Source organism: Nonomuraea marmarensis (assembly GCF_043197025.1).
Classification (GTDB): Bacteria; Actinomycetota; Actinomycetes; order Streptosporangiales; family Streptosporangiaceae; genus Nonomuraea; species Nonomuraea marmarensis.
Genome location: NZ_JBICRM010000016.1, coordinates 1 through 55,163, shown reverse-complemented (window position 1 = coordinate 55,163; position 55,163 = coordinate 1). Strand labels below are relative to the sequence as shown.

Below are 55,163 nucleotides of genomic sequence, written 5' to 3'. Positions count from 1 at the left end.
CGGCGCCGACCACGTCGGCGACGACTCCGTGGCGCTGGTGCTCGGCGACAATGTCTTCCACGGGCACAGGTTCGACGACATCCTGCAGGAGAACGCCAGAGACATCGACGGATGCGTGCTGTTCGGCTACCCGGTGACCGACCCCGAGCGGTACGGCGTCGGCGAGACCGATGGCGAAGGCAGGCTGATCTCCATCGAGGAGAAACCGGCCAGCCCCCGGTCCAACCGCGCGATCGTCGGCCTCTACCTCTACGACAACGAGGTGCTCGACATCGCCAAGAACCTGGCGCCGTCGGACCGTGGAGAGCTGGAGATCACCGACGTCAACCGCGACTACATGGAACGTGGCAAGGCGCGCCTGGTGGATCTGGGCCGCGGGTGCGCATGGCTGGACGCGGGCACCCCGGCGTCTCTGTTGCAGGCCGCGCAGTACGTCAACGCGCTGGAGACCAGGCAGGGCGTGCGGATCGCGTGCATCGAGGAGGTCGCCCTGCGGATGGGCTTCATCCGGGCCGACGAATGCCACCGGCTGGGCGAACTGCTCGCGCCGTCCGACTACGGCCGGTACGTCTGCGCCGTGGCCGAGGAATTCGCCGGTCGACCCTCCGCCGCGCGTTCGTGAGGCGGCATTCCGCACAAAGGGCCGGTCGCGCCCGGTACACCGTCTGGGTGTACCGGGCGTTTGGTATACGTACCGGCGGGTCGGCGATTGATACTGGTCGGCCGCGCTGTGGTGCAAAAAAATTTCACGAGAAAACCTTAAGGTGCCCGATTTTTCGCGGTCCCTTCGCCCTCTTCAGTTGTTCGAGTGAATCTCCGCGAGAAAGCGGCCGGGTCAGCGCGGGCGGCCTGGCCCGGCGGCCGCGTCGATCGCCGCCGGCCCGTCGGCGGCCAGGCACACCTCGGCCGTCGTGGTGCAGCCCTTAGCGGCCAGCTCGTTCTCCAGCTTCTTCTCGGCGTAGAGGTGGGCCAATTCGTTGATGGCGTACGCCACCCCGTCCCGCGCGCCGTTGTAGCCCACGATGCGCAGGAAGTGGGCCGAGACCAGCCGGGTCAGGATCGTCTCGGCGGAGTCGATGTCGCAGCCGACCGCCTCCGCGGCGCTCTTCAGGTTGAACCGCGCGTTGCGCCGCAGGTAGAGCATCCACAGAGCAGTGCGCTCCCGCGGATCGAGCTCCTGGTAGTTGAGGTCGAAGCTGTTGTAGATGTTGAAGTCGGTGGAGTTCAGCTCTTTGAGGCGTAACTGGGGGTTGGCCAGCCGGGCGGCTAACGTCCGCAGGGGCAGGGTCGGCGACGCGGTGAGCCGCGCGCCGGCCGCGCGCACCGCCAGCGGCAGGCCCTCGCAGAAGCGCACCACGCTCTCGGCGTCGTTCCGCTCCCGCTCGACGCGCTGCCTGCCCGCCACCGCGCCCAGCAGGCGCACACCCTCCTCCACGGACAGCGGGCTCAGGTCGACGCGCTTCCTGCAGGAGAACCCGTACAGCCCGGACCGGCTGGTGATGATCGTCGTGCAGTGCTCGCTGCCCGGGAGAAGCGGAGCGATCTGGGGGCCCGAGGCGGCGTCGTCGAGGACGAGCAGCACCCGATGCGCCGAGCACCAGCTCCTGAACAGATTCGATCGCTCCTCGGTGCTGCTGGGCAGCTTCTTGGCGTACATGTCGGTCGCGATCAGCCAGTTGTACAGCACCTGGCCGGGGTCCGCGGGCTTGCCGTCGCTCCCGCGCAGCGTGCAGAAGAACTGCCCATCGGGGAAATGTTGCTTGGTCAGGTGTGCGAGGTGCACCGCGAGGGCGGTCTTACCCACGCCCGGCATCCCCGCGATCAGCACGGTCGGCGGCGTGGTGGTGGCGGGCTCCGTCATGGTGGCCGCCGCGACCAGCTCGTTGATGCTGGACTGGCGGCCGGTGAAGTCCCAGATGTCCGGAGGGAGCTGGGCCGGCGGGAGCGCCCTGCTGTAGTTTCTGGGCCTGTCGGTGGCGGCCGCGATCCGGTAGCCCGGGTCGGTCGCCGGCACCACCTTGGCCGGGCGCGCGGTGGTCTCCTCCGCCAGCAGCGACTGGTGCAGCCGCTGCGTGTCCGCGGACGGCTCGATGCCGACCTCCTCCACCAGCGTTGCCCGCAACCGCTGGTAGACCTCCAGGGCTTCCCAGCGGCGGCCGGAGCGGTGCAGGGCGTTCATCAGCTGCGTGTAGAAGGCCTCGTGGAGCGGATGCACAGAGACCATGTGCTTGAGCTCGCCGACGACCTCGCGATGTCGGCCGAGCCGCAGGTCGCTCTCGAGGCGCAGCTCCAGCGCGCGCAACCGGCTCTCCTCGAGGGAGGCCACGTACGCCGACAGCAGGTTTCCCGCGGCCACGTCGGCCAGCGCCAGGCCGCGCCACAGCGACAGGGCCTCGGCCAGGCTCCTGGCGGCCTTCTCCGTCTCATTCCGCTTCAGCGCCGCAACGCCGTCGCCGAGCAGCCGCTCGAACTGGTTCAGGTCGAGCTCGTCCTGGTCGACCATCAGCATGTATCCCCACGACTGAGTCTGCAGAATCTCCTCTAACGAGTCGACCTTGTCGTTGGAGAGAATTTTCCGCAGCTTGTAGATGTAAGTCTGTAAAGTGGAGAGAGCGCTGCTGGGCGGATTCTCTCCCCATAGTTCGTCGATGAGCTCGGTGGTTTGCACGATGTTGTTGCGCCGGAGCAGAAGAAAGGTGAGCACCTGCCGGAGTTTTGGCGCAGTAGGTGTCACATCCCGGCCGCTGTCGAGTACTCTCAGAGTCCCCAGGACACAGAATCTCATCTTGATCCCCAAGCTTGAAGGCAATCGGACCTTTCTGAAGACAGGCGAGGCTGGAAAATGCCGTGAGGCGCGACTGGACCATCCTCGCCGGATTCGCTCAATGCTCGCCGGCGATGCGGCGACCTTGTGTTACCCGGTTCGGAGGGTGTCGGCGTGCTGGTGGGCGGGATAGGGCGGCACGGCGCCTGGTGCGGCCCGCGCCGGGCTCAGGTCGTGCGCGACGGTGACCGGAAAGGGGCCGTTCCAGGGAGAACGGCGGTGCGAAAGAGCGGCTCGGGCGCCACGGTCAGGGAAAACAAGGCGGAACAACCCACTGCAATTCCCTGTTGAATTATTCCACCAGATGATTTCGCTGAACGTTTCCCTGCGTTTCTTGCGTGTAACAGGCATGCGAATTGTCCGCAGCATATTTCTTACCCCCGTTGCTGCGCCGTCCCCTCGTGGCTTGGTGCCGACTCAGCATTGAATGGTCAACGTATATGCCGTGTAAAAAGTTCCCCTGTGCCCTCTAGGGGCACTTAATGGCGATCCTTGGTGATGACACTAGATTCTTACTAGAAGAACGCTGGAGAGTCGAGCCTGGCCGCGAGCGAGGCAGGTCACCGGCCTCCTCTGGGGCCCGGCCCCGTCTGGCGCCCGCCCGGGGCGACTCGGCTGCGAGGCGCGGATAGGCGACGGACCGGTCACATCAAGGCCAGTTCCTCTTCGGCGGTGGGCGCCTTGGCCGGGTCGGGCCGCTTGGCGGCGATGCTCAGCAGGCAGGCGAGGACCACGACCCCGGCGCAGACCAGGAGGGTCCAGCGCAGGGCGTCGACGAAGGCCTGGTCGAAGGTGGCCTGGGCGATCTCCCGCATCTGCTGGGCGACCTGGCCGCTCGCGCCGGCGGGCAGTTGCACGTTGCCGGCGCCCGCCTCGACGCCGCCGCCGGCCGAGGTGACCGCGTCGACGAAGTCCTCCCGGTACCGGGCCGGTAGCTGCGCCGCCTGGCGCTGCGCCTCGTCGTGCAGCTCGCCGTTCAGGCGGTTCTGCAGCACAGCGCCCATCGCGGCGACCGCGATCAGGAAGCCCATCTGGCGGATCGCGTTGAAGGCGCCCGAGGCGGCGCCCGCGAACTCGGTTCGCACGTCCTGCATGGCCATCGTGACGGTCGGGGCGAACGCGGCCGCCTGGCTGATGCCCGCCAGGATGAGCGGCCAGAGCAGCGACCACTGGCCGGAATCGGTGTGCGCCATGTTCCCGATGAGCACCAGGCTGACCGGGTAGAGGGCCAGGCCGCCGATGAGGACGTACTTCCCGCCGATCTTGTCGATCAGGAAGCCGACGATCGGGAAGGTGAACATCATGGACAGCGCGGTCGGCGCGAGCGTGAGGCCGGCCTGGAGCGCGCTGAGCCCGAGCACATCCTGAAGGTAGATCGTGAGGGTCAGCGACAGCCCCATCATCCCGAAGGAGACCGCGATGATCACGAAGCTCATCAGGGAGAAACCGCGATCCTTGAAGATCCCCAGGGGGAGCAGGGGCTCGCGGATGCGCGCCTGCGTGGCCAGGAACACCACCAGCAGCACCAGGCCGACCCCGATGACCAGCGGAACGCTGAGGAAGGAGTTGATCGTGCCCCATCCGTAGCGGTCGCCTTCGAGCAGCCCGTACGTGATCGCGCCCAGCGCGGCGCTCGCCAGGAGGACACCGGTGAGGTCGAGGCGGACCCGCTTGCCCGGTTGGAGGTTCGGGATGAGGGACAAGGCCATGACGATGGTGAGGATGCCGAGCGGCACGTTGACATAGAAGACCCAGCGCCAGGTGCCCTGGGCGACCAGCATCCCCCCGAGCGTCGGGCCGGCCAGCCCCGCCACGCCGGCGGTGATGCCCCAGATCGCGCTGGGCAGGCCCCGCTTCTCGGGTGGGAAGACCCCCGTCAGGATGGTCAGGGTCTGCGGGGTGATCAACGCGGCGCCGATGCCCTGTACGGCCCGGGCGGCGATCAGCTGCCAGGGCTCCTGTGCGGCGCCGCAGAGCGCCGAGGCGACGGTGAAGAGGATCATGCCGGCGATGAAGACCTTGCGCGGCCCGACGATGTCGCCAAGGCGCCCCGCAGTGATCACCAGTACGGCCACCACCAGGATATAGGCGCTCATCACCCATAACACTTCGGTGATCGTCGCATCCAGGTCCTCGAGGATGTCCGGTATCGCGATGTTGACGATCGTGGTGTCCAGGATGGTCATGAAGAACCCGATACACAGCGTCACCATAACGATCCAGGGGTTTCCCCGTAGCTCCCTCATCCTCGCACCTCCTTGAAAGGTTCAGGTCCCGGCGTCCCCCGCTGGAGTCGTCACCCCAGGACCGGTGTACGGCCAGGAAGATTGAGATATACTTTGATGATTAATAAGTCTAAGAGGAGAATATTTCAAATGTCAAATTATATTTGGAAGTCCCTGGTCGACGAGGTGCAGGTCGCCGTCATGCAGCTACAGAACGTCTCGGATGCGGTGGACGAGGCGGCGGCGGTACGTTTAGGCATCAACCGGACAGACATGCGCTGCATGGGTTGTGTGTTCGCCCTCGGTCCGATGACGGCGGGAGAGTTGGCCGCCGCCGCGCGCCTGTCCCCGAGCGCGGCCACCATCGCGATCGATCGGCTGGAGCGGGCCGGCTACGCGCGGCGGGTCCGCGACGCGAACGACCGGCGCCGGGTGACCGTGGTCCCGACGCCCAAGGCCGTACATGTCGCGCAGGAGGTGTGGGGGCAGCTGAGCGAGGAGGACGAGGCGGGGCTGGCCGGTCACACCGTGGAGCAGCTCGTCCTCATCCGCGACTTCCTGCGGGCCACCGTCAGCCGCCACGCCCGCCAGGCCGACCGCATCAGGCAGGGGGAGACCCTCACCGCCGAGGACATCGCCGTGCCGCTGGCGCCGGCGCCGAAGGCCGAGACCCCGCAGCCGTGAGGCCGTTCGCCCCGGGAATACAAAGAGGCGGCCTGCGGCGCCCGTCCGCTCAGGACGAGGGATGCGACAGGCCGCTGTGGCCGGCGGGGTCACACGGTGACGCCCATCCGTTCGGCCAGCGACGGGAGCAGGCGCAGCGCGTTGTCGCGCTCGATCGCCCGGTGCAGCCGCGGCTCGATGAGCGGGTCGCGGGCCAGTTCCTCCGTCACATACCGGGTGGCCTCGGCCGTTCTCATGCTGTAGTCGGTGCCGTACAGGATGCGAGAGCGGTCGGCGGCTCGCAGGAGCGTCGGCGTCGCGTACGGCGAAGTGGGCATGGCGGTGTCGTAGTAGAAGCGTCGCACGTAGGAGCGCAGGGTCGCCGGCTCGATGCCCTCCTCGTCGTGTGAGCGGGAGTCGATCCGCGCGGCCATGTACGGCAGGAAGCCGCCCCCATGGGACAGGATGATCGACAGGTTCCCGTGCCGCTCCAGGGTCCCCCCGATCATCAGGCTCAGCGCCGCCCTGGTCGTGTCGAGTAGGAAGTCGCCCATGAAGTCCGGGATCCCGGGCGGCGTGCCGCCGGGCAGGAACTGCGGGTGGACCAGGAGCACCGCGTGCCGCCGGTCGAGTTCGGCGAAGAGCGGCTCAAACGACTTGTCGCCGATGTATCTGCCGTTCACGTGCGTCAGCAGGAGTACGCCCTCCGCCCCGAGCGTGCCTAGGGCGTGGTCGGCCTCGGCCAGGGCGGCGTCGACGTCGGTCAGCGGCAGGTAGGCGAAGAAGCCGAACCGCCGTGGCTGCTCCCTGACCAGGTCGGCCAGCGACTCGTTGATGACCCGGGCGCCCGTCGCGACCTGGGCGGGGTCCTTGAAAACCTCGAAGGGCGCGGGTGAGGAGGTCACCACCGCCGCGATCTGGTTCTCCTCCATGACCTCCTCGGTGGCGGCCTGGCTCCAGCGCGCCCAGGTCGGCCACTTCGACTGGTCGGGCGGCAGGATGCCGGCCCGCACGGCCCACTCCTGCATCTTCGGCGGAACGGCGTGGTTGTGGGTGTCGATGCGCCACGGGTCCTGCCCGGCCCGCTCGGTGCCGGCGTCCGCCCGGGCCGCGCTTCGCGTGCTCGCCAGGCTGCCCGCCATGGCGACGGCGCCCAGGGCGCGGATCATCCGGTGGCGCGCCACGACCTCTGCCCAGGCCTCCTTCAGCCAACTGCCGGCCACGCTGCCTCCGTTCACTACTGGTGCGTCATGAGGAAACTGGCGAAGTACGAGGACGGCGGCGGAGACGCCAACCGCTCGATCTTGAAGACGTCGCCGAAGAGGTCGTCCTCCTCGCCGGGGGACAACCTGGGGTTGAGCCGCAGCAGGATGCCCTTGAGGTTGAGCGGCAGGTTGCCGTCGTGGTGCACGCACCACAGGAAGTACAGGCTGCCCGGCCCCGACAGCCGCTTGATCGTGCCGGCCATGGCCTCCCGGTCGGGCCCCTGCAGGTCGTCGAGCGTACCCAGGTCGATGACGAGATCGAACGGCTCCTCCACACCGGGGATGTGCGTGGCGGTCAGGTCACCCTTGACGAACCGGCAACGGTCGGCCACCCCCGCCCGGGCGGCGGCCACCCTGGCCTCGCCCAGTGCTACGGAGGAGAAGTCGATCCCCACCACCTGGAAGCCGCGCTTGGCGAGGAAGACGGCGGCCTCGCCGCGCCCGCAGCCGAGGTCGACGACCCGGGGATGCGTTTCCGGCGATATCCGACCGGATTTCACCAGATCTCGCAGTTCGAGTCCCAGGCGCCCCGCCCATCGGGCCATTCCGGTCTTGTACTGGAAGCTGTACGACCATGACTTAGGCATGAGACATCCCTTTTACCGCGATCACCGTATCGGTTTATCGAGCGGCTTCATTTCGCCGTCCGAGGTCGTTCCGGATAACGTGCTCCGCGTTATCCTGGCAACTTCCGCTAGAGACGGGCTCTATTCTCGCTGGTGCCGCGCTCGAATATCGGGAGAGCGCGACGGGCATTGCCCGCACGCATTGTCGCTGGCATATTCGGTATTGTCAGGTGGTGGTCAGGGTGAGCGAAGGAGCGAAATGCAGATCGAACCACTCGGAATCGACGGTGCTTTCCTGATCAAGCCGGAGATTTTCCCGGACCACCGGGGTGAGTTTCTGGAGGTCTTCAGCGAGCCGGCCTTTCGCGAGGTCGTCGGCCACCCGTTGAAGGTGGCGCAGGTCAACTGTTCCCGCTCACTGCGCGGCACGATCCGCGGCATCCACGCCTTCGGGCTGCCGCCCGGGCAGTCCCGCTACATCACCTGCCCGCACGGGGAGATCTTGGACATCGTCGTCGACATCCGGGTCGGCTCGCCGACGTTCGGCGAGTGGGAAGCGGTCCGGCTGGACGACCGCAGCCGGCACGGGCTGTACCTGGCGGAGGGACACGCCCACGCGTTCGCGCCGCTGACCGACGAGGCGACCGTGGTCTATCTCGTCTCCAGTACCTACGCGCCGCAGAAGGAGCTCCTGGTCGACCCGTACGACCCGGAGCTGGCGCTGCCCTGGCCGCAGGCGCCCGAGCGGCTGCTGTCCGAGAAGGACAGCAAGGCCCCCAGCCTGCGCGAGGCCTTGCGGCTCGGCGTGCTGCCCGACTACGCCGAGTGCCGGGCACGCCATGAGGAGCTGTGCCGCGAAGCCGACGCCCTGTCCGCCGTTCCCGCAAGGAGGCACGGGTGATCCCGTTGATGAAGGTCCAGATGTCCGAGGCGGCGCCGGCCGCCGTGTCCCGCGTCCTCACCAGCGGGATGGTCGGCCAGGGGCCGATGGTGGACGAGTTCGAGCAGGCGCTGCGCGAGCGTATCGGCAACCCCCACGTCGCCACGGTCAACAGCGGCACCTCCGGTCTCCACCTCGCCCTGCGGCTGGCGACGGACCCCGCCGGGACCGGCCAGAACGGGGACAGGGGCGAGGTGCTCACCACGCCGCTGACCATGGTCGCCGCCAACTGGGCGATCCTGGCCAACGGCCTGCGCCCGAAGTGGGTGGACGTGGACCCCGCGACGCTCAACGTGGACCTCGACGACCTGGCCAGGAAGATCACCCCGGCCACTCGCGCGATCCTCATCGTGCACTTCGCCGGCTACCCGGTCGACCTCGCCCGGCTCAGCGGCCTCCTCGACGAGGCCGAGGCCGTCCACGGCTTCCGCCCCGCGGTGATCGAGGACTGCGCGCACGCCTGGGGCGCCACCTACCGCGGCTCGCCGCTGGGCAACCACGGCAACATCGCGGTCTACAGCTTCCAGTCGGTCAAGCATTTCACCACCGGCGACGGAGGGTTGATGGTGCTGCCCGATGCCGAGCTGAACGAGCGGGCCAGGCGGCTGCGGTGGTTCGGGATCGACCGCGAGGCACCGGGACGCGGCCTGACCCGCGACGACATCCCCGAGTGGGGCTACAAGTTCCACATGAACGACATCAACGCCTCGATCGGACTGGCCAACCTGGCGGAGACCGACGAGGTGATCCGCCGGTACCGCGACAACGCCGGCTTCTATGACCGCGAGCTGGCCTCCGCCGACGGGGTGCGGCTGACCGAGCGGGCACCCGACAGGCAGTCCTCGTTCTGGGTCTATCCGCTGCTGGTATCGGGCAAGGACGCCTTCATCAAGCACATGACCGAGGCCGGCGTCATGGTGAGCCAGGTGCACGAGCGCAACGACCAGCACACGGCGCTGCGCCCGTACCTGTCCCTGCTGCCCGGGCTCGAGAAGGTCGTCGAGCAACTCGTCTGCATCCCGGTCGGGCGGTGGGTGTCCGACGAGGACCGCGCCCACATCGTGGACGCGATCGAGGCCGGATGGTGATCAGTCGATGGGCCCGTGCATCCACCAGGGGTTCTGCCGGGCCCACTCGATCGTCCTGGTGATGCCCTCCCGCAACGGGACCTCGCACTTCCAGCCGAGCACCGTGCGGGCCTTGGCCGTGTCGGGGATGCGCCGCTCGATGTCCTGGTAGGCGGTACCGAAGGCGGCCCCCGTGTCCAGGGGGTCGTTCTTCCCCGGGAACCCGGCGGCCTCGCGGACCAACCCGATCACCTCGCTGACGGTGGTCTCCTGATGGGAGCCGATGTTGAAGCACTCGCCCAGCCCGGCCGGGCTCGACGCAGCGCGGACGGTGCCCTCGATCGCGTCGTCGATGTAGGTGAAGCAGCGCGTCTGGCGGCCGCTGTCGTACATCTGCGGGGCCTGCCCGGTCAGGACGCGCCGGATGCTGCGGCTGACGACGTACGCGGCCCGCTGGCGCGGGCCGTACACGTTGAAGTAGCGCACCACCGTGGCGCGCAGGCCGTGCTCCCGGACCAGGGCGAACGTCATGTGCTCGGCCAGCGCCTTGCTCGTGGAGTAGGTCCACCGGTCGGCCGAGGTGAGGCCCAGCACGCGGTCAGAGTCCTCGGCCCACGGCACCTCGGGGTTCTTGCCGTAGACCTCGCTGGTGCTGGCCACCACCACTCTGACGCCGGTCTCCAGCGCCCGGCGCAGGACGTTGCGCGTGCCGAGCACGTTGACGTCGATGACGTCGAGCGGCTGGCGCAGGTACCGGTCCACGCCGACGACGGCCGACAGGTGGTACACCAGGTCGACGTCGGGGTTGATGACGGCCGCCAGCGACGACTCGTTGATGATGTCACCCTTGACGTGGATGACGCCGCCCAGGTCGCGCAGCGGCATGTCGGGCGGCGGAGGCGAGGTGTCGTAGGCGACGATCTCGTGCCCGCCCCCGGCCAGCCGCTCGACGAGGTGGCTGCCGATGAACCCGCACCCTCCGGTTACCACGATCTTGGCCATGTCGTCACCGTCCGATTCCGCGGTAGCCGAAGCCGAGCCGCCGCAGTTCCTCGACGGTCTCGGGCGAGTAGTAGGCCCGCCCGTCGAAGACCAGGCAGGGTGAGGAGACGCGCTCGCGCAACGCGGCGAAGTCGAGTTGCTGGAACGGCTCGTGGCCGGCCAGCACGGCGAGGCAGTGGGCGCCGGTCACGGCCTCCTCCAGGGTGGCGGACGGCTCGACGCCCATCAGCGAGCGCAGCTCCGCCGGGTCTGCGAGCGGGTCATAGAGCGACACCACGGCGCCGACGGCGCGCAGGCCGTCCACGACGGGTTTGACGGGTGTGCTGCGCAGGTCGCCGGTGTTGTTCTTGAAGGCGGCACCGAGCACCGCAACCTTCGCGCCGCCCGGGTCCCGCCCCGCCCGCGCCAGCTCGGCGGAGATCGTCTCGTGGGTGTAGCGGGGCATCGCGTCGTTGACCGCGCGTACCGTCTCGATGGTCTCCAGGCGTACGCCGCGTTCGCGGGCCGCGTTCCAGGTGATCCACGGATCCTTGGTCAGGCAGTAGCCGCCCACCCCGACGCTCGGCAGCAGGATGTTGACGTGGCCGCCGCCCTTGGGCAGCGAGTTGGCGCCGCCGATCACTTCGAGGACGTCGACGCGGAAGGCGTCGCACAGCCGGGCCAGGTCGTTGGCCAGCGCGATGTTGTGGTCGATCCACCAGTTGTCGGCCAGCTTGACGATCTCGGCCACTTCCGAGGAGGTGTACTCCCACGCGGGCACGTCGAGCGCCCGCTTCCAGAACTCCGTCGCCGAGTGCGTGCTCTCGGGGTCGCAGCCGCCCACGATGATGGGCAGCTCCCGCAGCTCGGACAGGGCGTTGCCCTCCGAGAGCCGTTCCGGGCAGTAGACCAGGCCGAAGTCGTCGCCCTGGACCAGCCCTCCGGCCTCCAGCAGCGGCCGGACGAGGTTGCGGGTGGCGCCCGGCGAGACGGTGCTCTTCACCACCACCAGGTGGCCGCGGCGCAGCCGCGGAGCCAGCTCGGCGCAGACCTCCTCCAGCTGCCGGGTGACCAGCAAGCGGTCCGGGCCGATCGGGGTGCCGACCGCGATGACGATGACGTCGGCGTCCCCGATCGCGTCGTACCCGGTGCTGAACGTGAGGCGTCCGGTGCCCCGCAGCCGTTCCAGGGCCTCGGGGAGCCCGGGCTCGGCGATGTGGCACCGCCCGTCCTCTAACTGAGCTACCAGCCGCGGATCGCGGTCGATGCCCGTGACGTACAGGCCCTGCTCGGCCAGTGCGACGCCGAGGCAGCAGCCGACGTAGCCGAAGCCGACGATCGCCACCTTCGGCTCGCGCGAGTCGGGAAGAAAACGCATAGGGACTCCCTGCGGTTTGATTGCGGGGCCGTCACCGCGGCATGTCGCCGTGCGGACCACGTCGCATGGCTGCGATCCCCGTGAGGTTCCTGACGGACACAGGCCGGAGTGTCGAAGACCGTGCTCCACGGCCGCTCGAAGACTCGTGGAGCCGGAGCTGCCGCCGGGGGCGGGCCTTACAGCCGTTGACCAGTGGTCGTTGAGGGCCGCAGATCAAGCTGCTGGCGTGGGAGTGCAAACGGAGACATCTGAAGCGGCACAGTGGATCAGTTGTCCTGAGTGCCGCGAACTCGTCTATGCCAAGCGGCTCGAACGCGACCTGGGCGTCTGCCCGGGTTGCGGGTCATATTCCCGCCTGCACGCGTCCCAGCGGATGGAACAGCTGCTGGACGCCGGCTCGGCCGTGCCCTTCGAGGCCCCGGTCACCGTCGAGGACCCGATCGGGTTCGCCGACTCTCTGCCCTATCCAGAGCGGCTGCGGCACGCGCGGGAGCGCACCGGGGGGAGCGAGGCCGTCACCTGCGTCACCGCCACGGTGATGAACCATCCGGTGATCGCCGCGGTCATGGATTTCCGGTTTCTGGGCGGCAGCCTCGGCGTCGGCGTGGGCGAGCGCATCGTCCGCGCGTGCGATACGGCGCTGCGGACCCGGACGCCGCTGCTGCTGGTCACCGCCTCCGGCGGCGCGCGGATGCAGGAGGGCGCCTACGCCCTGATGCAGATGGCCAAGACCAGCCAGGCGCTGGCCGAGCTGGACGAGGCGGGCATCCTGACCATCTCGCTCGTCACCAACCCGACCTACGGCGGCGTGGCGGCGTCCTTCGCGACGCTGCCCGACGTGATCCTGGCCGAGTCCGGGGCGCGCATCGGCTTCGCCGGTCCGCGGGTGATCCAGCAGACGATCCAGCAGGAGTTGCCCGAGGGCTTCCAGAGCACGGAGTTCATGCAGGCGCGGGGCTTCCTCGACGCCGTGGTGCCGCGCGCGGCGCTGCGGCCCGTGCTCGGCGCACTGCTCGGCATGGTGCGCCCGGACGGCCTGCACGCCCCGCCGTCCAAGGCCGTGCGGCTGATCCGCGACCCTGCGGAGCTGCCCGAGCGCGACCCCTGGGAGGTGGTGCGGCTGGCTAGGCACGAGGACCGTCCGACCACGCTCGACTACGTCTACCAGCTCCTCGACGACTTCCAGGAGCTGAAGGGCGACCGGCTCTCGGGCGACTGCCCGGCCATCGTGGGCGGCCTCGGACGCCTCGATGGGCGGCCGATCGTCCTCATCGGGCACCAGAAGGGCCACGACACCGTCGAGCGGGTCAGCCGCAACTTCGGCATGGCGCTGCCCGAGGGCTACCGCAAGGCGGGCAGGCTGATGCGGCTGGCCGAGAAGCTGGGACTGCCGGTCGTCACGCTCGTGGACACGCCAGGAGCGCACCCGGGAGTCGAGGCCGAGGAGCGCGGGCAGGCGTGGGCGATCGCGGAGAACCTGCGGCGGATGTCGGCGCTCAAGGTGCCCGTCGTGTCGGTGATCACCGGTGAGGGCGGCAGCGGCGGGGCGCTGGCGCTGGCCACCGCGGACCGCGTGCTGGCCTTCGCCAACGCGGTCTACTCCGTCATCAGCCCCGAGGGCTGCGCGGCGATCCTCTGGAAGGACCGCACGGAGGCGCCCCGCGCCGCGGCGGCCCTCCGGCTCGACGCCCGCGACCTGCTCCGGCAGGGCATCGTCGACGCGGTCCTGCCCGAGCCACCTGGCGGGGCGCACGAGAACCCCGTCGGGGCGGCCGACACCCTGCGCGCCGCGCTGGGCGCGATGTTGCACGAGCTGACCCGGTTGAACCCCCGCGAACTGGTGGAGCTGCGCCGGCGGCGCTTCCGCCGGTACGGCATCGAGGACGCGAGGACCATATGACCGACGATCACACCAGGCAGAGTGGCATCGGCGAGCTCCGCAGGCACGTCGGCGAGATCCTCAGCCTGGCCCCAGGCCCGCTGAAACGGGTGCGGGTGCAGGTGGGCGACATGAGCGTCGAGCTCGAATGGCCCGAGGCGGCCGCGACTCCCGCTCCCGAGCCCCAGATTCTCCGGGCCGGCGCGGCCGCGGGGGAGACCGAGACGGCGGCCGACGTACGCGACTCGCCGGACGCCGTCGTGGTCGTGGCGCCTCTGGTCGGGACCTTCTACCGTGCCATCTCCCCGGAGAGCCGGGCGTTCGTCGAGGTCGGCGACACGGTCGAGGTCGGCCAGCAGGTGGCGATCATCGAGGCGATGAAGCTCATGAACGCGGTCCAGGCCGACGACTCCGGCCGTGTGGTCGAGGTGCTCGTGAAGAACGGAGACCCGGTGGAGTACGGCGAGCCGCTGTTCGTGCTCGAACCCCACGACCCGCAGAGCAGCCACTAACGAGAGGAACGCATGTTCTCGACGGTTCTCATCGCCAACCGCGGCGAGATCGCGCTGCGCATCGCCAGAACCTGCCGTGAACTCGGCATCCGCACCGTCGCGGTCTGCTCCGACAGCGACCGGGACTCGATGGTGGCCCGCTTCGCCGACGAGTCGGTCTGCATCGGGCCGTCGGAGGCCCGGCGCAGTTACCTCAATCCCGCCGCGCTCGTCACGGCGGCGCTTCAGGTCGGGGCGGACGCGGTGCATCCCGGCTACGGATTCCTGTCCGAGGACCCCGACTTCGCGGAGATCTGCCAGGACGCCGGGCTGACCTTCATCGGTCCCACCCCGTCGGTCCTGGCCAGGCTCGGCGACAAGGCGGAGGCCCGCAACATCGCCAGGGCGGCCGGGCTGCCGGTGCTGCCGGGCAGCTCCAGGCCGCTGGCGACGCTGGCGCAGGCCCGCTCGCTCGCCGCCGAGGTCGGCTACCCGGTCATCCTCAAGGCCGTCGCCGGCGGCGGCGGCCGGGGCATGCGCGTGGTGCGGGATCCCCGCGACATGGCCCGCGAGTACGCCCAGGCCAGGGCCGGCGCCCAGACGGCGTTCGGCGACTCCCGGGTGTACCTGGAGAAGTTCCTCGAGAACGCCCGGCACATCGAGGTGCAGATTCTCGGGGACGGCCTGGGCAAAGTGATCCACCTCGGCGAGCGGGACTGCTCGGTGCAGCGGCGCCGGCAGAAGCTGGTCGAGGAGACCCCGGCGCCCGGGTTGTCACGTGAGCTGGCGGAGCGCATCTGCTCGGCCGCGGTCCGGGCCGCCAAGGCCGTCGGGTACGCCGGCGCGGGGACGTATGAGTTCCTCGTCGATGACGAGGACGGCTTCCACGCCATGGAGGTCAACTGCCGGATCCAGGTGGAGCACCCGGTGACCGAGATGGTGACCGGGATCGACCTCGTGCGCGAGCAGTTGCACGTGGCCGCCGGCTACGGGTTGTCCCTGCGGCAGCAGGACGTCGTGCCGCGCGGCGTGGCCATCGAGTGCCGGGTCAACGCGGAGGATCCGCGGCGGGGGTTCCTGCCCACGCCGGGGACCGTCCGCCAGTTCGTGCCGCCGGCGGGGCCGTTCGTCCGGGTGGACACCCACGGTGAGCCGGGCATGCGGGTGACGCCGGACTACGACCCGCTGCTCGCCAAGGTCGCCGTGTGGGCTCCAGACCGGCGCCAGGCCATGGCGCGCGCGGACCGGGCACTGGAGGAGTTCCACGTCGAGGGCCCTGGCGTGTGCACGACGCGCGACTTCCTCCGGGAGGTGCTCGGCCACCCGGTCTACCGGGCTGCCAAGCACACCACGGCGCTGATCGATGAAATGAACGTGCTCCAGCCGGGCGGTGCCGGATTCGACCGTCGCGCCAACCCGGCTCCAGTTATCCGCGAGCGTTCCGCCGAGCATTGACGGAACTATTCCGAAATTTAGTAGATCACGATTGGAGATCTACATGAACGCCGATGGCCGAATCATGGTCAACATTCTCCAGCAAGGCGTCTGGGACATGCCGTTCGAATCCATGCCGCTAGCGGCCGGATATCTCAAGTCCACCGCTTACGCAGACGCCCGGATAGCAGCCAGGACAGATATCAAAATCTGCAACTACCGGGGTGCGGTGACGCTTCCTGTGATGGCCGCTGACCTTTTCAAAGACAATATGCCGGATATTCTCGCCTGCTCGGTCCTGGGATGGAACTACCGGGCCTTCGGCACTCTCGCGGAGACCTACAAGCAGCTGAATCCCGACGGCTGGGTCATCTTCGGCGGGACGCACGTGGCCAACCAGGCCGACCGCGTCTTCGGCATGTTCCCCGAGGTAGACGTGATCGTGAACGGCGAGGGCGAGCTCATCTTCCGCGACCTCCTCACGGCCTACCTCGACGGCCGCTCGCGACACGGTCTCGAGGAGATCGCCGGGATCTCGTTCCGCGGCGTGTCCGGCGACACGGTCACGACGCCGGAGCGGGAACGGATCAGCGACCTCGACATCATTCCGTCGCCGATGCTCACCGGGGCCATCGAGCTGACCGACGCCGACGGCCGGTTCCGCTACGACGTGGCGCTGATGGAGAGCAACCGCGGCTGCCCGTACAGGTGCTCGTTCTGTTACTGGGGCGGCGCGACCGGGCAGCGGGTGCGGGCGTTCTCACGGGAGCGGCTGCGGGCCGAACTGGAGCTGCTCGCCAAGCTCAATGTGCACACCATCGCGTTGTGCGACGCCAACTTCGGATTGCTGCCCATCGACGAGGAGTTCGTCGACGACCTGATCCAGATCCGCGAGCAGTACGGCTATCCGAAGGCCCTGGAGAGCTCGTGGGCCAAGAACAAGTCGAAGGTCTTCTACTCCATCGTGCGCAAGATGAAGCAGGCCGGGCTGCGCAGCTCCTTCACCCTCGCCCTGCAGACGCTGAACGACACCGCCCTGCGCGAGATGAACAGAAAGAACATGAAGGTCAACGCGTGGGAGGACCTCGTCGCCTGGCTGAGCGAGGAAGGGCTCGAATGCTACGCCGAGCTGTTGTGGGGGGCGCCGGGAGAGACCATCGAGTCCTTCTTCGAGGGGTATGACCGGCTGGCCCGCAAGGTCTCGCGGATTGCCGTGTATCCGCTCCTGATGCTGCCCAACACGGCGTACTCGGAGAAGAAGGCGGAGTACGGCATCGTCTCCATCCGCGGCGACACCGACGACTTCGAGTACGTGCTCAGCCACAACACCATGACGTTCGAAGAGAACGAGCGCATGCAGCGCTTCCTGTTCTGGGCCCGGCTCATGGCGGAGTACATGGTGTTCCGCCACATCTGGGTCCCGGCGCTCCGACTGGCGGGACTGACACAGTCCCAGATCCTGCGCGACTTCGAGTCCTGGATCGAGAAGAGCGACGACGCCCGCGCGGTGCCGCTGCTGACTGCGCAGGCGCTCGCGGCCGCCGACCAGCAGGCCTACGGGCCCGCCCTCGGCTACCTCTACGGCAACGACGACGCCCGCGAGCTGCTGCGGCAGTGGTGGGCGGAGTCGGTGAGCCCTACGCTGCCGGCCGACGTCGCCCCCGTGCTCGACGAGATCTTCCGGTACGACCTGCTCACCCTGCCGATCTACCACAAGGACGGCGAGCGCCAGGAGGCCCAGCCGCTGCCGCTGGTTGAGGTGGAGGGCGAGAAGTACCACCTGCGCGCGGACGTCGAGCTCTACTACCCCATACCGGAGATCGTCGCCGAGCTGCGCGCGGACCGTGACCCGGACCTGTCGCCCGTGCCGGTCCGGGTGGATCTCTACTACAAGACGGGATTCGAGAACTTCGCCGAGACGACGAACCACGAGGAGATCGTCTACTTCATGGGCATGACCCGGGACCAGGTGACGGCCGTCAAGACCGCCGCCACGGCCGTCGAAGGCGCCGAACCCGACCTCGCCCCCACTGAGCCGAATCGCCTGCTGCCCCTTATCCGGGATCACGGCGGCTGCTCGTGAGCCGCTGAGCCGGGTCCGGTCGTCCTCAAAAGATCAGGAGCATGCTCCTCATGATGCCGCCTGGAGCGCGACATGACTGCTAAATCAGCTTTTGGCTACCCGCGATGGTTCACGACCATCTTTCTCACTGACATCTGGGAGCGTTTCAGCTTCTACGGGATGATGGCCATCCTCACGCTGTACGCCGCCTCCGACCGGAGCGAGGGCGGTCTGGGACTGTCCATGTCCGAGGCGTCGGCGCTGTTCGGCGCCTACATCGGCCTGGTCTTCGTGCTGTCCCTGCCCGGCGGCTGGCTCGGTGACCGGATCTTCGGCGCCTGGCGGGCGGTGTTGTGGGGCGGCGTGCTGATCGCGCTCGGCCACTACAGCATGGCCGTCCCCAGCGACGTCGGCTCCTACACCGGGCTGGTGCTCATCGCGCTGGGCACCGGCCTGCTCAAGCCCAACATGTTCGCGCTGATCAGCGGGTTCTTCGGGGTCGGCGAGCGGTCCAGGCGGGAGGCCGCCTTCTCCATCCTCTACGTCAGCATCCAGATCAGCGCGCTGATCGCGCCCCTCGTGGTGGGCTTCCTCGGGGAGACGCTCGGCTGGCACTGGGGCTTCGCCGCCGCAGGCGTCGGCATGACGTTCGGCGTCGCGCAGTTCGCCATGGGTGCCCGGCACTTCGGCGAGATCGGGCAGCGCGCCCCGCATCCGGCGGGCGCGGAAGAACGCACGAAGGTGTTCCGCCGGGCGGCCGCGGCCGTCGCGGTGCTCGCCCTCCTGATCGCGGTGGACGTCGTGGCGGGCACCTTCGCCCCGATGCACCTCATCGGCGTGTTCGGCCTGGTCGCGCTGACCGTGCCGTTCGTCTACTTCCGGGTGCTCTCGCGCAACCCCGCGATGGAGGATGGCGGCCGGCAGCGGCTGCGCGCGTTCTTCTGGCTGCTGCTGTCGTTCTCGCTGTTCTGGATGCTGGCGGGTCAGGCGGGGTCGATGCTCAACCTCTTCGCCAAGCACTCCACCGAGCGCGAGCTGTTCGGCTTCGTCCTGCCGGGAAGCTGGTTCCAGTCCGCGATGCCGTTCTTCATCCTGGTCAGCGCGCCGGGGTTCGCGTGGTTGTGGGTGCGCTTCGACGCCAAGATCGGCTCGGCGCTGAAGTTCGGCGCGGCGCTGGTCCTGGCGGGCGGCGGCTTCGTGATCATGTCGGGCGCCGCCGCGTCGGCCGAGGGTGGCAACGCCGTCTCGCCCCTCTGGCTGCTGTCGGTGTTCTTCCTGATGGCCTGCGGCGAGGTCATCATCGGCCCGGTGGGGATCGCCGCCGCGGCCGAGGTCACCTCCTCCACGTTCATCGGGCGCACGATCGGCCTGGTGTGGCTCTTCAGCGCCCTCGGCGCCGGGCTGAGCAGCCAGATCGTGCACCTCGCCGACGTGGTCCCCGACCAGTACTACTACCTGGGCGTCGGCGCGCTCGCCATCTGCGCCGGATTCCTGGTGGCCGGCCTCGGGCGCCGCCTGCGCTTCACCGTCGTGTCCCCTGCGGAGCAACCCGTCGCCGACAGGGCCGGTTCGGCGTGAGCACGCCGTCGGCCGTGCGCAGGACGGCCCTGGTGACGGGGGCCAACCGCGGCCTCGGCAGGGCGGTCTGCGACGCCCTCGCCGCGCTCGGGCACAGAGTGGTCGTGGCGGGCCGGCACAAGGGCAGCGTCCAGCGCGTCGCCGCCGAACTCGGCGGCGACGCGCTGGCGGTGGTGCTCGACGTCACCGACGACGAGAGCGTGCGCCGCTGCCTGGAGCAGGTGGAGACGGTGGACATCCTGGTCAACAATGCCGGGGTCCTGCTCGACGGCGGGACGTCCCCGGCGTCGGTGCCGCTCGACCTGGTGGAGCGGCACTTCCAGGTCAACACCCTCGGCGCCTGGAGGGTGAGCCAGGCGTACCTGCCGGGCATGCTCAAGCAGGGCTGGGGCCGGATCGTCATGGTGTCCAGCGGCGTGGGCGCGTTCAGCAACGGCCTGTTCGCGGGCGCGCCCGCCTACTCGGTGTCGAAGGCCGCGCTCAACGCCGTCACGGTGCTGCTCGCCGAGGAGGCCCGCGACTGCGGCGTGCTGGTGAACGCCGTCAACCCCGGCAGGGTTCGCACCCGCATGTACCCGAACGCCGAGCAGACACCGCGAGACGCGGCGGTGGACATCGCATGGGCGGCGACGCTGCCCGATGACGGTCCCACGGGCGCCTTCCTCCGCAGCCGTCGGCGGATCCCCTGGTGACAGGGATTCCCTGACAGCGATCCCCCGTAAAAGCGGCGTGACCGGCGGCCGGTCACGCCGCCCGCCGGGGATCAGGCCACCACTTCGCCCTCCGCCAGGTACAGCACGCTGTCGGTGGGTGTCACGCCGCGGAAGCGCAGCCCGGCCCGCTCGAACACGGCCTTGTAGTCGCCCTCGGTCCGCTCGCGCCCGCCCATGACCAGCAACATGTGCAGGTCCATGCTCGACGCGAACGGGTGCACCGGCGGATCGGTCAGGAGCGGGTCGGCGATGACGACCCGGGCACCCGGAGCCGCCGCCTGCGCGCAATTGCGCAGCGCCCTGGCGACCCGCTCGTCGTCGTACATGTGCAGGGTGAGCTTGAACAGGTAGAGGTCGGCCGGGTGCTCCACCTTCTCGAAGAAGTCACCGGAGGCCAGCCGGCAGCGCCTGGACAGCTCGCCCATCCTGAGGTCGTCCAGCACCACGCGCAGGGTCCGCTCGTCCTCGTACAGTAGCCCCTCGATGTGCGGGTTGCGCTGGAGCACCATCCGGAGGAGGGCGCCCTTGCCGCCTCCCATGTCGGCGAACGTGCGCACGCCGGTGAGGTCGAGGGCATCCACGATGCTCGGCAACATCTGGTCCGACCAAGCGGTCACACCGGAGTAGATCATGTCCTGGGCGTCGGGGGTGGCGTCGAGGTAGGAGAAGAAGTCGGTGCCGTACTCCTTGTCGAAGGCGCGCTCCCCGGTACGGACGGCCTCGGGAAGCTTGCCCCACATCGCCCAGCCCCAGTCGCCACCCGTCATCAGCCTGTCGTGCAACCGCTCGGGGTGGTCGGTCCGCATGGCCAGCGACATCTCGGTGTGCACGTACGTGGTCGGGTCGATCTGGCGGAAGATGCCGAACGCCGCCAGGGCGCGCATCATCCGGGTCAGGGCGTCTCGGTCGGCATCGAGCTTGGCCGCGATGTCGGCCACGGACTCGTGCCCGTCGCCGACCGCGTCCGCGATCCGGAGCCGGGCTGCAGCCAGCACGATAGCAGCGACGGACATGCCGTTGGACAGGCGGAAGACCGCTTCGGCGGGAGACGCGGGCTTCTGGGTTGATTCGATCATGGCTGACACCTTCCAATTGAGGCTGACGGGCGTTCAGGCCCGGACGAAGGCTTCGAGCTCCATGACGGTCTCGGTGGGAGCGGGCTGTTGCCGGATCTCCTCCCGCAGCCGGTCCGCGGCTTCGCGATAGGAGGGCACGGTGACCAGCTCGGCGGCGCGCTCGGCGATGGTGTCGAGGTCGGCCTCCGGCGCCACCGCGATGCCGGCGCCCGCGGCGATGAGCGGCCGCGACTCCATGAGCTCGTCGGGCATCTGTGGCAGGACCAGCTGCGGCACGCCGTAGCTCAGCGCCGTCAGCATCGTGCTGATGCCGCTCTGATGGAGCATCGCGTCGCACGACGGCATCAGCAGGTGCAGCGGCAGCGACTCCACCACCCGGGCGTTGTCCGGCAGCTCGCCCTCCGGCAGGTTCTTGCGGTCGGCAGCGGAGAGGGTCACGACGATCTCGACGTCGAGATCGGACAGCGCCTTGACGAGCTCGGGCACCAGGAATCCACGACCGCGGTCCGAGGCGCACAGCCCCCAACTGACCCCGACCCGGCGCCGGGGCGACGGCTCGAGCAGCCAGCCCGGCATCCCTCCCGAGCCGTTGTACGGTACGAACTGCGTCCTGATCCGGTTCACCTGCGACGGCAGCTGCATGCTGGGCGGGCAGTTGTCGATCGTGGCCAGGCCGAGGATGTCCACGTCGCCGACGCCGAGGCGCTCGGCCAGCGGCCGCAGCACGGGCGGCACGATGTTGCGCGCCATGTAGATGACGTCCACGCCCAGCACGTGCCGGACGGCCGGGATGCCCATGGCCGCGCCGACCAGCGGGGCGACGAAGCTGGTCGGCTCGTACACGATCAGGTCGGGCCGCAGTGCCCGGGTCTGCCGCAGCACGTCGTCGGCGAGTTCCTCAGCGAGCGCGGCGAACATCGGGAACGCCCGCCGGGAGACGTTCCGCCAGCTGCTGTTCCACTCCTCCTGGGACACGCCCTCCGGCGCGGTCTCCGGCCAGTCCGGCGGGTCGGCCAGCACGCGCTTCATCAGCTCGCCCTGGTCGACGTCCCGGCTGGTAGGAACGGCGGTCGCCCCTGAGCGCACGATCGTCTCGGCGAAGGAGGGCTCGCTGCTCACGTACACCTCGTGGCCGGAGGCGCGCATCGCCCAGACGAGCGGGACGAGATGGTAGTAGTGCGAACCCCAGTTCGTGGTGACGAACAAGACGCGCATGGGCCACCTTCCCTCAATCACGACTGCATGACTGCATGGTCGCGCCCACCATTTCAGGGCCTGTTAGAAGATGGCTGGAGGCGTCGGCGGCCACCTCCAGCGCTTCTCGGCCCGGCCTCAAGCGGCTCCCGCGACGATGGACACCACGGTGATCCGTCGTTGATGGGGAGACGATTCATGGAGTCCTCGCCGCTGAGGTTTCCGTTCGCGTGGCGGGCCGCCGCCGACCCGCCCGAGGAGCTGGCCACGCTGCGCGATGAGCCGGTCGTCCAGGTGACCCTGCCCAGCGGCGACAAGGCGTTCCTGGTGACACGGTACGAGGACATCCGGCGGGTGCTCTCCGACCCCCGCGTGAGCCGCAACCGGGATCGGCCGGGGGCGCCACGGATGACCGAGCAGAAGACGAAGGTCTTCCAGAACCCCCGGATCGACCGTGACCCGCCCGAGCACACCCGCATGCGGCGGCTGATGGCCAAGGCGTTCACCGCCACCCGCGTGGAGGGCCTGCGCCCGCACGTGCGGCAGGTCGCCGAGGAGCTGGTCACGGACCTGCTCAAGCGGAGCCCGCCGGCCGACCTGCACGAGGCGTTCGCCGTGCCGCTCACCCTCCAGGTCATATGCGGCCTGCTCGGCGTGCCGCCGGAGGACCAGGCCCGCTTCCGCGGCCCGCTGAACGAGGCCTGGCAGTACATGGGCGAGCTGATCGAGACCAAGCGCCGAGACTCTGGCGACGACCTGATCAGCGCGCTGATCGGGGTGCACGACGAGAACGACGGCCGGCTGAGCGGCCACGAGCTGCACGTCTGGTGCGTGATCCTGCTGCTGGCCGGGTTCGAGACGACGGCGTCGCAGCTCGGCAGCGCCGCCGTCCTGCTGCTCACCCATCCGGACCAGCTGGAGCTGCTGCACGAGGACCCAGGCCGCATCCCCGACGCGGTGGAGGAGCTGCTGCGCTGCCAGATCGCCGGCCATTCGCTGTCGATGTTGCGCCTGGTCACCGACGACATCGAGGTCGGCGGCGTGATCATCCCCCGGGGCTCCGGGCTGATCCCGGTCCTGGAGTCGGCCAACTTCGACGAGTCGGTCTTCCCGGACCCGATGCGACTGGATATCACCCGAGAGAACAAGCAGCACCTCGTCTTCAGCGCCGGACCCCACTTCTGCATGGGAGCCGCGCTGGCCAGGCTGGAGCTACAGGTGGCGCTGGAGGCCCTGATCCGCAGGGTGCCGACCCTGCGCCTGGCGGTTCCGCCGGGCGCGCTGCGCCACCACGACAGCCCGCTGGAACTGGGCTTGCGCGAGGTCCCCGTCGCCTGGTGAACGACTCAAGAGAGGCAGGCAGCCGTGAGCGCCAATCCCATCCCGTACCCCTTCCACCGTCCTGGTCCGCTCGCCGTCCCCAAGGAGCTGGGCGCGATACGCGACGAGCCCGTGCAGCGGGTGATCCTTCCCAGCGGTGACGAGGCGTACCTGGTGACGCGGTACGACGACGTCAGGAGCGTGCTGACCGATCTGCGGGTCAGCCGCAACCTGAACCGGCCGGACGCCCCGAGGGTGTCCAAGAACAACATGATGTTCCAGGACTCGAAGATGGACCCCGACCCGCCCGAGCACACCCGGGTGCGGCGGCTGGTGATGAAGGCGTTCACCGCGACGCGGGTGGAGCGGCTCCGGCCGCGCGTCCAGGAGATCACCGACGAGCTGATCGACGCGATGGCGGGCAAGACCCCGCCGGTGAACGTGTCGGAGGAGCTGGCGTTCCCGCTCAGCATCCGGGTCATCTGCGACCTGCTGGGCGTCCCGACTGAGGACCAGGGCCGCTTCCGCCGCTGGACGGACCACTTCCTGTCCACCGGCAAGTACACCAGGGAGGAGATCCACGCCGCGCTGGGGGAGCTGAACGCGTACATGAGCGCGCTCATCGCCGCCAAGCGCGAGCGGCCGGCCGACGACCTCGTCAGCGCGCTGATCCAGGTCCATGACGAGGACGACACCCGGCTGAGCGAGTACGAGCTGCACTGGTGGTGCCGGTTGTTGCTGCTCGTCGGTTATGAGACCACCGCCAGCCAGCTGGGCCTGACCGTGGCCAAGCTGCTCGCCGAGCCCGACCAGCTGAAGCTGCTGCGCGCCGACGAGTCCCTGCTGTCGGGCGCGGTGGAGGAGTTGCTGCGCTGGAAGCTCATGAGCGGCTCGCTGTCGATGTTGCGCTACGTCACCGAGGACATCGAGGTCGGCGGCGTGACAATCCCCCGGGGATCGGGCGTCATCCCGGCGGTGGAGGCGGCGAACTGGGACGGGCAGGTGTTCGAGCGGCCCGACGAGCTCGACATCACCCGCACGGACAATCCGCACCTCACCTTCAGCGTCGGCCCGCACTTCTGCATCGGCGCCGCGCTGGCCCGGGTGGAGCTGGAGATCGCGCTGGGCACTCTGCTGCGCCGGTTCCCGGCCCTGCGCCTGGCGATCCCGGCCGAGGAACTGCGGCGCACCGAGGGGACCCTCATCGAGAGCCTCATCGAGATCCCGATCGCCTGGTGAGCGGCATGCGTGTCACCGTGGATGCCAGCAAGTGCTGCAGCAGCGGGCTGTGCGCGCTCTCCGTGCCCGAGGTGTTCGGGCAGGACGAGGAGGAATGCGTCGTACAGGTCCTCATCGCCGAGCCGTCGGCCGCGCTGCACGACAAGGTGCGCGCCGCGGCCCGGCGCTGCCCCACCGGGACGATCCAGGTGCGGGACTGAAGGCCGGCTCTACGGCCAGCCCGACTTGTCGCGCATGCGTTCGGCATTGCGCCGCTGCTGCGCCACCTGGCCCTGGATGAACTCGGTGAGCAGGGCGAGCTGGTCGTCGTTGTAGGCCGCGAACTGGGCCTCGGCCTCCACCACCGCCTGCCCCCAGGCGTTGTGCGCGACGTCGCGGGCCTTGTCGGTGGGACGGATGAGCACCCGCCGCCGGTCGGCGAGGTCGCGGACGCGCTCGGCGAACCCGGCCTTCTCCAGGCGGTCGACGGCGACCGTCAGGGCGCCGGGGGTCAGGCCGGCCAGCTCGGCCAGCTCGCCGGAGGCCATCGGGCCTCGCGTGATCAGGTAGGCCACGCACCTCGCGTCGGTGCGGTTGAGGCCCAGCGCCTCCGAGATGGCCGCGTCGGCCATCTCGGAGGCGTTCTGCAGGTCTGTCAATGCCAGCATGAGCTCGTCGATGAGTTGCTGGCGCATGGACAGAGCTTAGCGGAAATCGGACTCATGCTCGGTCACCCACTCGCGGAAGGTGAGCGGCCGTCTGCCGGTGATGTTATGAACGGTCGTGGTCACGGTCGCAGGCTTGCCGACGGTCTCCGCGAGCCGGCCCAGCAGGGCGTCCACGATCTCCACCGGCGCGTAGGCGGTCATCTTCGCACGCACGGCGGCGGCCGGGATCTCCTCGAACTCCAGAGACCGCCCGAGCGCCGTCGCGATGTGGCCGAGCTGGTCGCGGTGGGTCATGGTCTCAGGCCCGGTGAGCACCAGCTTGGCGCCGTGGAAGCGGTCGTCGACCAGGGCGCGCACCGCGGCGGCCGCGACGTCGCGCTCGTGGATCGGCGCCGACCAGGCGTCACCGTACGGCGCGCGCACCACGTCGCCCGCCTGGATCTGGGGCGCCCACTGCAGGGCGTTGCCGGCGAACTCGTTGGGCCGCAGGAACGTCCAGAGCATCCCGGAGCGCTGGATGGCGTCCTCGAACGCGGCGTGCCGGGCGGCGATGGCCCCCGGCTGCTCCTCGGCGTCGTCCAGCACCTCGGAGGTCGAGAGCAGCACGACCGTGGTGACGCCGGCGTCCGCCAGCGCCTGGGAGATCTCGTAGGGGCGGTCGCCCATGGCGACCAGGTACACCGTGCTGACCCCGTCGAGCGGCAGGGTGCCCGGGCTGGACAGGTCCCCCGGGAGGACCTCGACCTCCGCGGCGAGCTTGGCGCTCTCGGGATTCCTGCTGATCGCGCGGACGAACTGGCCTTCCTTGAGCAGCCCGTCGACGACGTGGCGGCCGACACTGCCGGTGGCTCCGGTGACGAGGATCATCTTTGTCTCCTAACGTTGACTGATAGTCGTTGTCTTCATCATGACAATGTCTTGATTATCAAAAACTCTAATCAATCGAAGGTTTGATTGTCAAAACAAAGTGGGCACGTGCGTGATCGATCACCGTTTCGAGACAGAGTGTCGCGATCTCGTCACAGCGCATCCTCCTCGTCGGCTCGTATGCTGGCGGGGTGCCGAAACTGTGGAACGAGACGATCGAGGCGCACCGTCGCACCGTGCATGACGCGATCCTGGACACCACCGTCGCGCTGGTGGCCGAGCGCGGGTTGCTGGCGGTGACGATGTCGCAGATCGCCGAGAAGACCGGTATCGGCCGGGCCACGCTCTACAAATACTTCCCCGACGTCGAGTCGATCCTGATGGCCTGGCACAGCCGGCAGGTCGCCGGGCACCTGGAGCACCTCGCCAGGGTCAGGGAGCACGAGGGCGACGCCGGGCGGCGACTTGAGGCCATGCTGGAGACGTACGCTCAGATCCATCACCAGATGGCGCGGCAGGGCCGGCACCAGGGTTTCGGTCCCGACCTGATCAGGTTCCTGCACCGGTCGGAGGACGTCGTCCGCACCCAGCACCAGCTGCACGACATGCTCCGCGGCGCGCTGGCCGACGCCGCCCAGGCCGGTCAGGTTCGCGATGACGTCGCGGCCGACGAACTCACCGCGTTCTGCCTGCACGCCCTGCAGGCAGCCGCCGTCCTGCCGTCAAAGGCGGCCGTCCAGCGGCTTGTCGCGCTCACCTTGGCCGGGCTGCGAGCCCGCTGAGCCGGTCTGGCCGGGCTCAGCGGACGGTTTCGGCGGCCTTGGTCTCAGTGCGCTTTGGCGGATGCGCGGCGGCGGCGCCAGACGTGGGCGGCGATGAGGGCGGCCTTCACGAGGACCCCCACCAGGATCACGTTCGCGCTCAGGCTCGCCCATTGCGGGAGCGTCAGTACGCCCGCGACCAGGCCCACGTGCACGGCGACGACCAGGATGCCGGCCACCGTGAGGCCGAGCACGGTGTGTCGTCCTCGGCGCGGCGGGACCGTCGCCGGGGTCGCGCCGATGGTCGCGTCGGGGCGGCTCCAGTCCACGGTCAGGTTGTCCCGCCTGCTCATTCTGGTGAGGTTCCTGGTGAGGACGGCCTGGATGCGCTGCATCTGGTCCTCGTCCTGGGCCTCGATACGCAGTGTCAACGCCTCCGGAGTGGCCCGCAGGACACAGGTCCCCCCGTCGACGGTGATGGTCCCGTCGGTTTCCGACCACTCGGCCTTGACGTTCTTCGGCCTTTCGCCGCCCATGTGGGGGCCGCGGCCGGGATGAGCGGGGAACCCATGGCCCATCTGGCCGGCGTGCCGGCAGAGCTGCACAAGGTAACGGCTCGCGCGTTCGGTCGTGACACGGGCTTCGGCGGTTGGCATCGCATTCCTCTCAGGGGATTTCGTAGGTTCGGCTCAGCTCCGGGTGAGCGCAACGAGCCAGGCCAGGACGCCGTCGGGGATGACGGTGTTGTCGATCGTGCCGGCCTTGATCGAGTCGAGCTTCCACCCCTCGGCGAACGCGGCCGTGATCTCCTGCTGCGTCACGCGCCGCGGCCCGTACTCGCCCTCGCCCGGCTGTCGGTCGCTGAAGCACAGCAGGAACAGCCGGCCGCCCGGCTTGGTCGCCGAACGCAGGCTTTCGACGTAGGCGGCCCGGTTGTCGTCGCTGAAGATGTGGAACACCAGGGAGTCGAGCACGGTGTCGAAGGATTCCCCGAGTTCGGCCAGTCGCAGCGCGTTGTGGCGGAGGAAGCGCGCGGTGAGCCCTCGTTCGCGCGCCTTGTCCTGAGCGAGGTTGATCGCTTTGGGGGCGAGATCGACGCCGGTGGCGTCGAGGTCCAGCGCGGCGCACATGAGCGTGTGCTCGCCGGTGCCGCAGCCGACGTCCAGCACCCGGCCCTGGATGACGCCGGCCTGGGCGAGGTCGAGGAACGCCGGTTGCGGGCGGCCGATGTCCCACGGAAGCGGGCCGCTGTAGAGCTCTTCCTGCGACCCATGCGGCGTATCTGTCATGGAGATGCCCTTCCGTCTCGATCTTGAACACACCGTACTTGATATAGACACAATGTATCGCAAAAGCACTGCGAGGGCGTATGCCGTCCCGATCGGTGCCGGGCTTGGTGACGACGCGGAATCCCCGCCCGGACGCCTGGCGGTGTCGTACACCTCCTGACCCTTTACCGCATTCCGGGATAGCTCCGAAAAGATTCCGGCCATACCCACACATGACGCGTAACCGAGAGGAGACGGCCATGAGCGAGAAGAAGAGCCAGGAGGACAGGCGCCCAACGCGTGACCACGCCAGGTGCGAGCGCGGCCAGGAGACGATCTGGCACAAGCCCGCTTACCAGGTGGTCGAGGCGTCCATGGAGATGTCGGCGTACTTCCTGGCCGACCGGTAGCCGCGGTCCACGATGCGCCTGCAGGTCCTGGGCACGGCCGCGGGCGGCGGCCTCCCGCAGTGGAACTGCGCGTGTCCCGGCTGCCGCGGAGCGCGCGTCCACGCGTCATGGCGGCGGCGGCACGCCTCGCTCGCGATCGAGGTCGAGCCCGACCGGGTCTACCTGGTCAACGCCACCCCTGACGTCGGCGAGCAGATCGAGTCGTGCCCGTGGCTGCGGCCGGAGGGCCGCACGAGCCCGCTGGCCGGGGTGATCCTCACCGACGCCGAACTCGACCACACCCTGGGCCTGGCCCGGCTCCGCGAGGCCGATGAGCTGGAGGTCGTGGCCACCGAGCCGGTACGGCAGGCCGTCAGCGGCACGATGGCGATGCTGGAGCCGTACGTCAAGCTGGTCTGGCGCGACTTCGCCGGCATCGGGGCGCGCGCGGTGCCGATCTCCGGCAAGCGCCCCCGCTACGCGGCCGGCCGGCCGGACGGTGAGTGGGTGAGCGCGCTGGAGCTCGGCGGCCTGCTCTACGCGCCGTGTCTGGCCGTCTGGCCGGACGGGTTCGGCGGGTCGGCGGACGTGGTCTTCGCCGACGGCACCTTCCTCGCCGAGGAGGAGCCGCTGTCCTGCTGTGCCAGGACCGCCACGGAGATGGGCCACCTTCCGATCGAGGCCACCCGCGAACGGCTGGCCGCCCTGGACGCCCGCTGCCTGTACACGCACCTGAACAACACCAATCCCCTCGTCGACCCGGCCTCGCCGCTGCACGCGGGCCTGGGCGTCGAGGTGGCACACGACGGAATGGTCATCGACCTGTGATCGACTTCGAAGCCGAGCTGCGAGCCGTACCGGAACGCCGCTACCACTACCTGCACCCGTTCAACCAGCGCATGCACGCGGGCACCCTGTCCGAGGACGAGCTGCGCGGCTGGATACTCAACCGCTTCCACTACCAGCGGGCCATCCCGATCAAGGACGCTCTGATCGTGGCCAAGCTGGCGGAGCCGCGGCTGCGCCGGATGTGGATCCGCCGCATCGTCGACCACGACGGAGCCGCCGAGGGCGAGGGCGGCCTGGAGCGCTGGCTGCGCCTGGGGGAGGCGGCCGGTCTGACCCGCGAGCAGCTGTGGTCGGGCGACGGGGTGCTGCCCGGGGTGCGGCTGGCCGTGGACGGCTACGTGAACCTGTGCCGCCACGGCACCCCGCTGGAGGCGGTGGCGGCCTCGCTGACCGAGCTGTTCGCGCCGGACCTGATGAGGAAGAGGATCGCCGCCTTCGAGACGCACTATCCGTGGATCGACCGGGACGGGCTCCGGTACTTCGAGGTCCGCGTCGAGCAGGGCAGGCGGGACGGCGACGAGGCGCTGCCGCTGGTGCTGGCCTGGGCACGGACCCGCGAGCAGCAGCAGGCGGCGATCGCGGCGCTGGCCTACAAGTGCGAGGTGCTGTGGACGCTGCTGGACGCCGTCGACAGGGCGTACCGATGAGCGGCTGGAAACCCGCCCTCAGCCCGGCCGCGCACCTGCGTCGCTGCGACGTGCGCCAGGCCGAGCTGCTCATCGTGCCCGAGCGGATCGTGGTGCTCAACGACGAGGCCGCGGCGATCGTCCGCCTGTGCGACGGCAGCAGGACCGTCGAGGAGATCGCCGCCGAGTTCCCGCCCGAAGGCACGGCCGACGTCCGCTGCTTCCTCGACGACGTACGCGCCCAGGGATGGCTGCGGTGAACCCGCCCTGGGCCATGCTGGCCGAGCTCACCCACGGCTGCCCGCTGCGCTGCCCGTACTGCTCCAATCCCGCACAACTCATCACCAGGTCACGGGAGCTGGAGACCGGTGAGTGGGTACGGGTGCTGGCCGAGGCCGCCGCGCTGGGCGTGCTGCACGCCCACATCTCCGGCGGCGAACCGCTGCTCAGGAACGACCTCGCCGAGATCGTCGCGGGCGCGTCCGGGATCTACTGCCAGCTCGTCACCAGCGGCGTCGGCCTGACCCGTGAACGGCTGGCCGAGCTGGTCGGCGCCGGCCTGCGCAGCGTCCAGCTCTCCGTCCAGGGGCCCTCGGCCGCGACCTCGGATCTGATCGCCGGACGTACGTCGTTCGCCGACAAGGAGCGCGCCGCCCGGCTGGTCGTGGAGTCGGGGTTGCCGCTCGGGCTCAACATCGTGCTGCATCGGCACAACCTGGACGCCGTGGACGAGCTCATCGAGCTGGCGGCCGCCTGGGGCGCGAGCCGCGTCGAGCTGGCCAACACCCAGTTCCACGGCTGGGCGCTGATCAACCGGCGGGCCCTCATGCCCACCCGTGACCAGCTGGCGGCCGCGCGGGCCAGGGTCGAGGACTGGCGCCGCCGTACGGAGATGGAGATCATCTGGGTGGTGCCCGACTACTTCGACGGCACCGCGAAGCCGTGCATGGGCGGCTGGGGTGCGATCTCGCTGACCGTCGCCCCCGACGGGCGGGTGCTGCCCTGCCCCGCCGGCTACGACCTGCCGCTCGACTTCCCGAACGTGCGCGACCATCCGCTGCGGTGGATCTGGGCCGAGTCCCCGGCGTTCAACGCCTACCGGGGCACGGCATGGATGCGAGAACCGTGCTCGGGCTGCCCGCGCAGGCACGAGGACTTCGGCGGCTGCCGCTGCCAGGCGTACGCGCTGACCGGGGACGCCAGCCGCACCGACCCGGCCTGCGCGCTCTCGCCCGACCACCACCTGGTCACCGGGCCGGCCGGCGATGGGGGAGGCGAGTTCGCCCACCGGAGCTTCAGCCGCCTATCCGGGCCGATCCCGCCCTGCCCCTGAAGGCCGTCGGGCAGGGCCACTCGAAACGGGGCGGCGCCCACGTCAGCCCGTGAAGCCGACGCGATCGTCGCTGGTGTCGGGGCGGGTGGCGGTGGCCATCGCCAGCCGCAGGCTTTGGGAGGTGGTGCGGAGGGGTGACGTGCAGGCCGCCGTCCCAGTCGTTGGAGCCGGTGGCCGCCCGGTTGCCGGGCGGCCCTTGGTAAGGAATTTGTCTTCCGTACCGATACTTGCCCCAACAACCGCCCATCGGGCAACTAACATGACAAATCAGGAAATTTCGCCCGGCGTGCCCTCTTCTGGGCGTGAATCATCCCTAGAAGGGCCAGTTCAATGTCTGATCCTCGACGCCCCTTGGAGCGGCTGCGGAAGACGTTCAACCGCCACGACCTGGACGGCCTGGCGGACACCTTCAGCCGAGGCGCCGTCCTCGTCGCGCCGGACGGCGTGGGCCAGGACAGGGACGAGATCGTCTCGTACTACGGCGCGTTCATCGAGGCGTTCCCGGACTCCAGGTGCACCCCTCAGTCAGTGACGATCTGCGGCGACACCCTGGTGGCGGAGTACACCCTGACCGGCACGCACGAGGGCCCCTACCTGATGCCCGGAGGGGGCGTGGCCGAGGCGACCGGCCGCTCCATCCTCGTGCGCGCCTGCAGCGTCTCGACCGTGGAGGACGACCACATCGTCAGCCACCGTATCTACTACGACCAACTGGAACTAGGCGCCCAGCTCGGCGGCTCGCTCCGCCTTGCGGAGCACGAGAGGCGGGTCTGACCGCGCGGTCCCTCGCAGGAGATCGGCGGTGGCTCGGGTGATCAGTGGGGGAACGCCCAGGTCGGTCAGCATGTCAGTGGCGGCGCGCATCTCCGCGGCTCGACGTACGGCATGGCGGTGCGTGCCGTCCACCAGGCGCTGTACGGTGGCCGCATCCGCCGCGGCGAGTTCGCCGGCGATGTTCTCGCGCAGCCAGTCCTCGCATCCGGCCGCCCGCCCCGCCCGAAGCGCCTCGACCACGGCGGCGGCCAAGCCCTTGAAGAAGACGCTGCGCAGCAGTTTGCGTTCGGCGGCGAGCCCGGCGGGACCGTCGAGCACGTCTACCCGCGCGCCGAGCGGTGTGAGCAGGCCGGCATACCGTCCGGCGTGACGGCCGGAGGCCAGCATGGGTGTCCGCAGGCCACGCCCCGGGACCGGTGCCATCAGTGCGACATCGGCGAACGCGAAACCGGCTTGGTCGGCGATCTCGGCCAGCCGGCGCTTGACCGCCGGGGCCGCGGTGTTGAGATCCGCCCACAGCGTCGCAGGCGCGACTCCAGGCAGGGCGTTACGCAGTGCTTCCTCGGCGGCGGCCGCGCTGTTGACGCTCAGGACCAGGTCGGCGCCGCGGACCGCGTCGGCCTCGCTCCCGGTTTCCACGATGCCCGGAGGGGTGCCGGCGGCGGGGTCGTAGCCGTGGACCTGTGCTCCCGCGGCCACCAGGCCGGCTGAGATGGCCGACCCGGCCTCGCCCAGGCCGAGGACGGCAACTTGCAGGGAAACCGTCATCGCCGTCCTCCTCTTGGTGACACGGCTGAATGGCGTCAACGATCGATACAATATTTAGCACAGAATTGGCGACAATCAGAGAGAGGGAACGTGTCCACAGATTCGGGAACGGTGCTCGACGCCATCCGTGACGGGATCGTGCGCGGCGAGTTCGTGCCTGACCAGCGGCTTGTCGAGGCGGACCTGTCGGAGCGCTTTTCCGCGAGCCGCAGTTCGGTGCGTTCGGCGCTCCTGCAGCTGACCAACGAGGGCCTGGTGGAACGGGTTCAGCACCGGGGCGCACGGGTGCGTGCGGTGTCCCTGGCGGAGGCCATCGAGATCACCGAGGTACGGATGGTGGTCGAGGGCCTGTGCGCGGCCAAGGCCGCTGAGCGGGTGACTCAGGCGGACGCGGACGGACTGCGTGACATCGGCGCGCGGATGTCGGAGGCGGTCGCGTCGGGCGACGTGCTCGGCTACTCAGAGATCAACCAGTTGCTGCATCGCCGGATACGAGAGCTGAGTCGTCAGACCACCGCGGGTGGCGTGTTAGAGCGGTTGCGCGGGCAGATCGTACGGCACCAGTTCCGGCTGGCCATGCAACCGGGGAGGCCGGCCGTGTCGCTGGGCGAGCACCTGGCCATCATCGACGCCATCTGTTCGGGGGACCCGGAGACGGCCGAGCGGGCCGCTCGTCGTCACCTCCGCGGCGTGATCGAGGCGTTGCGGGCCTACGAGATCTGACGGACCCTTGACGACTGTCGCCCATATTGTAAACCATCTGTTTCACCAAGATGACAACAATCTGGGAGACAGGCATGGTGCAGCCCCAAGACCATCCCCAGCCCTCCGCTCGCGCCCGTGAGCTGGTCGCGGGCGCCTACGACATCCACATCCACGTGGCCCCCGATGTGATGCGCAGGCGGATAGACGACCTCACCCTCGCGGCCCGCTTCGCCGAGACGGGGCTCGCCGGGTTCGTACTCAAATCGCACTACGTACCCACGACGGAGCGGGCCGCGGTGGTGCGGGCCGCGACACCCGGCTTCGGCGCGATCGGCGCGATCACCCTGAATGCGTCCGTGGGCGGCATGAACCCCATCGCCGTCGAAATCGCCGCCCGGGGTGGTGCGCAGTTGGTGTGGTTGCCCACTGTGGACAGCGCCAACCAGCGGGCCTGCACGGCCACCGACCCCGAAGGGGCCACGCCGCCCATGTGGGCCCGGTTGCAGGCCGAGCTGCGGGAAGCGGGGATATCGGCGGATCCGGTGGACGTGGTGGGATCCGGCGGCGTCGTCCTCGAGCGGACCCGGCAGGTGCTGCGAGTGATCGCCAAGCATGACATGACGCTCGCCACCGGCCACCTCAGCGCGGCCGAGATCGACGCGGTGGTGGACGCGGCCGTCGAGGAGGGGGTTCGCCGCATCGTGATCACCCATCCGGAGTTCACGTCCCAGCGCGTCGCGATCGACCGGCAGCGGGTGCTCGCGGCCAAGGGAGCCCTGCTCGAACGCTGCTTCACCACGCCCCACACCGGCAAGGTCTCCTGGCAGACGTGGTTCGAGCACATCAGCGCCGTGGGCCCCGAGCATTCCGTGCTCTCCAGCGACCTCGGCCAGCCGTTCAACCCGCCGGTGGAAGACGGCCTCGCCCTGCTCGCCGACCGGCTGCTCGCCGAGGGCTTCACCGAGAAGGATGTCCGGACCATGGCCGTCGACAACTCCCGCTGGCTGGCAGGTGTGAAATGAGCGAACGCAGGATGTTGGTGGTCGGCGCGCACAGCGCGGACTTCGTCTGGCGGGCGGCCGGCGCCATCGCCCGTCACACCTCCCGCGGCGGCGAGGCCCTGGTGGTCGCCCTGTCCTACGGCGAGCGGGGCGAGTCCGGCGAGTTGTGGAAGCAGCCGGGCCAGACCGAGGAGAACGTCAAGCGCATCCGGCACGAGGAGGCGTCGAAGGCCGCGTCGGTGGTGGGCGCCCGGTTCGAGCCGTTCGACCTCGGCGACTACCCGCTCCGGGCCGGGCCGGAAGCCGTCGAGCGGCTGGCCGAGTTGATGCGCGACTTCGCCCCGCACGTCGTGCTCACTCATCCGGAACACGACCCGTTCAACCCCGACCACCCCGCGGCGCACGCCGCGGTGGCCCAGGCCCGGCTCCTGACCTCCGGCGCCGGGGTGGCCAGCGGCTTTCGTACGGCCCCGCCTTCGGAGTTCCTGGTGTTCGAACCGCACCAGCCCGAGCTGTGCCGATTCACCCCCACCGTCTACGTGGACATCACCCCCGTTTTCGACCGGAAGGTCGAGGCGATGGCCGCGATGGCCGCCCAGCAGTACCTCCAGGAGTACTACCGGCAGCGCGCCGACCAGCGCGGCAACCACGCTCGCAAGGTCACGGGCGACTCGGGGATCCGGCAGGCGGAGGCGTTCCAGAGGTTGCTGCCGAACGTGGTGGAGGCACTGTGAGCACTGGTGAGCTGGCCGCGGCGGGCGTGGCCACGGTCTACGAGGCCAGGGGCCGTCTCGGCCTGATCGACGAGAGTTTCGAGCCCCTGCTGCCCGGTCGCGCGGTCGCCGGTCCGGCCCGGACCGCGCTGTGCGGGCAGGACGACAACCGCGCGGTTCACGAGGTGATGACACACGTACGGCCGGGCGAGGTAGTGGTGCTGACCATGCCGGAACCGCGGCCGGTCGCCCTGCTCGGCGACCTGCTCGCCACCCAGGCCCGAGCACGCGGCGCCGCGGCGGTGCTGGTCGACGCGGCCGTCCGGGACGTGGCCGACCTGCGTGAGCTGGGCCTTCCGGTCTGGACGCGGTGGCGGCGGGTCAGGGGAGCGGGCAAGGACTTCCGCGGCGCGGTGAACGTTCCCGTCACCATCGGCGGCGCCACCATCGAACCCGGCGACCTGGTGGTTCTCGATGACGACGGCGCGGCGGTGGTGCCCGCCGCCGACCTCGACGCGACCGTGCGCGCCGTACGCGAGAGGCTGGCCAAGGAAGCGGGCCTGCGCAAGCGATGGCGGTCGGGCGAGCTCAGTTATGACGTGTACGGCATGCGCGCCCAGGACGCGCCGTGAGCAGCGGCACGGTTATCAAGGTGGGCGGACTGACCTGGTCGTCGGGCTGCTCGACCGCCGGGCCAGCCGCTGGAAGCCGATGGGGACGGACCAGTGAGGCGCGGGGTGCTGGCGATCCGCGCATGGCGTCGTGTTCACCACTCAGCGGATCATGGACAAGAAGCCCAAGGACGTGCCGCCTTCCAACGCGCCCTGGAGCGGGCCCAGCGGTACATCCACGAGGCGGATACCACCGAGATCACGCAGCTGCTGGCGGCCTACCTCAAGGGCATCGATCCGAAGGCGCTGACCGAGTTGCCGGGCCTCATGCGGACCGAGATACCGGAAAGAACCGCTTCGACCCGGGACATCTCCTGAGCCCCGGTCAGGGGATGTTCCCCAGGTGATGTCGTAGCGGGCTCGGACCAGGGCTTATTCGAGACAGGTGTCGTCGGGATCGGTGGCGCGGGTGATGCGGCGGCCGATGTCGCGCAGTTGCCGCGTCTGGGCCTTGGTGAGGGGGTCGAAGACGAATTCGCGGACCGCGTCCACGTGTCCGGGGGCGGTCGCGACGACCTGCTTCCAGCCTTCCTCCATGAGGACGGCCAGGATGTAGCGGCCGTCGGCCGGATCGGGCGTGCGGCGCACCCAGCCGCGCTTCTCCAACCGGCCGACCACGTGCGACAGGCGCGACAGCGACCCGTCCGAGAACGAGGCCAGCTCACTCATCCGCATCGTGCGCTCCGGGCTCATCGACAGCCCGGCGAGCACCTGGTACTCGAAATGGCTGATGCCCGCGTCACGCTGCAGTTGCCTGTCCAGTGCGGCCGGCAATCTGATCAGTACGCTGAGCAGCGCCAGCCAGGTCTGCATCTCCTCGTCGGTCAGCCAGCGTGGCTCCTCCGGGTCGTCCATATCCACACTCTAGCTTGAGGCATCAAGTGATCGGAGTTGACGCTTCAAGTGGTCATGCGTACAGTCCGGTTGAAGCTTAAAGCCATCTCACCTTGATCGGATCCCCGATGAACCTCGCCCTCTGGATCATCGCCGGCCTGCTCGCCCTGCTCTTCCTCGGCGCCGGCCTGATGAAACTCTCCCAGCCGAAAGCCAAGCTCGCCGCGTCCGGCATGGCCTGGACCGAGGACTTCTCCGCCGGCGCGGTCAAGGGCATCGGCGGTCTGGAGCTCCTGGCCGCCATCGGCCTGATCCTGCCCGCGGCGCTGAACATCGCGCCGGTGCTGACGCCACTGGCCGCGACCGGCCTCGTCCTGGTCATGATCGGGGCCGCGATCACGCACGCCCGCCGCAAGGAATCTCAGCCGATCATCGCCAACGTGGTGCTCCTCGCGCTGGCCGCCGTCGTGGCCTGGGGCCGGTTCGGCCCCTACTCCTTCTGACCCGATCCGGCGCAGACCCTCAGCTCGCGGATCTCGTACCCGCCGATGTCGTTGTTGAAGGTCACGCGGGGCGCCGACGCCATCCGGACGCCCTCCATGGCGAACAGCCGGCTGAGGAGGATGTCGGTCTCGAGGATGGCGATGCCCGCTCCGGGACACCGGTGCGGGCCGTCGCCGAAGGACAGCGCCGCGGTGCCCGTGCCCCCGTCGATGGCGCGCCCTGGGCACACCGACAGCGGCTCGGAGCCCACGGCATGGGGATCGGTGTTCGCCGCGTCGATGAACACGTCGATCAGCGCGCCCGGAGGCACCGTGACCGGCCCGTCGGCGCCGGCCAGCTCGAGTGCCGCCGTCGTGCGCCGGCGCAGCCGCGCCACCGCGGGTTCGAGCCGCAGGATCTCGTGCAGTACGGCGAGGCGCCCGGGCTCGTCCGCCGCGCGATACCGCTCCAGCAGCGCGTCATCGGTGAACAGGTGCCAGGCCGCGACGCAGATGAACTCGCGCGTGGTGACCATTCCGGCCGCGGCGAAGGTCAGGCACTCGCCGAGGATCTCGGCGTTCGTGCACCCTTCGGAGATCAGGTGCGAGATGAGGTCGTCGCGCGGCTCGCGGCGGTGGTCGCGGATCGCCGGGCGTACGTCGGCCACGTAGATGCGCAGCCAGTTGATGTTCTGCCTGACCAACCAGTAGATCCCGCTCGGGCTGGTCAGGCCGGGCTTGCCGAACTTCTCCGGAAAGAAGCGTTCCAGCCTGCGGCGGATCCCCGGCCTGCTGGAGGTGAGGCCGATGACCGCGCTCGCCACCTCGATCGCCATGCCGAAGCTCAGCTCGGAGAGCTGCGCCTCGCCCGCCGCTCGCAGCTTCGCGAGCTGGCTGCCGGCGATGTCCGCTATCAGGCCGCGATACCGCTCGTCCACGCGGCGGGGCGTGAAGTACTTCGCGGTCTGCCGCCGGTGCTCGCGATGTTCGGGCCCGTCCCGGTAGAGGACGGGACGCCGGATCTTGGCGGGCAGCTTCTCCACGGTCTCGATGCCCAGCCCCGCCTGGACGGTGCCGTCGCTGCGCAGCACGGCGCGGGCTTGCGCGTAACCACGGACCTCCCACGTGCCGTCACCGGCGCGACCGACCGGGCAGGTCTCCTGGGATCTCGGCCGCTCGATCTTGCGAGCGTCGCCGCTGTGGTCGTTCACGCCGGTACGCCTCCCGTCCTCGGACACCGTTGACCACCCGTCAGCAGATCTTGCCCCGGGTGGCCGCGAAGGCGATCTCGGCAACGCCGTCCCGTTCGTAGGCGGGCATCCCGTACGCCATCACCTCGCCGAAGCCCTGGAGCTCCGCACGGCACATTTCCCGCAGCCTGGCCAGTGCATCCCTGCGCTCCGCCGGGGACCTCGGCCAGGTAGTCGTCGACATCCTTTGCCGTGCTCTGCACCATATGGTCAATCTTGTCGCATGCAGCGAGGTTCTAGGGAAGATTGTTAGCTTTGGTGGTGAATAGCGAGGCCAGAAGGAATGATGAGCTCTTCGTCAGTTGGCGTGGCAGGATTGACGACAGGCAGGACTGTGGCGAATTGCCGATTGAGGATCATAAATGTCGACTGCTCACGATATGGGTGATTTGGCCGGAACTCCCGGCAGTGATGCCGTCCAGTCCGGGCCGACCGCGCTTCGCATCTTGGTCGGCTCGCAGTTGCGCCGCTTGCGCGAGTCCCGCGGGATCACGCGCGAAGCCGCCGCATATGTCATCCGAGGGTCACAGTCCAAGATCAGCCGGATGGAGAGCGGGCGCACCAGTTTCAAGCCGCGTGACGTCGCCGACCTGCTCACCCTGTACGGCGTGACCGAGGAAGCCGAACGACAGGCGCTGCTGGCCCTGGCCAAGCAGGCCAACGCGGTCACCTGGTGGCAGGACTACCGTGATGTGATCCCCGAATGGTTCGAGGCCTACGTCGGACTGGAGCAGGACGCGGCGCTGATCCGTACCCACGAGGTGCAGTTCGTGCCAGGTCTGCTGCAAACCGAGGAGTACGCCCGCGCCGTCATCGCCCACGGCCACCACGACGACTCCGCTGAGCAGGTCGAACGCCGGGTCGCGGTGCGGATGCGGCGCCAGCGGATCCTCACCCGGTCCACCACCCACAGACTCTGGGTGGTGATGGACGAAGCCGCGCTGCACCGCCGCGTCGGCAGTCGTGAGACCATGCGTGCCCAGCTCGAGCACCTCGGCCGGCTGGCGGAGTTGCCCCACGTCACCGTGCAGGTGATTCCGTTCACCTCTGGCATCGTGGGTGGCGTCGGCCCCGTCACGATCCTGCGCTTCGCCCAGACCGAACTGCACGATGTGGCCTATGTCGAACATCTGATCGGCGCGCAGTACTTCACCAAGGAAGCCGAGGTGCTGCCGTACCAGAAGCTGATGGACGAACTCGGCATCTGCGCCGCGCCCTCGACGGCCACTCCGGCGATCGTGCGTCAGATCATCGGCACTTTGTAGCTCACGGCTTGCGAGCGACACCGCAGTACGCGTCCACCTGGGCAGGCACACCGAACACGTCGGCCTCGACCCGCCACCGGGAGACCGACACGACACCCGGCTCCACCAGCTCCAGCCCGTCGAAGAACCTGGCCATCTCCGCGGGGGTCCGCAGCCGATATTGGTACACCTCGCCCTTGTCGCGAAGCCGCTCGGCCTCCGCCGCCGCGTCGGGCTTGACGACGTTCGTCCCGTCTTCGAACACCAGGTAGCTGCCTGACGGCAGCGTCCCCATCAGGTGCTTCACCAGCGCGTACGCCTGATCGTCGTCGAAGATCGTGCCCATCACGCCCAAGAGCATGAGCGCGGTCGGCTGGGTGAAATCCAGCGTCTTGGCCGCGAATTCCACAATGGTGTCCGGTTCGCGGGCATCAGCCTCGATGTAGTCGCAGGCGCCTCGAGGGTCACTGGCGAGCAGAGCTCGCGCGTGCGCCAGCACCATGGGGTCGTTGTCGACGTAGACGATACGGCTGGTCGGATCCACCCGCTGCGCCACCTCATGGGTGTTGTCGACGGTCGGCAACCCGGTACCGATGTCCAAGAACTGCCGGATATGTACCTCTCCGGCGAGATATCGGACGGCTCGCCCCAGAAACGTGCGAGCATGACGGGCTATCTCCTCCATGCCCGGATAGGCGTGCCGGAGTTTTTCGGCAAGCTCCCGGTCGACCGGGTAGTTGTCCCTTCCGCCCAGCCAATAGTTCCAGACCCGCGCCTGATGCGGCCTGCTGGTGTCGACCCTCGGGAGAAGCGCCGGGTCCGGTGCCTGCGAATCATCCGTCACGAAGGCCCCACCTCATATGTCGCAATTTCCCGGTTTTCAGGCTAGCGTTCCGGCTTTTGCCCTTTCTGGCAAGCCGTCCGGACCCGCCTCAGCCGGGTCTTCGTAGGGTGCCGAGGTGTGAGCACGTCCCGCTGGACGTCCACCGGCTGACGGAGCCGGTGGCGGCGGCACTCGGGCTGGAGCCGCAGGGTGCGATGCTGGTCCGCCCGGACGGCCTCCCGCCGGCGCGCTGGCCCGGCGCCGTCGGCGACCTGCCCCTCGCCGCCTGACGGCATCGGGTCAGTCAGCCGCTCGTACGAACAGGGTCGCGATGTCGTCGTTCAGCCGCCCGCCCTGATAGTCCAGCGCCGCCTGGCTGACGATGTCGGCGAGTTCGGGCAGCGGCGTCTTCGCCGTGCGTTTCAGCAGAGAGGGGAGCATGGTCTCGCCGAACATGGGGCCGTGGCGGCGGGCCTCGGTGATGCCGTCGGTGAAGAGCATCAGCGTGTCGCCGGGTGCCATGGTGAAGTGTGTGGAGTGCGGGGAGAGCTGGGGGAGCACGCCGATCAGCGCGCCGGGTTCGCCGACCTCGCGGACAGTGCCGTGCCGGTCGACGTGGAGCGGCAGCGGGTGCCCGCACACCACCATGTCGACGTGCTGCCCGTCCTCCTCGGGGCTCAGCGTGAGATACACCAGGGTGCAGAAGCGGTCGGTGACGTGCGTCCGTACGGCGTCGTTGAGCATGACGGCGATGTGGGCCGGATCCGGGTCGATCATCACGGCCGCGCGGGCGGTGTGACGGACCAGCGCGGTGAGGGTGGCGGCCTCGGCGTCCTTGCCGCAGACGTCGCCGAGGATGATCCCCCAACGGCCGTCACGTGACTGGAACGCATCGTAGAAGTCCCCGCCCACCTGGGAGTCGTCGTCGGCCGGGTGGTAGCGCGCGGCCAGCTCCACGCCGGGGATGTCCGGAAGGTGCGGCGGCAGCAGGCTCTGCTGGAGGGTACGGGCGATCTCGCGCTGCTTGTCCAGGGCGGCGGCCTTCTCTATGCAGGCGGCGGCCAGTTCGGCGAGCTGGGTGAGGATCGCCTCGTCGTCGATGGTGAAGTCGGCGCCGTCCATTTTGTCGGAGACCTGGATCAGCCCCAGATTGCCGCCGTCGGAGGCGATCAGCGGCACGGCCAGCCAGCCGCGCATCGGCGGGTGCTTGCCCGCGTACTCTCCGAAGCCATGCCACTCCGGGTGCGCTTCGAGCTCGTCCTGTCTCATCCGCATCGGCTCGTTGTTCCGGCACACCTGAGCGTAGATGCCCTGCCCGGTGGGGGAGGCCTCGAAGCCGCGCCAGGCGGCGTACTTGTCCGACAGCGAGGTGGCGGTGACCGTCTGGGCCCAGCTCCGGTTGCGGGTCAGGCTCGACGTGGACTGGTGCGCGCCGATCAGCCGGCGAGCCTTCTCGGTGACCATGTTCAGGGCCTCCTCGAGGGAACTCGCGGAGTTGATCTCGATGCTGGCCTTGGCCAGGCCCTGGAGCTGCCGCGTACGGCGCTGAGCGGCCTCGGCCTGCACGTTCAGCCGCGTCGACTCCGAGAACTCCAGCTGCAACTGGATCTCGGCCATGGCCGCGGTGGCGAGTTCGCCGAGGGTGCGGAGCTGGTCCACGGTCCAGCGTTGGGGCCGGGTCTGCACGGCGCACAGCGTGCCGATGGGCTGCCCGTCCAGGATCAGCGGGACGGCGATGTAGGCACGCATCCGCGTCCGGGCGACGACCGGATTGGTCGCGTAATCATGGTTGGCCCTGACGTCACCGATGACCAGCGGCTGGTCCCGCGCCACCACGAGCGGGCAGAACCCCCAGTCCAGGGGCAGGAGGCGCTCGGTCGCCCTGGGATGACGCGAGCCCACGTACTGGATGACTCTCTGCCGGTCGGCTTCGACGAAGGTGACCAGCACCACGGGGACGTCGAGGAGCCGCGCGGCGAGCCGGGCCGACCGGTCGAGCGTCTCCCTGGCCAGCGAGTCCACGGTTTTGAGCCGTTCGAGGGCCTTGAGGCGGTCCGGCATGTTGAGCGCGTCGGCGAAGCGTGACGATCCGATCATGCGGCGGTTACCCACCGCCTTCGTTTGCTCACGGGGTTACCGGTCAGGTTGCTCCACGACATCTTGCCTCCCTGGTACTGAATGTTCGCTTGGGTGGGGGAAAGTGTCACAGGGACAACCGGTTCGTAGGATGGCTCTCCCGCCGATGAGCGCCACGATTCAGGCACGTTTCCCCGGAGAATATGACTACTTTTGGGGACAATATGTCTGATTGTACCGTTTGCGAGGTTCTGCAAGGACACGGCCCAGGGCACCCGCCGCGGTCAGCCGGCGGAGAACCCTGAGAACAGGAACGGGGCACGCCGGCGCTCGCCGCAGACGCGCCGTTACCGATCTCCGTCCCCAAAGACACCAAGCTGATCGTCGGAGACTCGCACTACGGCCTGCCCAGACCCGCCAGCCAGTACACGGCGCCTTGACCCGGTCAGCCCGCACTGAGATGGCGGCGAACGGCTTCGGCGGCCTGTTCGGCTGCGGCGGGGTCGCTGTGCTGGGGCGGTTCCGCGCGGTCGCGCGGGATGTCAGGTGAGCAGGGTGTGGGCCAGGCCGATGGCGGCGCCGGCGGCGATGTACCAGGCGTTGTTGAGCTTGGTCCGCCACAACAGCGCCAGCGTCACCAGGGCGATGGCCACGGTGAGGGGGTCGACGATCCCGGTCCGGCCGAGCTGGAAGGACACTCCGGCCATGAGGGCGAGCGCGGCCGCGTTCAGGCCGTCGAGCAGCGCGGACGTCCACGGGCTGGAACGGAGCTTGTCGGTGAGCTTGGTGAGCAGGCCGACGAAGACGAACGAGGGCAGGAAGATGGCCACGGTGGCCAGGAACGCGCCGATCGGCCCGGCGATCACGTAGCCGAGGAAGGTCGCGGTGGTGAACACCGGGCCCGGGGTGACCTGGCCGATCGAGACGGCGTCGATGAGCTGCTGCTGGGTGATCCAGCCCAGCCGGTCGACGAAGTCGCCGCGCAGGAAGGCCAGCAGCACGTACCCGCTGCCGTACAGCACGGAGCCGATCTTCAGCATGGTGACGAACAGCTGGGCGAGCTGGCCGCCGGTGGGCTCGCCGAACACGGGCGAACCGGTGAGGGTGAGCAGCGGCGCGGCGAGCACCCCCTGCAGCCGGTGCGGGCGGCGCGGCAGGCGGGTCGCGGCGGCCAGTAGGGCGCCCGCCGCGAGCACGAGCAGCTCGTTGACACCCAGCAGGTACGCGGCCAGCGCGGCGATCGCCAGACCGCCGAGCCACACATTCTTGATCACCGTGCGGAGCAGGCCGAACAGGGCGTGCGCGATGATCGCGATCACGGCGGGAACGATGCCGTACAGGATGCCCTCGACCGCCGGAGTGTTGCCGTAGGTGACATAACCCCAGGCCAGCGCGGTGACGATGAGCGCGGCCGGGAGGATGAAGCACACGCCGGCGGCGATCAGGCCGCGTCGCCCGGCCCGGTCGTAGCCCAGGTGGATGGCCAGCTCGGTGGAGTTGGGGCCGGGGATGAGGTTGGTGGCGCCCATCAGGTCCACGAACCGCTGGTCGCTGACCCAGCCGCGGCGGCGGACCAGCTCGTCGCGCATCATCGCGGTGTGCGCTGCCGGGCCCCCGAAGGCGATGACGCCCAGTTTGAGGAACACCAGCACCACCTCACGCCGGCGCTGCCGGGCCGCCGCCGAATCCTGGTCGCGCCCGGGCTGGTCTTGGCTCACCTGGTATTTCCTCCGCCCTGGAACCCTTACGCAGGCCGATATCGGCAGACGATAGCAGCGTGGCACTCGGCGCGTGCGGGCGGGTGGCCGCTCCGCGGGCCTCTGGGTTATATGTCGGTATCGGCGGGAAGCCGTCGGGCGGGGGCATGCCGAGGGGGCCGAGATGACGGAGCTGACCAGGAGAGAGTTCGCGTTCCTGATGGTGGGCGCGGGCGCCGCCATCACCGGCCTCGGGGCCGGATCCGGCGCGCGGCTGGCCAAGTACGTCGACGCGGTGCCGAGGTTGCCGACCGCGGTGCCGCGGCACGAGGCGTACCCGGACGCCGACTACTACGAGCTGACGATGTGGCAACGTCCCTGGCGCTTCCACCGCGATCTGCCGGCCGGGCAGGCCTGGGGCTTCTGGGCCACCGGCGAACACGGGCCGGTCGGCCTGGGCTACCTGGGCCCGACGCTGGTCACGCGCCGGGACCGCCCGGTCGTGGTGCGCTACCGCAACCACCTGCCCACCACGCACCTGCTGCAGTCGGCGGTCGACGTCACGCTGTGGCGGAACGTTCCCGGCGTCCCGCCCGATCCGCCCGGCGGCCGGATGCCGCAGGACTTTCCCGCCGAGCCCAACGTGTGGACCGTCACCCATCTGCACGGCGGGTTCAACCTGCCGCAGTTCGACGGCGGCCCGGAAGACTGGTTCACCCCCGACGGCAGGCACGGTCCCCGCTACGCCTCCATGCCCGGGGCGCGGGCCAACGAGGCCGTCTACGCCTACACCAATGACCAGGACGCCACCATGTTGTGGTACCACGACCACTCGATGGCGATCACCCGGCTGAACCAGTACGCGGGGCTGCGGGTGTCTATCTGATCCGCGACTCGTTCGAAGATCGCCTCGCGCTGCCGCGTGATGACTTCGAGGTGCCGCTGGTGGTCCAGGACCGCAGTTTCAAGGCCGACGGCTCGCTGTCGTACCCCGACAAGGGACCCAGCCCGTACCACCCCAAATGGAATCCCAACGTCTTCGGCGACACGCCCGTCGTGAACGGCAAGGCGTACCCGTACCTGGCCGTCGAGCCCCGCCGCTACCGGCTGCGTTTCCTCAACGCGGCCAACCAGCGCTTCTTCCACATGGGGTTCGAGCACGGCGGTGCCCTGCTGCCGTTCTGGCTGATCGGCACCGACGGGGGCCTGCGCGCCGGGCCGCTGCGGCTGACCAGCGTGTGGCTGGCGCCCGCGGCGCGGCTGGATGTGATCGTCGACTTCGGCCAGGTGCCCGCAGGCCAAACCGGTCCTGGCCGGCTATCTCGTGGGCCCGGTGATCCCGCCCATGCCGGAGGAGGTGGGTCCCAAGGACATCGTGATCGCCAATACCGAGATGGTGAGCAGGATCGTGCTCCATCTGGACCCGCCACGGCGGGTGCGCGGCGTTCCCGGCACCCGGCTCCACTTCCCGGCCGAGTACGTCCAGCACTGCCACATGGTCGAGCACGAGGACAACGAGATGATGCGCCCTTGGCGCATCATCTCGTGAGGACGGGGCTCGGGCTCAGCGGGCGCTTGGTGGCCGCTCGGCCTCGGGGAGGACCTCGCGCACCAGCTCCACCAGCGCGGCGCGATCCTCCGCCAGTGCCGCACGGCCCGCCTCGGTGGCCCGGTAAACCCGCCGTACCCGGCCGTCGACCACTTCCTGATGGGAGGCGAGCAGCCCATCGGCCTCCAGCCGGTGCAACGTCGGATAGAGCGTGCCGGGGCTGATCGCGTACCCGTGCCGTTTGAGTTCCTCGGTCATCCACGCGCCGTGAATGTCTTGCTCGGCCGCGTGGTGCAGGATGTGCAGCCGCACCGCCCCGCGCAGGAACTCCCGCATCCTCCGTCACCGTCCCGACTGGATCGCACCGTCACGCACCAGCATATGACGAAACCGATATCGGCTACCGATGTCGAGAGGTACGGTGAACAGGCCCATGAGGTCGATGGTCATCCGAGGCTCTCGCGTGCTCCTGGTGTCGTGGCGCACCAGGTCGTTTACGCGAACACATCGCCGAGTCGGCGACAGGGCGTCATGGGGTGAAGCGGTAGCCCATGCCCGGTTCGGTGATCAGATGGGCGGGGTGAGCGGGGTCGCGTTCGAGCTTCTTGCGGAGTTGGGCCATGTATTGGCGTAGGTAGTGGGTTTCCTTGATGTGTTTGCTGCCCCAGACCTCGGCCAGCAGGTAGCGCTGGGGGATGAGTTTGCCGGGGTTGCGCAGCAGGATTTCCAGGATGTGCCATTCGGTGGGGGTCAGCCGCAGGCCGTTGGAGATGGTCTTACGGGTCAGGTCCACCGTGTGGTCGCCGATGGGGATGTGGGCCAGTTCGGCTTCCTGTACGGCGGCGCGGCGGGAGACGGCGCGGATGCGGGCGAGGAATTCTTCGATGCCGAAGGGTTTGGTGACGTAGTCGTCGGCGCCGGCGTCGAGAGCGTCGATCTTGTCCTGGTTGCCGGCTCGGCCGGACAGGACGACGATCGGGATGTGGGTCCAGCCGCGCAGGCCGTGGATGACGTCGATGCCGTCGATGTCGGGTAGGCCGAGGTCGAGGACGACGAGGTCGGGGCGCCAGTCGGCGGCTTGGCGCAGGGCGGAGGAGCCGTCGGTGGCGACGGCGACGTCGTAGTGGCGGGCGGCCAGGTTGATGCGCAGGGCGCGCAGGATCTGGGGTTCGTCGTCGACGACGAGGATTCTGGTCATGAGGTGACCGCGCGGGATGAGATGGGCATGGTGACGGTCATGGTGAGACCTCCCCCTGGTGTCTCTTCGGGTATGAGCGTGCCGCCCATGGCTTCGGTGAGGCCGCGGGACAGGGCGAGGCCGAGGCCGACGCCGGTGCCGTTGTCGCGGTCGCCGAGGCGTTGGAAGGGCAGGAAGACGCGTTCGTGGGCTTCGGGTGGGATGCCGGGGCCGCGGTCGATGACGCGGATCTCGACGTGGTCGCCGTGCCAGCTGGCGGTCAGGTGCACGTTCTGGCCGGGTGGGCTGTAGCGGACGGCGTTGGTCATCAGGTTGACCAGCACCCGCTCCAGCAGCGCCGGGTCGGCGACGATCTCGGGCAACTCGATGGAGATGTCGCCCTCGATGCGGTCGCGTGGCGGTCCGAGGTCGTCGATGGCCCGGGGCACGATCTCTTCCAGGGCGACGGGCAAGAGGGTGAGTCCGAGCACGCCGGCCTGCAGGCGGCTCATGTCGAGCAGGTTCTCCACCAGCCGGGTGAGGCGCACGAGTGATTCGTCGGCGGTGGCCAGCAACTCGTCGCGGTCTTCGGGGGTCCAGTCGATCTCGCTGGTGCGCAGGCTTTCCACGGCGGCTTTGGCGGCCGACAGCGGGGTGCGCAGGTCGTGGCTGACGGCGGCGAGCAGCGCGGTGCGCATCCTGTCGGCTTCGGCCAGGGGTTTGGCCTGTTCGGCCTCTTCTTGCAGGCGTTCCTGGCGGAGCGCGACGGCGGCTTCGGCGGCGAAGGCCTCCAGCACCCGCCGGTCGCTGGCGTCCAGCAGCCGGCCGCGGGCGGCGAGCACCAGCGTGTCGTTGATCATCACGTCGGTGTCGGCCACCCCGGGATTGGTGCACGGGGCGGCGCCGGAGGTGGCGACGATGCGCCAGGCCCCGGGCTCCGACTGATCGTCCGGGGTCGGCTCGCCGACGCGTTCGAGCAGGGTGACCGAGTCCAGGGCGAACGTCTCGCGCATGCGGCCGAGCAGCGACGACAGCGCGGCCTCGCCCCGCAGCACGTGCCCGGCCAGCGTGGACAGCGCCTCGGCGTCCGCGCTGGCGCGCGCCGCTTCCCGGGTGCGGCGGGCGGCCAGGTCGACGATCGTGCTGACGGCGGCGGCGACCAGGACGAAGACGACGAGGGCGAGGAAGTTCTCCGGGTCGGCGATGGTGAACTCGCCGACCGGCGGGGTGAAGTACCAGTTGAGCAGCAGTGACCCGCCCACGGCCGCGGTGAACGCGGGCCAGGTGCCGCCGATCAGCGCGACGCCCACGGTCAGGCACAGGAACAGCAGGATCTCGCTGGGCAGCGAGAGCACGTCGCGGAAGGGCAGGAGCACGGCGGTCAGCAGCGGCATGCCCACCACCGCGACCGCCCAGCCGATCAGCCGGCGCTTCCTGTTGAGCGCCGCCCGGGAACGTTCCGGGTGCCTGCGCCCCTTCTTGGCCTCCTCATGCGTGATCATGTGGACGTCGATGGAGCCGGACTGTGCCGTGGTCTCCACCCCGACTCCGCGCGAGAGAATCTGCGCGAACCGCCCCCTTCTGGACGCGCCGAGAACGAGCTGAGTGGCGTTGACACCGCGGGCGAAGTCCAGCAGAGCCTGCGGGATATCATCGCCGACAACCTGGTGGTAGGTGCCGCCCATGTTCTCCACCAGGCTGCGCTGGCGGGCCAGGTTGGCCGGATCGGCGCCAGCCAGCCCGTCGTCGCTGGTCACATGCACGGCCAGCAGGTCGGCGCCCTTGGTGCGGGCGGCGATGCGGGCGGCCCGGCGGACCAGCGTGTCGCCTTCTGGACCGCCGGTCAGGGCGACCACGACGCGTTCGCGGGCTTCCCAGGTGCCGGCGATGCCGTGTTCGGCGCGGTAGCGGTCGAGCTGGTCGTCGACCTTGCCGGCGACCCAGAGCAGGGCCAGTTCGCGCAGTGCGGTCAGGTTGCCGACGCGGAAGTAGTTCGACATCGCCGCGCTGACCTTCTCGGGCGCGTAGATGTTGCCGTGGGCCATGCGGCGCCGCAGCGCCTCGGGCGACATGTCGACCAGCTCGACCTGGTTCGCCCGGCGCACCACCTCATCCGGAACGGTCTCCCGCTGCGGAATGCCGGTGATCTGCTGCACCACGTCGTTGACCGACTCCAGATGCTGGACGTTCACCGTCGAGACGACGTCGATGCCGGCGTCCAGGATCTCGTCGATGTCCTGCCAGCGTTTGACGTTCTTGGAGCCCGGCACGTTGGTGTGCGGCAGCTCGTCGATCAGCGCGACCCTGGGCGCGCGTGCGATGACGGCGTCCACGTCGAGTTCGGTGAAGGTGGCCCCCCGATAGACGATGGTCTTGCGGGGGATCACCTCCACGCCGTCCAGCAGGGCGGCGGTGCGGGGGCGGCCGTGGGTCTCGACGAACCCCACGACCACATCGCGGCCACGCTCCAGGGCGCGGCGGCCCTCGCCGAGCATCGCGTACGTCTTGCCCACCCCGGGCGCCGCGCCCAGGTAGACCCGTAGCCGCCCCCTCATGTCACGCCTTGTCAAGCGCGAGGTTGAGTTCCAGCACGTTCACCGCCGGCTCGCCCATGAACCCGAGCGCCCGGCCCGTGGTGTGCTCGTCGATCAGGGACCGCACATTCTCCACCGCCAGCCCGCGCTCCTTGGCCACCCGAGGCGCCTGCAACTCGGCGTAGGCAACGGAGATGTGCGGGTCCAGACCGGAGGCGCTGGCCGTGACCGCGTCCGCGGGCACCCGCACCTCGGCCACGTTCCCGCGGACGGGCACGGTGTGGCCGGTGGCGTAGTCCTCACCCGGCTTGCCGCACTCCACCTTCAGCCCCTGATATTCCGGCACGAAGGGGGTGGCGGGGCAGGCCTGGTTGACGCTGACAGCGTGGTCGGGGAACACCTTCAGCACCGCGCCGACTCCGTCCGGGGCGCAGAACGGGCGGGCGCCGCTGACGCCCTCCAGCTCACCGACCGCCTTGGACCGGGCGCACACCTGGGTGAGCAGCGACTGCTTACCCTCGTCCGGGTTGCCCTCCTCGTCTTTGGCACCCGGCACCGGCAGGGTGTCCAGGACGTCTTCGGGGCCGAGGTTGCTGGCCGCGGTGGAGGTCGGGTCGTAGCCGTCGCCGGCCGCCGACGGCCGGGACTGGAAGTACTTGGGGATGGGGTTGCCGTCGGCGTCGGTGAAGGCTTGGCCGATGATCGCGCTGCCGACGGTCTTACCGCCGGTTTCGATCACAGAGCCGTTGGCCTTGTCGTTGAACACGGCCTGGGCCACGCCGGTGGCGGCCAGGGGGTAGATGATGCCGGTGACCACCGTGAGCACGAGCAGCGCACGCAGCGCGGCGACGTGCTGGCGGATCCAGCTGGGCATGCGGTCCATTTATGACATCCCCGGAAGGAGGTGAATCAGCAGGTCGATGATTTTGATGCCGATGAACGGGACGATGATCCCGCCCAGGCCGTACAGGTAGAGGTTGCGCGACAGCAACTTGGACGCGCTGGACGGGCGGTAGCGCACGCCGCGCAGGGCGAGCGGGATCAGCGCGATGATGACCAGGGCGTTGAAGATGACCGCGGACAGGATCGCCGACTGCGGGCTGGCCAGGCGCATGATGTTCAACGCGTCCAGACCCGGATACACCGCAGCGAACATGGCCGGGATGATCGCGAAGTACTTGGCGATGTCGTTGGCGATCGAGAACGTCGTCAACGCGCCCCGGGTGATCAGCAACTGTTTGCCGATCTCGACGATCTCAATGAGCTTGGTCGGGTTGGAGTCCAGATCGACCATGTTGCCGGCCTCTTTGGCGGCCGAGGTGCCGGTGTTCATCGCCACGCCGACGTCGGACTGCGCGAGGGCGGGGGCGTCGTTGGTGCCGTCGCCGGTCATCGCGACCAGCCGGCCGCCCTCCTGCTCCTTTTTGATCAGGGCGAGTTTGTCCTCGGGGGTTGCCTCGGCCAGGAAGTCGTCCACCCCGGCCTCGTCGGCGATGGCTTTGGCGGTGAGCGGGTTGTCGCCGGTGATCATGACGGTGCGGATGCCCATCCGGCGCATCTCATCGAAGCGTTCCCGCATGCCCTGCTTGACCACGTCCTTGAGGTGGATGACGCCGAGCACCCGGCCCTTCTCGGCCACCACCAGTGGCGTGCCGCCGGAGGCGGAGATGCCATCGACCAGGGGGCCGATGCCGTCGGTGGGGTGGCCGCCGTGGTCGCGCACCCACTTCATCACCGCGGTGGCGGCGCCCTTGCGGACTTGGCGGCCGTCGAAGTTGACGCCGGACATGCGGGTCTGGGCGGTGAACGGCACCCATTCGGCGCCGTGGATCTCCCGCTCCCGCAGCCCGTAACGCTCCTTGGCGAACACCACGATGGAGCGCCCCTCGGGCGTGGCGTCCGCGAGGCTGGACAGCTGCGCCGCCTCCGCCAGCTCCTGCTCGCTCACCCCGTCGACGGGGACGAACTCGCTGGCTTGGCGGTTGCCCAGCGTGATGGTGCCGGTCTTGTCCAGCAGCAGCGTGGAGACGTCACCGGCGGCCTCGACCGCGCGTCCGCTCATGGCGAGCACGTTGCGCTGGACCAGGCGGTCCATGCCGGCGATGCCGATCGCCGACAACAACGCGCCGATGGTGGTCGGGATCAGGCAGACGATCAGCGACACCAGCACGATGCCGGTCACCCCGTCGCCGGTCAGCGCCAGGGAGTCGCCGACGCCCGGGTTGACCAGTTTGGAGTAGATGGCCAGCGGCTGCATGGTCGCGGTGGCCACCAGGAAGATGAGGGTCAGCGCGGCCAGCAGGATGTTGAGGGCGATCTCGTTCGGGGTTTTCTGCCGGTTGGCACCCTCGACCAGGGCGATCATGCGGTCGATGAAGCTGTCGCCGGGCTTCTGGGTGATCTGCACGATGATCTTGTCGGACAGGACTTTGGTGCCGCCGGTGACCGCGGAGCGGTCGCCGCCGGACTCGCGGATCACCGGCGCGGACTCGCCGGTGATGGCCGACTCGTCCACCGAGGCGATGCCGTCGATGACGTCACCGTCGCCGGGGATGATCTCCCCGGTCTCGACCACGACCAGGTCGCCCTGCTTCAGTTCGGGCGCGCCGACCACGTCCCACTCCGACGCGGTGCGGGTTTTGAGGCGGCGGGCGGTGGTGTCGCGTTTGGCCGCCCGCAAGGTGGCGGCCTGCGCCTTGCCGCGGCCCTCGGCCACGGCCTCGGCCAGGTTGGCGAACAGCGCGGTCAACCACAGCCAGACCACGATGGCCCAGGCGAACCAGGACGGCTCGGCGATGGCCAGCACGGTAGTGAACGCCGCGCCGATCTCGACGATGAACATGACCGGGTTGCGCCACATGTGCGCCGGGTTGAGCTTTTTGAGCGCGTCCGGCAGCGAGGTGAGGAGTTGTTTGGGGTCGAGGAACCCGCCGCCGACCCGGCCGCCGCCGTTGTTCTTGGGTGCCGGCGCGTGGCTCGGGGTGTCGAGCAGTTGCGTTGACATGGTTTACCGGAGTCCTTCTGCGAGCGGTCCGAGTGCCAGCGCGGGCAGGAACGTGAGCGCGACCAGGATGATGGTGACGCCGACGAGCATGCCGACGAACTGGGGCCGGTAGGTGGGCAGCGTGCCGGCCGAGGCGGGCACCGGCGCCTGCTTGGCCAGCGAGCCGGCCAGGGCCAGGGCCAGCACGATGGGCAGGAACCGGCCGAAGGCCATGCACAGGCCGAGCGTGGTGTTGTGGAAGGGGGTGTTGACGCTGACGCCGGCGAAGGCGGAGCCGTTGTTGTTGGACGCGCTCGTGTAGGCGTACAGGATTTCGGACAGGCCGTGCGGGCCGCTGTTCAACATCGCCGCCCGGCCGGTCTCGGTCGCCATTGCCAGCGCGGTGCCGAGCAGCACCAGGGTCGGGGTGGCCAGGAAGTACAGGGAGGCGAGTTTGATCTCGCGGGCGCCGATCTTCTTGCCCAGGTATTCGGGGGTGCGGCCGACCATCAGGCCCGCCACGAACACCGTGATCACGGCGAGGATGAGGATGCCGTACAGGCCGGCGCCGACGCCGCCGGGGGCGACCTCGCCGAGCAGCATGTTGAAGATCAGCATGCCGCCGCCGATGGCGGTGTAGGAGTCGTGGAAGGAGTTGACCGAGCCGGTGCTCGTCAGCGTGGTGGCGGTGGCGAACATGCCGGAGTTGGAAGTGCCGAAGCGGGCCTCGCGGCCCTCCATCGCCGCTCCGATGGCCTGCGGCACGGTGCCGGAGGCGGACAGTTCGGCCCACTGGGTGACGCCGATGCTGATGATCGCGATGATCGCCATCACGCTCACGATCGCGTAGCCCTGCCGGTTGTCGCCGACCATGCGGCCGAACGTGCGGGGCAGGCAGAACGCGATGACCAGCAGCAGGAAGATGGTCAGCCAGTTCGTCCACGCGGTGGGGTTCTCGAACGGGTGGGCGGAGTTGACGTTGAAGATGCCGCCGCCGTTGGTGCCCAGGTCCTTGATCGCCTCCTGGGAGGCGACCGCGCCGGGGGTGAAGGTCTGCTCGCCGCCGGCCAGCGTCGTCCAACCGCTGTGGTCGGCGAAGGTCTGGATCGCGCCGCCGGCCACCAAAACGAGGGCGGCGATGAAGGCGATCGGCAGCAGGATGCGCAGGGTGCCGCGGACCAGGTCCACCCAGAAGTTGCCCAGGGTGTCACTCTTCTTGCGGGCGAAGCCGCGGACCAGGGCGATGGCCACCGCCATGCCGACCGCGGCGGAGACGAAGTTCTGCACCGCCAGCCCGGCCGTCTGGACCAGGTGGCCCATCGCGGCCTCGCCGGAGTAGGCCTGCCAGTTGGTGTTGGTGACGAAGCTGACCGCGGTGTTCCAGGCCAGCGCCGGCTCGACCGGCTCCATCCCCAGCGACAGGAACAGGGATGACTGCAGCCGCTGCAGGCCGTACAGGAACAGGATCGACAGCACCGAGAACGCCAGCACGCCGCGCGCGTAGACGCCCCAGCTCTGCTCGGCGTCGGCCTTGACGCCCAGCAGCCGGTAGATCAACCGCTCGACACCGGAATGCCTCGTGCCGGTGTAGACGCGGTACATGTAATCGCCCAGCGGCTTGTAACTCACGGCCAGGGCGAGCAGCAGGGACGCGATGAACAACATCCCGGCCAGGGTCGACGACATCAGAATCGCTCCGGGAACAGCAGGGCCGCGACCATGAAGATCACCAGGCCGACGACGACCACGAGACCGGTGGCGTTAACGGCGCTCACAGCCGCTCCACCGCCTTGACGACCAGCCCGAGGATCACGAAGACCGCGATCGTCAGGCCAACGAAGATGACGTCAGCCATCCCCACTCCTCAACTCCGAAGACAGGTGTTCCAACCGCCTAGGCAGGCGGCTGCAAAGAAAGCAAATCTTGGGTTTTAAGTGGATTTGACGTTCTTGACGGCATCCATACGGCCGTAGCCCGATTATTGACGCCATCTCTACGCGGCACTTCGCCCGCGCCTTCGTCGCGCATCATGATCGCGTAATCGTTCGCCCTCGAACCGTTCAGATGCCGTCAAGATGGACGGCAATCACACATGGAGGGGGGATAGTTCCCCTAAGCATTGAACCTTTCCCTGTAACCGCTTGTGGCGGTTCGTGATCGCCTTACACGGTGCGTCCGTGCTCCAGTTGAAGCAGGACGAGGGCCGCGGCGGCGATCTGGGTGATCCGGCTCGGGTCGAGGCTGACT

At 69.2% G+C, this 55,163-nt stretch carries 56 protein-coding genes (1 of these 56 running past the window's edge); 30 read left to right on the top strand and 26 right to left on the bottom strand.

What is annotated here, in order from left to right; translation table 11 throughout:
* Positions 1-622 carry the 3' portion of a glucose-1-phosphate thymidylyltransferase RfbA gene (gene rfbA, locus ACFLIM_RS25585; protein WP_393169545.1) on the top strand. Its footprint begins 275 nt before the window's first position, so 622 of the gene's 897 nt are visible here — the last part of the coding sequence; its start codon lies beyond the left edge, outside the window; the stop codon is at positions 620-622.
* Positions 623-835: 213 nt separating this feature from the next.
* Here the strand turns inward: rfbA and ACFLIM_RS25580 are convergent, their stop codons facing one another.
* Together ACFLIM_RS25580 and ACFLIM_RS25575 are read right to left on the bottom strand one after the other, a co-directional pair.
* Positions 836-2,785: an AfsR/SARP family transcriptional regulator gene (locus tag ACFLIM_RS25580; RefSeq protein WP_393169543.1), complete on the bottom strand. Its 1,950-nt coding sequence runs from the start codon at positions 2,783-2,785 to the stop codon at positions 836-838.
* Positions 2,786-3,468: 683 nt separating this feature from the next.
* Positions 3,469-5,037 carry a DHA2 family efflux MFS transporter permease subunit gene (locus ACFLIM_RS25575; protein WP_393169542.1) on the bottom strand — a complete coding sequence of 523 codons (1,569 nt, stop codon included), beginning with the start codon at positions 5,035-5,037 and terminating at the stop codon, positions 3,469-3,471.
* Positions 5,038-5,199: 162 nt separating this feature from the next.
* On the opposite strand from ACFLIM_RS25575, the gene ACFLIM_RS25570 reads away from it, so the two are divergent.
* Positions 5,200-5,733 (top strand): MarR family winged helix-turn-helix transcriptional regulator, encoded by a 534-nt coding sequence (locus ACFLIM_RS25570; RefSeq protein ID WP_393169540.1) that lies wholly within the window; start codon positions 5,200-5,202, stop codon positions 5,731-5,733.
* An 89-nt stretch (positions 5,734-5,822) separates the two neighbouring features.
* Here the strand turns inward: ACFLIM_RS25570 and ACFLIM_RS25565 are convergent, their stop codons facing one another.
* Entirely contained in the window at positions 5,823-6,935 is a 1,113-nt protein-coding gene (locus tag ACFLIM_RS25565; protein WP_393169538.1) for an amidohydrolase family protein, read from the bottom strand.
* A 14-nt stretch (positions 6,936-6,949) separates the two neighbouring features.
* Positions 6,950-7,564, bottom strand: a complete 615-nt coding sequence (locus tag ACFLIM_RS25560) for a class I SAM-dependent methyltransferase (RefSeq protein ID WP_393169536.1) — start codon at positions 7,562-7,564, stop codon at positions 6,950-6,952.
* A gap of 238 nt (positions 7,565-7,802) precedes the next feature.
* Here ACFLIM_RS25560 and ACFLIM_RS25555 point away from each other — a divergent pair, with 238 nt between their 5' ends.
* Both ACFLIM_RS25555 and ACFLIM_RS25550 read left to right on the top strand, forming a co-directional pair.
* On the top strand, positions 7,803-8,444 hold the full coding sequence (locus ACFLIM_RS25555) for a dTDP-4-dehydrorhamnose 3,5-epimerase family protein (protein WP_393169534.1): 642 nt from the start codon (positions 7,803-7,805) through the stop codon (positions 8,442-8,444).
* Positions 8,441-9,571 (top strand): DegT/DnrJ/EryC1/StrS family aminotransferase, encoded by a 1,131-nt coding sequence (locus ACFLIM_RS25550; protein ID WP_393169532.1) that lies wholly within the window; start codon positions 8,441-8,443, stop codon positions 9,569-9,571. Before ACFLIM_RS25555 ends, ACFLIM_RS25550 begins: the two co-directional genes overlap by 4 nt.
* Here ACFLIM_RS25550 and ACFLIM_RS25545 read toward each other — a convergent pair whose 3' ends face one another.
* Both ACFLIM_RS25545 and ACFLIM_RS25540 read right to left on the bottom strand, forming a co-directional pair.
* Positions 9,572-10,552: an NAD-dependent epimerase/dehydratase family protein gene (locus ACFLIM_RS25545; protein ID WP_393169530.1), complete on the bottom strand. Its 981-nt coding sequence runs from the start codon at positions 10,550-10,552 to the stop codon at positions 9,572-9,574.
* A gap of 4 nt (positions 10,553-10,556) precedes the next feature.
* Complete coding sequence (locus tag ACFLIM_RS25540) at positions 10,557-11,909, bottom strand: nucleotide sugar dehydrogenase (RefSeq protein WP_393169528.1); 1,353 nt, start codon at positions 11,907-11,909, stop codon at positions 10,557-10,559.
* Between the two features lie 226 nt (positions 11,910-12,135).
* Between ACFLIM_RS25540 and ACFLIM_RS25535 the strand changes: the two genes are divergently transcribed.
* From ACFLIM_RS25535 to ACFLIM_RS25510, 6 genes are all read left to right on the top strand, one after another.
* Positions 12,136-13,809 (top strand): acetyl-CoA carboxylase carboxyltransferase subunit alpha, encoded by a 1,674-nt coding sequence (locus tag ACFLIM_RS25535; RefSeq protein ID WP_393169527.1) that lies wholly within the window; start codon positions 12,136-12,138, stop codon positions 13,807-13,809.
* A complete protein-coding gene (gene accB / locus ACFLIM_RS25530) occupies positions 13,806-14,300 on the top strand; it encodes an acetyl-CoA carboxylase biotin carboxyl carrier protein (protein WP_393169525.1) in 495 nt (164 codons plus the stop codon). The genes ACFLIM_RS25535 and accB overlap by 4 nt, the downstream gene beginning before the upstream one ends.
* Before the next feature lie 12 nt (positions 14,301-14,312).
* On the top strand, positions 14,313-15,734 hold the full coding sequence (locus ACFLIM_RS25525; protein ID WP_393169523.1) for an acetyl-CoA carboxylase biotin carboxylase subunit: 1,422 nt from the start codon (positions 14,313-14,315) through the stop codon (positions 15,732-15,734).
* Positions 15,735-15,777: 43 nt separating this feature from the next.
* On the top strand, positions 15,778-17,796 hold the full coding sequence (locus ACFLIM_RS25520) for a KedN5 family methylcobalamin-dependent radical SAM C-methyltransferase (RefSeq protein WP_393169521.1): 2,019 nt from the start codon (positions 15,778-15,780) through the stop codon (positions 17,794-17,796).
* A 72-nt stretch (positions 17,797-17,868) separates the two neighbouring features.
* Complete coding sequence (locus ACFLIM_RS25515) at positions 17,869-19,353, top strand: peptide MFS transporter (protein ID WP_393169519.1); 1,485 nt, start codon at positions 17,869-17,871, stop codon at positions 19,351-19,353.
* Complete coding sequence (locus ACFLIM_RS25510; RefSeq protein WP_393169517.1) at positions 19,350-20,045, top strand: SDR family NAD(P)-dependent oxidoreductase; 696 nt, start codon at positions 19,350-19,352, stop codon at positions 20,043-20,045. The genes ACFLIM_RS25515 and ACFLIM_RS25510 overlap by 4 nt, the downstream gene beginning before the upstream one ends.
* A 71-nt stretch (positions 20,046-20,116) precedes the next feature.
* On the opposite strand, the gene ACFLIM_RS25505 is transcribed toward ACFLIM_RS25510, so the two are convergent.
* Positions 20,117-21,142: a methyltransferase gene (locus tag ACFLIM_RS25505; RefSeq protein ID WP_393169515.1), complete on the bottom strand. Its 1,026-nt coding sequence runs from the start codon at positions 21,140-21,142 to the stop codon at positions 20,117-20,119.
* A 33-nt stretch (positions 21,143-21,175) separates the two neighbouring features.
* Positions 21,176-22,357 carry a nucleotide disphospho-sugar-binding domain-containing protein gene (locus tag ACFLIM_RS25500; protein ID WP_393169513.1) on the bottom strand — a complete coding sequence of 394 codons (1,182 nt, stop codon included), beginning with the start codon at positions 22,355-22,357 and terminating at the stop codon, positions 21,176-21,178.
* Between the two features lie 177 nt (positions 22,358-22,534).
* On the opposite strand from ACFLIM_RS25500, the gene ACFLIM_RS25495 reads away from it, so the two are divergent.
* From ACFLIM_RS25495 to ACFLIM_RS25485, 3 genes are read left to right on the top strand one after another with little or no spacing between them, the layout of a single operon-like run.
* A complete protein-coding gene (locus tag ACFLIM_RS25495) occupies positions 22,535-23,677 on the top strand; it encodes a cytochrome P450 (protein ID WP_393169511.1) in 1,143 nt (380 codons plus the stop codon).
* Positions 23,678-23,701: 24 nt separating this feature from the next.
* Complete coding sequence (locus ACFLIM_RS25490) at positions 23,702-24,895, top strand: cytochrome P450 (RefSeq protein ID WP_393169509.1); 1,194 nt, start codon at positions 23,702-23,704, stop codon at positions 24,893-24,895.
* Between the two features lie 5 nt (positions 24,896-24,900).
* The gene (locus tag ACFLIM_RS25485; protein ID WP_393169507.1) at positions 24,901-25,095 is read left to right on the top strand and encodes a ferredoxin; all 195 of its coding nucleotides are present in this window, start codon (positions 24,901-24,903) and stop codon (positions 25,093-25,095) included.
* Positions 25,096-25,104: 9 nt separating this feature from the next.
* Here ACFLIM_RS25485 and ACFLIM_RS25480 read toward each other — a convergent pair whose 3' ends face one another.
* A complete protein-coding gene (locus ACFLIM_RS25480) occupies positions 25,105-25,569 on the bottom strand; it encodes a MarR family winged helix-turn-helix transcriptional regulator (protein ID WP_393169505.1) in 465 nt (154 codons plus the stop codon).
* A 9-nt stretch (positions 25,570-25,578) separates the two neighbouring features.
* Positions 25,579-26,409 (bottom strand): SDR family oxidoreductase, encoded by an 831-nt coding sequence (locus ACFLIM_RS25475; protein WP_393169503.1) that lies wholly within the window; start codon positions 26,407-26,409, stop codon positions 25,579-25,581.
* Positions 26,410-26,600: 191 nt separating this feature from the next.
* Between ACFLIM_RS25475 and ACFLIM_RS25470 the strand changes: the two genes are divergently transcribed.
* The gene (locus ACFLIM_RS25470; protein ID WP_393169501.1) at positions 26,601-27,191 is read left to right on the top strand and encodes a TetR/AcrR family transcriptional regulator; all 591 of its coding nucleotides are present in this window, start codon (positions 26,601-26,603) and stop codon (positions 27,189-27,191) included.
* Positions 27,192-27,235: 44 nt separating this feature from the next.
* On the opposite strand, the gene ACFLIM_RS25465 is transcribed toward ACFLIM_RS25470, so the two are convergent.
* Together ACFLIM_RS25465 and ACFLIM_RS25460 are read right to left on the bottom strand one after the other, a co-directional pair.
* A complete protein-coding gene (locus ACFLIM_RS25465) occupies positions 27,236-27,826 on the bottom strand; it encodes a DUF2218 domain-containing protein (protein WP_393169499.1) in 591 nt (196 codons plus the stop codon).
* Between the two features lie 33 nt (positions 27,827-27,859).
* Positions 27,860-28,459 carry a class I SAM-dependent methyltransferase gene (locus ACFLIM_RS25460; protein WP_393169497.1) on the bottom strand — a complete coding sequence of 200 codons (600 nt, stop codon included), beginning with the start codon at positions 28,457-28,459 and terminating at the stop codon, positions 27,860-27,862.
* A gap of 239 nt (positions 28,460-28,698) precedes the next feature.
* Between ACFLIM_RS25460 and ACFLIM_RS25455 the strand changes: the two genes are divergently transcribed.
* From ACFLIM_RS25455 to ACFLIM_RS25430, 6 genes are all read left to right on the top strand, one after another.
* A complete protein-coding gene (locus ACFLIM_RS25455) occupies positions 28,699-28,848 on the top strand; it encodes a hypothetical protein (protein ID WP_393169495.1) in 150 nt (49 codons plus the stop codon).
* 12 nt (positions 28,849-28,860) lie between these two features.
* Entirely contained in the window at positions 28,861-29,655 is a 795-nt protein-coding gene (pqqB, locus tag ACFLIM_RS25450) for a pyrroloquinoline quinone biosynthesis protein PqqB (RefSeq protein ID WP_393169493.1), read from the top strand.
* Positions 29,652-30,323 (top strand): pyrroloquinoline-quinone synthase PqqC, encoded by a 672-nt coding sequence (pqqC, locus tag ACFLIM_RS25445; protein ID WP_393169491.1) that lies wholly within the window; start codon positions 29,652-29,654, stop codon positions 30,321-30,323. Before pqqB ends, pqqC begins: the two co-directional genes overlap by 4 nt.
* Positions 30,320-30,562 carry a pyrroloquinoline quinone biosynthesis peptide chaperone PqqD gene (gene pqqD, locus ACFLIM_RS25440; RefSeq protein WP_393169489.1) on the top strand — a complete coding sequence of 81 codons (243 nt, stop codon included), beginning with the start codon at positions 30,320-30,322 and terminating at the stop codon, positions 30,560-30,562. Before pqqC ends, pqqD begins: the two co-directional genes overlap by 4 nt.
* Complete coding sequence (gene pqqE / locus ACFLIM_RS25435) at positions 30,559-31,635, top strand: pyrroloquinoline quinone biosynthesis protein PqqE (RefSeq protein WP_393169487.1); 1,077 nt, start codon at positions 30,559-30,561, stop codon at positions 31,633-31,635. Before pqqD ends, pqqE begins: the two co-directional genes overlap by 4 nt.
* A gap of 330 nt (positions 31,636-31,965) precedes the next feature.
* Entirely contained in the window at positions 31,966-32,409 is a 444-nt protein-coding gene (locus ACFLIM_RS25430; RefSeq protein WP_393169485.1) for an ester cyclase, read from the top strand.
* Here the strand turns inward: ACFLIM_RS25430 and ACFLIM_RS25425 are convergent.
* A complete protein-coding gene (locus tag ACFLIM_RS25425; RefSeq protein ID WP_393169484.1) occupies positions 32,353-33,177 on the bottom strand; it encodes an NAD(P)-dependent oxidoreductase in 825 nt (274 codons plus the stop codon). The two genes, ACFLIM_RS25430 and ACFLIM_RS25425, sit on opposite strands and share 57 nt — an antisense overlap.
* 90 nt (positions 33,178-33,267) lie before the next feature.
* On the opposite strand from ACFLIM_RS25425, the gene ACFLIM_RS25420 reads away from it, so the two are divergent.
* The 5 genes from ACFLIM_RS25420 to ACFLIM_RS25400 all read left to right on the top strand — a co-directional run bounded on the left by ACFLIM_RS25420 (position 33,268) and on the right by ACFLIM_RS25400 (position 36,585).
* Entirely contained in the window at positions 33,268-33,900 is a 633-nt protein-coding gene (locus ACFLIM_RS25420; protein WP_393169482.1) for a GntR family transcriptional regulator, read from the top strand.
* Between the two features lie 74 nt (positions 33,901-33,974).
* On the top strand, positions 33,975-34,904 hold the full coding sequence (locus ACFLIM_RS25415) for a DUF6282 family protein (RefSeq protein ID WP_393169480.1): 930 nt from the start codon (positions 33,975-33,977) through the stop codon (positions 34,902-34,904).
* Positions 34,901-35,617, top strand: a complete 717-nt coding sequence (locus tag ACFLIM_RS25410; protein WP_393169478.1) for a PIG-L deacetylase family protein — start codon at positions 34,901-34,903, stop codon at positions 35,615-35,617. The genes ACFLIM_RS25415 and ACFLIM_RS25410 overlap by 4 nt, the downstream gene beginning before the upstream one ends.
* On the top strand, positions 35,614-36,228 hold the full coding sequence (locus ACFLIM_RS25405; protein ID WP_393169476.1) for a 4-carboxy-4-hydroxy-2-oxoadipate aldolase/oxaloacetate decarboxylase: 615 nt from the start codon (positions 35,614-35,616) through the stop codon (positions 36,226-36,228). The genes ACFLIM_RS25410 and ACFLIM_RS25405 overlap by 4 nt, the downstream gene beginning before the upstream one ends.
* Positions 36,229-36,333: 105 nt before the next feature.
* Positions 36,334-36,585, top strand: coding sequence for a hypothetical protein (locus tag ACFLIM_RS25400; protein ID WP_393169474.1), 252 nt, complete (start codon positions 36,334-36,336; stop codon positions 36,583-36,585).
* A 54-nt stretch (positions 36,586-36,639) separates the two neighbouring features.
* On the opposite strand, the gene ACFLIM_RS25395 is transcribed toward ACFLIM_RS25400, so the two are convergent.
* Positions 36,640-37,122, bottom strand: a complete 483-nt coding sequence (locus ACFLIM_RS25395) for a MarR family winged helix-turn-helix transcriptional regulator (RefSeq protein ID WP_393169472.1) — start codon at positions 37,120-37,122, stop codon at positions 36,640-36,642.
* A gap of 107 nt (positions 37,123-37,229) precedes the next feature.
* Between ACFLIM_RS25395 and ACFLIM_RS25390 the strand changes: the two genes are divergently transcribed.
* Positions 37,230-37,604, top strand: coding sequence for a DoxX family protein (locus ACFLIM_RS25390; RefSeq protein ID WP_393169470.1), 375 nt, complete (start codon positions 37,230-37,232; stop codon positions 37,602-37,604).
* Here ACFLIM_RS25390 and ACFLIM_RS25385 read toward each other — a convergent pair.
* Complete coding sequence (locus ACFLIM_RS25385; protein WP_393169468.1) at positions 37,592-38,821, bottom strand: cytochrome P450; 1,230 nt, start codon at positions 38,819-38,821, stop codon at positions 37,592-37,594. The genes ACFLIM_RS25390 and ACFLIM_RS25385 overlap by 13 nt on opposite strands.
* A 13-nt stretch (positions 38,822-38,834) precedes the next feature.
* Positions 38,835-39,017 carry a hypothetical protein gene (locus ACFLIM_RS25380; RefSeq protein WP_393169467.1) on the bottom strand — a complete coding sequence of 61 codons (183 nt, stop codon included), beginning with the start codon at positions 39,015-39,017 and terminating at the stop codon, positions 38,835-38,837.
* Positions 39,018-39,195: 178 nt separating this feature from the next.
* On the opposite strand from ACFLIM_RS25380, the gene ACFLIM_RS25375 reads away from it, so the two are divergent.
* Positions 39,196-40,098, top strand: coding sequence for a helix-turn-helix domain-containing protein (locus tag ACFLIM_RS25375; RefSeq protein WP_393169465.1), 903 nt, complete (start codon positions 39,196-39,198; stop codon positions 40,096-40,098).
* A 1-nt stretch (position 40,099) separates the two neighbouring features.
* Here the strand turns inward: ACFLIM_RS25375 and ACFLIM_RS25370 are convergent, their stop codons facing one another.
* Positions 40,100-40,921: an SAM-dependent methyltransferase gene (locus ACFLIM_RS25370; RefSeq protein WP_393169463.1), complete on the bottom strand. Its 822-nt coding sequence runs from the start codon at positions 40,919-40,921 to the stop codon at positions 40,100-40,102.
* Positions 40,922-41,028: 107 nt separating this feature from the next.
* Here ACFLIM_RS25370 and ACFLIM_RS25365 point away from each other — a divergent pair, with 107 nt between their 5' ends.
* Positions 41,029-41,190 carry a hypothetical protein gene (locus tag ACFLIM_RS25365; protein WP_393169461.1) on the top strand — a complete coding sequence of 54 codons (162 nt, stop codon included), beginning with the start codon at positions 41,029-41,031 and terminating at the stop codon, positions 41,188-41,190.
* 10 nt (positions 41,191-41,200) lie between these two features.
* On the opposite strand, the gene ACFLIM_RS25360 is transcribed toward ACFLIM_RS25365, so the two are convergent.
* Together ACFLIM_RS25360 and chrA are read right to left on the bottom strand one after the other, a co-directional pair.
* Positions 41,201-42,997 (bottom strand): SpoIIE family protein phosphatase, encoded by a 1,797-nt coding sequence (locus ACFLIM_RS25360; protein ID WP_393169460.1) that lies wholly within the window; start codon positions 42,995-42,997, stop codon positions 41,201-41,203.
* A gap of 521 nt (positions 42,998-43,518) precedes the next feature.
* Entirely contained in the window at positions 43,519-44,694 is a 1,176-nt protein-coding gene (chrA, locus tag ACFLIM_RS25355; RefSeq protein WP_393169458.1) for a chromate efflux transporter, read from the bottom strand.
* 163 nt (positions 44,695-44,857) lie between these two features.
* Between chrA and ACFLIM_RS25350 the strand changes: the two genes are divergently transcribed.
* Positions 44,858-45,559, top strand: coding sequence for a hypothetical protein (locus tag ACFLIM_RS25350; RefSeq protein WP_393169456.1), 702 nt, complete (start codon positions 44,858-44,860; stop codon positions 45,557-45,559).
* A gap of 447 nt (positions 45,560-46,006) precedes the next feature.
* The gene (locus ACFLIM_RS25345; protein WP_393169454.1) at positions 46,007-46,222 is read left to right on the top strand and encodes a hypothetical protein; all 216 of its coding nucleotides are present in this window, start codon (positions 46,007-46,009) and stop codon (positions 46,220-46,222) included.
* A gap of 15 nt (positions 46,223-46,237) precedes the next feature.
* Here the strand turns inward: ACFLIM_RS25345 and ACFLIM_RS25340 are convergent, their stop codons facing one another.
* The 7 genes from ACFLIM_RS25340 to kdpF form a co-directional block, all read right to left on the bottom strand.
* Positions 46,238-46,558: a PadR family transcriptional regulator gene (locus ACFLIM_RS25340; RefSeq protein ID WP_393169452.1), complete on the bottom strand. Its 321-nt coding sequence runs from the start codon at positions 46,556-46,558 to the stop codon at positions 46,238-46,240.
* A 193-nt stretch (positions 46,559-46,751) separates the two neighbouring features.
* Positions 46,752-47,420 (bottom strand): response regulator, encoded by a 669-nt coding sequence (locus tag ACFLIM_RS25335; protein ID WP_393169451.1) that lies wholly within the window; start codon positions 47,418-47,420, stop codon positions 46,752-46,754.
* Positions 47,417-49,954, bottom strand: coding sequence for a DUF4118 domain-containing protein (locus ACFLIM_RS25330; protein WP_393169450.1), 2,538 nt, complete (start codon positions 49,952-49,954; stop codon positions 47,417-47,419). The genes ACFLIM_RS25335 and ACFLIM_RS25330 overlap by 4 nt, the downstream gene beginning before the upstream one ends.
* 1 nt (position 49,955) lies before the next feature.
* Positions 49,956-50,816: a potassium-transporting ATPase subunit C gene (locus tag ACFLIM_RS25325; RefSeq protein WP_393169448.1), complete on the bottom strand. Its 861-nt coding sequence runs from the start codon at positions 50,814-50,816 to the stop codon at positions 49,956-49,958.
* Positions 50,817-52,937, bottom strand: coding sequence for a potassium-transporting ATPase subunit KdpB (kdpB, locus tag ACFLIM_RS25320; protein ID WP_393169446.1), 2,121 nt, complete (start codon positions 52,935-52,937; stop codon positions 50,817-50,819). It abuts the gene before it with no gap.
* Positions 52,938-52,940: 3 nt separating this feature from the next.
* A complete protein-coding gene (kdpA, locus tag ACFLIM_RS25315) occupies positions 52,941-54,602 on the bottom strand; it encodes a potassium-transporting ATPase subunit KdpA (protein WP_393169444.1) in 1,662 nt (553 codons plus the stop codon).
* Positions 54,602-54,691 carry a K(+)-transporting ATPase subunit F gene (gene kdpF / locus ACFLIM_RS25310; RefSeq protein WP_350811823.1) on the bottom strand — a complete coding sequence of 30 codons (90 nt, stop codon included), beginning with the start codon at positions 54,689-54,691 and terminating at the stop codon, positions 54,602-54,604. The genes kdpA and kdpF overlap by 1 nt, the downstream gene beginning before the upstream one ends.
* Between the last annotated feature and the right edge of the window lie 472 nt (positions 54,692-55,163).

Bases quoted from the DNA above. Each gene is read 5' to 3' on its own strand.
- ACFLIM_RS25580 (WP_393169543.1), bottom strand. From the start codon at position 2,785: ATGAGATTCTGTGTCCTGGGGACTCTGAGAGTACTCGACAGCGGCCGG.
- ACFLIM_RS25575 (WP_393169542.1), bottom strand. From the start codon at position 5,037: ATGGTGACGCTGTGTATCGGGTTCTTCATGACCATCCTGGACACCACG.
- ACFLIM_RS25570 (WP_393169540.1), top strand. From the start codon at position 5,200: ATGTCAAATTATATTTGGAAGTCCCTGGTCGACGAGGTGCAGGTCGCC.
- ACFLIM_RS25560 (WP_393169536.1), bottom strand. From the start codon at position 7,564: ATGCCTAAGTCATGGTCGTACAGCTTCCAGTACAAGACCGGAATGGCC.
- ACFLIM_RS25555 (WP_393169534.1), top strand. From the start codon at position 7,803: ATGCAGATCGAACCACTCGGAATCGACGGTGCTTTCCTGATCAAGCCG.
- ACFLIM_RS25545 (WP_393169530.1), bottom strand. From the start codon at position 10,552: ATGGCCAAGATCGTGGTAACCGGAGGGTGCGGGTTCATCGGCAGCCAC.
- ACFLIM_RS25540 (WP_393169528.1), bottom strand. From the start codon at position 11,909: ATGCGTTTTCTTCCCGACTCGCGCGAGCCGAAGGTGGCGATCGTCGGC.
- accB (WP_393169525.1), top strand. From the start codon at position 13,806: ATGACCGACGATCACACCAGGCAGAGTGGCATCGGCGAGCTCCGCAGG.
- ACFLIM_RS25525 (WP_393169523.1), top strand. From the start codon at position 14,313: ATGTTCTCGACGGTTCTCATCGCCAACCGCGGCGAGATCGCGCTGCGC.
- ACFLIM_RS25520 (WP_393169521.1), top strand. From the start codon at position 15,778: ATGAACGCCGATGGCCGAATCATGGTCAACATTCTCCAGCAAGGCGTC.
- ACFLIM_RS25515 (WP_393169519.1), top strand. From the start codon at position 17,869: ATGACTGCTAAATCAGCTTTTGGCTACCCGCGATGGTTCACGACCATC.
- ACFLIM_RS25505 (WP_393169515.1), bottom strand. From the start codon at position 21,142: ATGATCGAATCAACCCAGAAGCCCGCGTCTCCCGCCGAAGCGGTCTTC.
- ACFLIM_RS25500 (WP_393169513.1), bottom strand. From the start codon at position 22,357: ATGCGCGTCTTGTTCGTCACCACGAACTGGGGTTCGCACTACTACCAT.
- ACFLIM_RS25495 (WP_393169511.1), top strand. From the start codon at position 22,535: ATGGAGTCCTCGCCGCTGAGGTTTCCGTTCGCGTGGCGGGCCGCCGCC.
- ACFLIM_RS25485 (WP_393169507.1), top strand. From the start codon at position 24,901: ATGCGTGTCACCGTGGATGCCAGCAAGTGCTGCAGCAGCGGGCTGTGC.
- ACFLIM_RS25480 (WP_393169505.1), bottom strand. From the start codon at position 25,569: ATGCGCCAGCAACTCATCGACGAGCTCATGCTGGCATTGACAGACCTG.
- ACFLIM_RS25475 (WP_393169503.1), bottom strand. From the start codon at position 26,409: ATGATCCTCGTCACCGGAGCCACCGGCAGTGTCGGCCGCCACGTCGTC.
- ACFLIM_RS25465 (WP_393169499.1), bottom strand. From the start codon at position 27,826: ATGCCAACCGCCGAAGCCCGTGTCACGACCGAACGCGCGAGCCGTTAC.
- ACFLIM_RS25460 (WP_393169497.1), bottom strand. From the start codon at position 28,459: ATGACAGATACGCCGCATGGGTCGCAGGAAGAGCTCTACAGCGGCCCG.
- ACFLIM_RS25455 (WP_393169495.1), top strand. From the start codon at position 28,699: ATGAGCGAGAAGAAGAGCCAGGAGGACAGGCGCCCAACGCGTGACCAC.
- pqqB (WP_393169493.1), top strand. From the start codon at position 28,861: ATGCGCCTGCAGGTCCTGGGCACGGCCGCGGGCGGCGGCCTCCCGCAG.
- pqqD (WP_393169489.1), top strand. From the start codon at position 30,320: ATGAGCGGCTGGAAACCCGCCCTCAGCCCGGCCGCGCACCTGCGTCGC.
- ACFLIM_RS25430 (WP_393169485.1), top strand. From the start codon at position 31,966: ATGTCTGATCCTCGACGCCCCTTGGAGCGGCTGCGGAAGACGTTCAAC.
- ACFLIM_RS25425 (WP_393169484.1), bottom strand. From the start codon at position 33,177: ATGACGGTTTCCCTGCAAGTTGCCGTCCTCGGCCTGGGCGAGGCCGGG.
- ACFLIM_RS25415 (WP_393169480.1), top strand. From the start codon at position 33,975: ATGGTGCAGCCCCAAGACCATCCCCAGCCCTCCGCTCGCGCCCGTGAG.
- ACFLIM_RS25410 (WP_393169478.1), top strand. From the start codon at position 34,901: ATGAGCGAACGCAGGATGTTGGTGGTCGGCGCGCACAGCGCGGACTTC.
- ACFLIM_RS25395 (WP_393169472.1), bottom strand. From the start codon at position 37,122: ATGGACGACCCGGAGGAGCCACGCTGGCTGACCGACGAGGAGATGCAG.
- ACFLIM_RS25390 (WP_393169470.1), top strand. From the start codon at position 37,230: ATGAACCTCGCCCTCTGGATCATCGCCGGCCTGCTCGCCCTGCTCTTC.
- ACFLIM_RS25380 (WP_393169467.1), bottom strand. From the start codon at position 39,017: ATGTCGACGACTACCTGGCCGAGGTCCCCGGCGGAGCGCAGGGATGCA.
- ACFLIM_RS25375 (WP_393169465.1), top strand. From the start codon at position 39,196: ATGTCGACTGCTCACGATATGGGTGATTTGGCCGGAACTCCCGGCAGT.
- ACFLIM_RS25360 (WP_393169460.1), bottom strand. From the start codon at position 42,997: ATGATCGGATCGTCACGCTTCGCCGACGCGCTCAACATGCCGGACCGC.
- ACFLIM_RS25350 (WP_393169456.1), top strand. From the start codon at position 44,858: ATGACGGAGCTGACCAGGAGAGAGTTCGCGTTCCTGATGGTGGGCGCG.
- ACFLIM_RS25340 (WP_393169452.1), bottom strand. From the start codon at position 46,558: ATGCGGGAGTTCCTGCGCGGGGCGGTGCGGCTGCACATCCTGCACCAC.
- ACFLIM_RS25335 (WP_393169451.1), bottom strand. From the start codon at position 47,420: ATGACCAGAATCCTCGTCGTCGACGACGAACCCCAGATCCTGCGCGCC.
- ACFLIM_RS25330 (WP_393169450.1), bottom strand. From the start codon at position 49,954: ATGAGGGGGCGGCTACGGGTCTACCTGGGCGCGGCGCCCGGGGTGGGC.
- ACFLIM_RS25325 (WP_393169448.1), bottom strand. From the start codon at position 50,816: ATGGACCGCATGCCCAGCTGGATCCGCCAGCACGTCGCCGCGCTGCGT.
- kdpB (WP_393169446.1), bottom strand. From the start codon at position 52,937: ATGTCAACGCAACTGCTCGACACCCCGAGCCACGCGCCGGCACCCAAG.
- kdpA (WP_393169444.1), bottom strand. From the start codon at position 54,602: ATGTCGTCGACCCTGGCCGGGATGTTGTTCATCGCGTCCCTGCTGCTC.